Annotated in this window: 58 protein-coding genes, 4 tRNA genes, 1 other RNA gene and 3 pseudogenes (2 of these 66 cut by a window edge); 20 read left to right on the forward strand and 46 right to left on the reverse strand. The window is 42.8% G+C overall.

From position 1 onward, the window contains the following. From pcrA to INP51_RS08960, 3 genes are all read right to left on the reverse strand, one after another. A protein-coding gene (gene pcrA, locus INP51_RS08950) for a DNA helicase PcrA (RefSeq protein ID WP_193734535.1) crosses the window boundary here: on the reverse strand, positions 1 to 222 show its 5' end (the start). The gene continues 1968 nt to the left of window position 1, outside the view; the window shows 222 of its 2190 coding nt (coding positions 1-222); it begins with the start codon at positions 220 to 222; its stop codon lies beyond the left edge, outside the window. Between the two features lie 180 nt (positions 223 to 402). After that, positions 403 to 690, reverse strand: coding sequence for a spore coat protein (locus INP51_RS08955; RefSeq protein ID WP_193734536.1), 288 nt, complete (start codon positions 688 to 690; stop codon positions 403 to 405). A 13-nt stretch (positions 691 to 703) separates the two neighbouring features. Continuing rightward, positions 704 to 889, reverse strand: coding sequence for a hypothetical protein (locus INP51_RS08960; protein WP_193734537.1), 186 nt, complete (start codon positions 887 to 889; stop codon positions 704 to 706). Between the two features lie 138 nt (positions 890 to 1027). On the opposite strand from INP51_RS08960, the gene INP51_RS08965 reads away from it, so the two are divergent. Genes INP51_RS08965 through INP51_RS08975 form a run of 3 tightly spaced genes read left to right on the forward strand, consistent with a single transcriptional unit; the run spans position 1028 to position 5922 of the window. Next, positions 1028 to 2311 (forward strand): MFS transporter, encoded by a 1284-nt coding sequence (locus INP51_RS08965; protein WP_193734538.1) that lies wholly within the window; start codon positions 1028 to 1030, stop codon positions 2309 to 2311. Between the two features lie 37 nt (positions 2312 to 2348). Beyond that, positions 2349 to 4073 (forward strand): ABC transporter ATP-binding protein, encoded by a 1725-nt coding sequence (locus INP51_RS08970; protein ID WP_193734539.1) that lies wholly within the window; start codon positions 2349 to 2351, stop codon positions 4071 to 4073. A gap of 1 nt (position 4074) precedes the next feature. Further along, entirely contained in the window at positions 4075 to 5922 is a 1848-nt protein-coding gene (locus INP51_RS08975; RefSeq protein WP_193734540.1) for an ABC transporter ATP-binding protein, read from the forward strand. A gap of 67 nt (positions 5923 to 5989) precedes the next feature. On the opposite strand, the gene INP51_RS08980 is transcribed toward INP51_RS08975, so the two are convergent. Together INP51_RS08980 and INP51_RS08985 are read right to left on the reverse strand one after the other, a co-directional pair. After that, positions 5990 to 8215 carry a sodium-translocating pyrophosphatase gene (locus INP51_RS08980; RefSeq protein ID WP_230406754.1) on the reverse strand — a complete coding sequence of 742 codons (2226 nt, stop codon included), beginning with the start codon at positions 8213 to 8215 and terminating at the stop codon, positions 5990 to 5992. Between the two features lie 251 nt (positions 8216 to 8466). Continuing rightward, complete coding sequence (locus INP51_RS08985) at positions 8467 to 9000, reverse strand: glutathione peroxidase (RefSeq protein WP_193734541.1); 534 nt, start codon at positions 8998 to 9000, stop codon at positions 8467 to 8469. Between the two features lie 203 nt (positions 9001 to 9203). Here INP51_RS08985 and INP51_RS08990 point away from each other — a divergent pair, with 203 nt between their 5' ends. Together INP51_RS08990 and INP51_RS08995 are read left to right on the forward strand one after the other, a co-directional pair. After that, positions 9204 to 9368: a hypothetical protein gene (locus INP51_RS08990; RefSeq protein WP_193734542.1), complete on the forward strand. Its 165-nt coding sequence runs from the start codon at positions 9204 to 9206 to the stop codon at positions 9366 to 9368. A 43-nt stretch (positions 9369 to 9411) separates the two neighbouring features. Next, positions 9412 to 10410: an SDR family oxidoreductase gene (locus INP51_RS08995; RefSeq protein ID WP_331463423.1), complete on the forward strand. Its 999-nt coding sequence runs from the start codon at positions 9412 to 9414 to the stop codon at positions 10408 to 10410. A gap of 102 nt (positions 10411 to 10512) precedes the next feature. On the opposite strand, the gene INP51_RS09000 is transcribed toward INP51_RS08995, so the two are convergent. Continuing rightward, positions 10513 to 11247, reverse strand: coding sequence for an FAD-dependent oxidoreductase (locus INP51_RS09000; RefSeq protein WP_193734543.1), 735 nt, complete (start codon positions 11245 to 11247; stop codon positions 10513 to 10515). Between the two features lie 89 nt (positions 11248 to 11336). Then, positions 11337 to 11882 (reverse strand): TetR/AcrR family transcriptional regulator, encoded by a 546-nt coding sequence (locus INP51_RS09005; protein ID WP_193734544.1) that lies wholly within the window; start codon positions 11880 to 11882, stop codon positions 11337 to 11339. A gap of 123 nt (positions 11883 to 12005) precedes the next feature. On the opposite strand from INP51_RS09005, the gene INP51_RS09010 reads away from it, so the two are divergent. Further along, on the forward strand, positions 12006 to 12647 hold the full coding sequence (locus tag INP51_RS09010) for a transmembrane-type terpene cyclase (RefSeq protein ID WP_193734545.1): 642 nt from the start codon (positions 12006 to 12008) through the stop codon (positions 12645 to 12647). A 263-nt stretch (positions 12648 to 12910) separates the two neighbouring features. Here INP51_RS09010 and INP51_RS09020 read toward each other — a convergent pair whose 3' ends face one another. The 10 genes and pseudogenes from INP51_RS09020 to INP51_RS09065 form a co-directional block, all read right to left on the reverse strand. Beyond that, a complete protein-coding gene (locus INP51_RS09020; protein WP_193734546.1) occupies positions 12911 to 13141 on the reverse strand; it encodes a hypothetical protein in 231 nt (76 codons plus the stop codon). A gap of 37 nt (positions 13142 to 13178) precedes the next feature. Continuing rightward, positions 13179 to 14153 (reverse strand): alpha/beta hydrolase, encoded by a 975-nt coding sequence (locus tag INP51_RS09025; RefSeq protein ID WP_193734547.1) that lies wholly within the window; start codon positions 14151 to 14153, stop codon positions 13179 to 13181. A 713-nt stretch (positions 14154 to 14866) separates the two neighbouring features. After that, positions 14867 to 15865, reverse strand: coding sequence for a virulence RhuM family protein (locus INP51_RS09030; protein ID WP_193734548.1), 999 nt, complete (start codon positions 15863 to 15865; stop codon positions 14867 to 14869). Positions 15866 to 15912: 47 nt separating this feature from the next. Next, positions 15913 to 16314, reverse strand: coding sequence for a hypothetical protein (locus INP51_RS09035; RefSeq protein WP_193734549.1), 402 nt, complete (start codon positions 16312 to 16314; stop codon positions 15913 to 15915). Next, positions 16269 to 16478, reverse strand: coding sequence for a hypothetical protein (locus INP51_RS09040; RefSeq protein ID WP_193734550.1), 210 nt, complete (start codon positions 16476 to 16478; stop codon positions 16269 to 16271). Before INP51_RS09040 ends, INP51_RS09035 begins: the two co-directional genes overlap by 46 nt. Beyond that, entirely contained in the window at positions 16475 to 16702 is a 228-nt protein-coding gene (locus INP51_RS09045) for a helix-turn-helix domain-containing protein (protein ID WP_193734551.1), read from the reverse strand. The genes INP51_RS09040 and INP51_RS09045 overlap by 4 nt, the downstream gene beginning before the upstream one ends. Positions 16703 to 16851: 149 nt before the next feature. Continuing rightward, entirely contained in the window at positions 16852 to 17484 is a 633-nt protein-coding gene (locus INP51_RS09050) for a zinc ribbon domain-containing protein (protein ID WP_193734552.1), read from the reverse strand. Further along, positions 17447 to 17755 (reverse strand): 23S rRNA methyltransferase, encoded by a 309-nt coding sequence (locus tag INP51_RS09055; protein ID WP_329602293.1) that lies wholly within the window; start codon positions 17753 to 17755, stop codon positions 17447 to 17449. Before INP51_RS09055 ends, INP51_RS09050 begins: the two co-directional genes overlap by 38 nt. A 273-nt stretch (positions 17756 to 18028) precedes the next feature. Beyond that, the gene (locus tag INP51_RS09060) at positions 18029 to 18886 is read right to left on the reverse strand and encodes a GIY-YIG nuclease family protein (RefSeq protein ID WP_193734553.1); all 858 of its coding nucleotides are present in this window, start codon (positions 18884 to 18886) and stop codon (positions 18029 to 18031) included. A gap of 78 nt (positions 18887 to 18964) precedes the next feature. Next, positions 18965 to 19759, reverse strand: a pseudogene (locus tag INP51_RS09065) (DUF3387 domain-containing protein); the annotation flags it as partial. Between INP51_RS09065 and INP51_RS09070 the strand changes: the two are divergent. Further along, a pseudogene (locus tag INP51_RS09070) lies at positions 19759 to 20736 on the forward strand (terminase TerL endonuclease subunit); the annotation flags it as partial. The pseudogenes INP51_RS09065 and INP51_RS09070 sit on opposite strands and share 1 nt — an antisense overlap. Positions 20737 to 20776: 40 nt before the next feature. Here the strand turns inward: INP51_RS09070 and INP51_RS09075 are convergent. Next, the gene (locus INP51_RS09075; protein WP_193734554.1) at positions 20777 to 21106 is read right to left on the reverse strand and encodes a type II toxin-antitoxin system RelE/ParE family toxin; all 330 of its coding nucleotides are present in this window, start codon (positions 21104 to 21106) and stop codon (positions 20777 to 20779) included. Next, entirely contained in the window at positions 21103 to 21408 is a 306-nt protein-coding gene (locus INP51_RS09080) for a type II toxin-antitoxin system RelB/DinJ family antitoxin (RefSeq protein ID WP_193734555.1), read from the reverse strand. The genes INP51_RS09075 and INP51_RS09080 overlap by 4 nt, the downstream gene beginning before the upstream one ends. A 120-nt stretch (positions 21409 to 21528) precedes the next feature. Here INP51_RS09080 and INP51_RS09085 point away from each other — a divergent pair. The 11 genes and pseudogenes from INP51_RS09085 to INP51_RS09135 all read left to right on the forward strand — a co-directional run bounded on the left by INP51_RS09085 (position 21529) and on the right by INP51_RS09135 (position 30471). Beyond that, a pseudogene (locus INP51_RS09085) lies at positions 21529 to 22771 on the forward strand (phage portal protein). After that, positions 22768 to 23466, forward strand: a complete 699-nt coding sequence (locus tag INP51_RS09090) for a head maturation protease, ClpP-related (protein ID WP_193734556.1) — start codon at positions 22768 to 22770, stop codon at positions 23464 to 23466. Before INP51_RS09085 ends, INP51_RS09090 begins: the two are co-directional and overlap by 4 nt. A 16-nt stretch (positions 23467 to 23482) precedes the next feature. After that, complete coding sequence (locus tag INP51_RS09095; RefSeq protein WP_193734557.1) at positions 23483 to 24679, forward strand: phage major capsid protein; 1197 nt, start codon at positions 23483 to 23485, stop codon at positions 24677 to 24679. A gap of 16 nt (positions 24680 to 24695) precedes the next feature. Then, complete coding sequence (locus INP51_RS09100) at positions 24696 to 24971, forward strand: head-tail connector protein (RefSeq protein ID WP_193734558.1); 276 nt, start codon at positions 24696 to 24698, stop codon at positions 24969 to 24971. Then, positions 24971 to 25300 carry a phage head closure protein gene (locus INP51_RS09105; protein WP_193734559.1) on the forward strand — a complete coding sequence of 110 codons (330 nt, stop codon included), beginning with the start codon at positions 24971 to 24973 and terminating at the stop codon, positions 25298 to 25300. The genes INP51_RS09100 and INP51_RS09105 overlap by 1 nt, the downstream gene beginning before the upstream one ends. Before the next feature lie 25 nt (positions 25301 to 25325). Continuing rightward, positions 25326 to 25727: a phage holin family protein gene (locus tag INP51_RS09110; protein ID WP_230406755.1), complete on the forward strand. Its 402-nt coding sequence runs from the start codon at positions 25326 to 25328 to the stop codon at positions 25725 to 25727. Next, a complete protein-coding gene (locus INP51_RS09115; protein ID WP_230406756.1) occupies positions 25720 to 26532 on the forward strand; it encodes a LysM peptidoglycan-binding domain-containing protein in 813 nt (270 codons plus the stop codon). The genes INP51_RS09110 and INP51_RS09115 overlap by 8 nt, the downstream gene beginning before the upstream one ends. A 131-nt stretch (positions 26533 to 26663) precedes the next feature. Next, on the forward strand, positions 26664 to 26870 hold the full coding sequence (locus INP51_RS09120; RefSeq protein WP_193734562.1) for an SHOCT domain-containing protein: 207 nt from the start codon (positions 26664 to 26666) through the stop codon (positions 26868 to 26870). Between the two features lie 52 nt (positions 26871 to 26922). Next, complete coding sequence (locus INP51_RS09125; RefSeq protein WP_193734563.1) at positions 26923 to 28482, forward strand: recombinase family protein; 1560 nt, start codon at positions 26923 to 26925, stop codon at positions 28480 to 28482. A gap of 4 nt (positions 28483 to 28486) precedes the next feature. Continuing rightward, the gene (locus INP51_RS09130; RefSeq protein WP_193734564.1) at positions 28487 to 28903 is read left to right on the forward strand and encodes an integrase; all 417 of its coding nucleotides are present in this window, start codon (positions 28487 to 28489) and stop codon (positions 28901 to 28903) included. Then, positions 28903 to 30471, forward strand: coding sequence for a recombinase family protein (locus tag INP51_RS09135; RefSeq protein ID WP_193734565.1), 1569 nt, complete (start codon positions 28903 to 28905; stop codon positions 30469 to 30471). Before INP51_RS09130 ends, INP51_RS09135 begins: the two co-directional genes overlap by 1 nt. A gap of 67 nt (positions 30472 to 30538) precedes the next feature. Here the strand turns inward: INP51_RS09135 and INP51_RS09140 are convergent, their stop codons facing one another. From INP51_RS09140 to INP51_RS09185, 10 genes are all read right to left on the reverse strand, one after another. After that, entirely contained in the window at positions 30539 to 32131 is a 1593-nt protein-coding gene (locus INP51_RS09140; protein ID WP_193734566.1) for a hypothetical protein, read from the reverse strand. 229 nt (positions 32132 to 32360) lie between these two features. Continuing rightward, positions 32361 to 33752, reverse strand: a complete 1392-nt coding sequence (rlmD, locus tag INP51_RS09145) for a 23S rRNA (uracil(1939)-C(5))-methyltransferase RlmD (protein WP_193734567.1) — start codon at positions 33750 to 33752, stop codon at positions 32361 to 32363. A gap of 164 nt (positions 33753 to 33916) precedes the next feature. Continuing rightward, positions 33917 to 34150, reverse strand: a complete 234-nt coding sequence (locus INP51_RS09150; RefSeq protein WP_193734568.1) for a hypothetical protein — start codon at positions 34148 to 34150, stop codon at positions 33917 to 33919. Positions 34151 to 34389: 239 nt separating this feature from the next. Beyond that, positions 34390 to 34463, reverse strand: a tRNA-Met gene (locus INP51_RS09155). Positions 34464 to 34493: 30 nt separating this feature from the next. Continuing rightward, positions 34494 to 34566 (reverse strand) — tRNA-Val (locus INP51_RS09160). Between the two features lie 99 nt (positions 34567 to 34665). Further along, positions 34666 to 34881 carry a DUF3006 domain-containing protein gene (locus INP51_RS09165; RefSeq protein WP_193734569.1) on the reverse strand — a complete coding sequence of 72 codons (216 nt, stop codon included), beginning with the start codon at positions 34879 to 34881 and terminating at the stop codon, positions 34666 to 34668. A 31-nt stretch (positions 34882 to 34912) separates the two neighbouring features. Then, positions 34913 to 36016 (reverse strand): ComEC/Rec2 family competence protein, encoded by a 1104-nt coding sequence (locus INP51_RS09170; protein ID WP_193734570.1) that lies wholly within the window; start codon positions 36014 to 36016, stop codon positions 34913 to 34915. Between the two features lie 138 nt (positions 36017 to 36154). Then, a tRNA-Glu gene (locus tag INP51_RS09175) sits at positions 36155 to 36226 on the reverse strand. A 192-nt stretch (positions 36227 to 36418) separates the two neighbouring features. Further along, positions 36419 to 37642 (reverse strand): peptidase T, encoded by a 1224-nt coding sequence (gene pepT, locus INP51_RS09180; RefSeq protein ID WP_193734571.1) that lies wholly within the window; start codon positions 37640 to 37642, stop codon positions 36419 to 36421. A gap of 66 nt (positions 37643 to 37708) precedes the next feature. Continuing rightward, on the reverse strand, positions 37709 to 38014 hold the full coding sequence (locus INP51_RS09185; RefSeq protein ID WP_193734572.1) for a metal-sensing transcriptional repressor: 306 nt from the start codon (positions 38012 to 38014) through the stop codon (positions 37709 to 37711). A gap of 232 nt (positions 38015 to 38246) precedes the next feature. Here INP51_RS09185 and INP51_RS09190 point away from each other — a divergent pair, with 232 nt between their 5' ends. After that, a complete protein-coding gene (locus INP51_RS09190; protein WP_193734573.1) occupies positions 38247 to 38714 on the forward strand; it encodes a putative ABC transporter permease in 468 nt (155 codons plus the stop codon). Positions 38715 to 38773: 59 nt separating this feature from the next. Here INP51_RS09190 and pheA read toward each other — a convergent pair whose 3' ends face one another. The 11 genes from pheA to INP51_RS09245 all read right to left on the reverse strand — a co-directional run bounded on the left by pheA (position 38774) and on the right by INP51_RS09245 (position 51269). Then, positions 38774 to 39907, reverse strand: a complete 1134-nt coding sequence (gene pheA / locus INP51_RS09195) for a prephenate dehydratase (RefSeq protein ID WP_329602294.1) — start codon at positions 39905 to 39907, stop codon at positions 38774 to 38776. Beyond that, the gene (locus INP51_RS09200) at positions 39904 to 40338 is read right to left on the reverse strand and encodes an aspartate carbamoyltransferase regulatory subunit (RefSeq protein ID WP_193734574.1); all 435 of its coding nucleotides are present in this window, start codon (positions 40336 to 40338) and stop codon (positions 39904 to 39906) included. Before INP51_RS09200 ends, pheA begins: the two co-directional genes overlap by 4 nt. Then, complete coding sequence (gene pyrB / locus INP51_RS09205; protein ID WP_193734575.1) at positions 40332 to 41252, reverse strand: aspartate carbamoyltransferase; 921 nt, start codon at positions 41250 to 41252, stop codon at positions 40332 to 40334. The genes INP51_RS09200 and pyrB overlap by 7 nt, the downstream gene beginning before the upstream one ends. Positions 41253 to 41331: 79 nt before the next feature. Further along, positions 41332 to 43611 (reverse strand): adenosylcobalamin-dependent ribonucleoside-diphosphate reductase, encoded by a 2280-nt coding sequence (locus INP51_RS09210; protein ID WP_193734576.1) that lies wholly within the window; start codon positions 43609 to 43611, stop codon positions 41332 to 41334. Positions 43612 to 43729: 118 nt separating this feature from the next. After that, entirely contained in the window at positions 43730 to 44344 is a 615-nt protein-coding gene (locus INP51_RS09215) for a Maf family protein (RefSeq protein ID WP_230406757.1), read from the reverse strand. Positions 44345 to 44447: 103 nt separating this feature from the next. Further along, positions 44448 to 44802, reverse strand: an RNA gene (gene rnpB, locus INP51_RS09220) — RNase P RNA component class A. Positions 44803 to 44858: 56 nt separating this feature from the next. Then, positions 44859 to 46526, reverse strand: coding sequence for a nucleoside kinase (locus INP51_RS09225; RefSeq protein ID WP_193734577.1), 1668 nt, complete (start codon positions 46524 to 46526; stop codon positions 44859 to 44861). A 22-nt stretch (positions 46527 to 46548) separates the two neighbouring features. Next, positions 46549 to 47256, reverse strand: a complete 708-nt coding sequence (locus INP51_RS09230) for a tRNA (adenine(22)-N(1))-methyltransferase (protein WP_230406758.1) — start codon at positions 47254 to 47256, stop codon at positions 46549 to 46551. 4 nt (positions 47257 to 47260) lie between these two features. Continuing rightward, entirely contained in the window at positions 47261 to 48391 is a 1131-nt protein-coding gene (gene rpoD, locus INP51_RS09235) for an RNA polymerase sigma factor RpoD (RefSeq protein ID WP_193734578.1), read from the reverse strand. A 39-nt stretch (positions 48392 to 48430) separates the two neighbouring features. Beyond that, positions 48431 to 50215 (reverse strand): DNA primase, encoded by a 1785-nt coding sequence (gene dnaG / locus INP51_RS09240; RefSeq protein WP_193734579.1) that lies wholly within the window; start codon positions 50213 to 50215, stop codon positions 48431 to 48433. A gap of 46 nt (positions 50216 to 50261) precedes the next feature. Next, on the reverse strand, positions 50262 to 51269 hold the full coding sequence (locus INP51_RS09245; RefSeq protein ID WP_193734580.1) for a deoxyguanosinetriphosphate triphosphohydrolase: 1008 nt from the start codon (positions 51267 to 51269) through the stop codon (positions 50262 to 50264). Between the two features lie 162 nt (positions 51270 to 51431). On the opposite strand from INP51_RS09245, the gene INP51_RS09250 reads away from it, so the two are divergent. Beyond that, positions 51432 to 52682, forward strand: a complete 1251-nt coding sequence (locus INP51_RS09250; protein ID WP_193734581.1) for a peptidoglycan-binding protein — start codon at positions 51432 to 51434, stop codon at positions 52680 to 52682. A gap of 62 nt (positions 52683 to 52744) precedes the next feature. Here INP51_RS09250 and INP51_RS09255 read toward each other — a convergent pair. The 6 genes from INP51_RS09255 to frr all read right to left on the reverse strand — a co-directional run. Further along, positions 52745 to 52829 (reverse strand) — tRNA-Leu (locus INP51_RS09255). A 230-nt stretch (positions 52830 to 53059) separates the two neighbouring features. Then, on the reverse strand, positions 53060 to 54352 hold the full coding sequence (rseP, locus tag INP51_RS09260) for an RIP metalloprotease RseP (protein ID WP_329602295.1): 1293 nt from the start codon (positions 54350 to 54352) through the stop codon (positions 53060 to 53062). Beyond that, on the reverse strand, positions 54349 to 55497 hold the full coding sequence (locus INP51_RS09265) for a 1-deoxy-D-xylulose-5-phosphate reductoisomerase (RefSeq protein ID WP_193734582.1): 1149 nt from the start codon (positions 55495 to 55497) through the stop codon (positions 54349 to 54351). Before INP51_RS09265 ends, rseP begins: the two co-directional genes overlap by 4 nt. A 37-nt stretch (positions 55498 to 55534) precedes the next feature. Continuing rightward, positions 55535 to 56356 (reverse strand): phosphatidate cytidylyltransferase, encoded by an 822-nt coding sequence (locus INP51_RS09270; RefSeq protein ID WP_193734583.1) that lies wholly within the window; start codon positions 56354 to 56356, stop codon positions 55535 to 55537. After that, positions 56338 to 57066, reverse strand: coding sequence for an isoprenyl transferase (locus INP51_RS09275; RefSeq protein ID WP_193734584.1), 729 nt, complete (start codon positions 57064 to 57066; stop codon positions 56338 to 56340). Before INP51_RS09275 ends, INP51_RS09270 begins: the two co-directional genes overlap by 19 nt. Before the next feature lie 136 nt (positions 57067 to 57202). Then, a protein-coding gene (gene frr, locus INP51_RS09280; RefSeq protein ID WP_193734585.1) for a ribosome recycling factor crosses the window boundary here: on the reverse strand, positions 57203 to 57452 show its 3' end. Its footprint extends 302 nt past the window's final position; only the last 250 of its 552 coding nucleotides appear in the window; the start codon falls outside the window, past its right edge; its stop codon occupies positions 57203 to 57205.

The following is a 57452-nucleotide window of genomic DNA, read 5'->3' on the forward strand; positions in this document are numbered from 1 at the left end:
GACAATTTGATCAACCCTGTCACGCATTTCCTGTGCAGCTTTATTCGTAAATGTAATAGCCATGATATGATAGGGTTTTACGCCATTTTCGATCAGATAAGCGATCCGGTGAGTCAGCACGCGAGTCTTTCCCGAGCCGGCTCCTGCCAGAATCAGCAGCGGCCCTCTGGTATACTGTACAGCCTCTTTTTGTTGTGGATTCATATCCTCTAATATATTCATCTGTTATTCTCCATGTCATTCAGTCTCAATTGTATTCATCTGATGTTAGGGTCAAAAGTAATGTAACATAAATCGGCCGAAGATTCAAGCCGCACTGCTTTCTTTTCACGCAGAAAAGAGGACCGAAACGTTATATTCCGGTCCTCTTTGTGACTTCAAATTCACGCAGTCCTACACGTTTTACATCATGCTGGAATTCGTGTTTTTTACGCACTGTGAGTATTTTTGTTTTGCTTCCTGAACTTTTTGTTCCTGGGCAGCCGGTGTGGGATAATACCCTTTTTCATGCATCATATTGAAGACATCGGTCTGAATCGCATGCTCCTGCTCGAGACAGTGCATGATTGCCTGCCTTACATTGTCATGAACGCATTCATTTGCAAACGTATTGTAATTATTCGTCGTAGCTTTCTCTGCAGTCAGGGCATCTGTTAAGACTTCCTTTTCTGTATAGATCTGATCTTTCATCCTGATACCCTCCTTAGCTTAATTGTGCATACAGTCTGTTAAAATGTTCCTGATGTTTGTTTGAAATTTCGTTGAACTTATCTTTAACCTGCGGATCATCACTGTGCTGTGCCAGCATCTGGAATTTTTTGATCAACAGATCTTCCTCACTCAGCAGATCATTTAATGCTGATAATTCTTTTTCTGATATTGTTTCCATCTATTTGCACCTCCGTATTTATTACACGTTTAGTTTGTGCATCTTCCCATAAAATATTCTTAACTTTGTGCTCTTGCTATTTTTTTTGATTACGTATATACTTTTTAATGTATGAAAAAAATCTTCGGAGTATAAAAAATGAATAAAATTTCAACGCGCGAACGTATTCGGAATCATCCTCTCATCAGGACTTTGTTTGAATTAGAGGGAAATCAGAAGGTACTGACTTTTCTGGAACCTCTCTGGGGAATTCCCCAGAATCTGATTGCGCCTTATGCGACCCTTTATATGTACGAACTTGGGGTAAATGATGTTCAGATCGGTCTTCTGATGTCAATTGCCATGTTTGTTCAGATGATTTCTGCATTTGCCGGAGGGATTATTGCAGACAGAGCCGGGAGAAAAGTCACCTGTAATTTTGGAGATTTTCTGGGTTGGTGTATCCCATGTGTAATCTGGGCCGTTTCACAAAACTTCTGGTTCTTTTTAGCAGCGATTGTCTTAAATAGTTTTGAACAGGTCAATCAGACTGCCTGGAACTGTCTGTTAATCGAGGATGCTCCTTCTGGACAGATTCTCCATATTTATACCTGGGTTACAATATCCGGGCTGCTTTCGGTGTTCTTTGCACCGATTTCAGGGTTTGTCATCAGCAGAGTTTCTCTGGTACCCGTCATGAGAGTGTTGTACTTTATATTTGCAGTCTGTATGACAGTCAAATGTCTGATCACTATCCGCTGCACAAAAGAAACCCGTCAGGGCATGAAGAGGAAAGAACAGACAAAAGGTCAAAGTCTCTGGTACATGATATCCGAGTACCGATACATACTGCCGCGGATCTTTCAAGACAAGCCTACCGTAAAGATTCTGATTATCATGGTTCTGCTGCAGATGACTACTCAGATTACTAATAACTTTTTCTCACTCTATACGACTGAGAATCTGGGCATTCAAAAAAGCTTTTTAGCTCTTTTTCCAATCCTTCGTGCTGTTATTATGCTTATTTTTATGTTTGTGATGCAGGAGAAACTGGAAAATTTTCCATTTCGGATTCCGATGGGTGTCGGCTTTCTACTTTATATAGGCTCTCAGCTCATCTTGATCTTTAGCCCGCATAGAAATTACATTTTTATCATCCTTTATACAATTATGGAAGCTTTTGCGTTTGCACTGGTAGTTCCAAGAAAAGATTCTATGCTCGCATTATATGTTGATCCTGAAGAACGTGCACGGATCGTCAGTGTACTTGGAGTTATCATGTTTATCTTTGCATCTCCCTCCGGTTATATTGCCGGAAAACTTTCAAGCATCAACAGACAGCTGCCATTCATCTTGAATATGTCACTTTATGTAATTTCCGGAATCATCACTATACGGTTTAATGACCCGCTCCCGGAATATTTGGAAACAGAAAACGATTAATTATCAATTACTTAAATTTCACTAACGGAGTCTTGCTATGCTAAAAAATTTTTTTATATACACAAAAAATTACAAAAAAGAGTGGATCATCGGTTTCATATGTTGTTTCTTTGAAGCAGTGTTTGAAATCTCAATTCCCTCTATCATGTCAAAGATTATCGATGTCGGAATTGCCAACAAGGATACACAGTATATCCTCAAGATCGGACTGCTGATTCTGTTGTTATCCGTTCTCTCTTTCGCATTCGGAAGGGGCTGCAGTAATAACTTTTCCGTATTCGGTAATGGATTTGCCGCCGAAATCCGAGAGGCAGAGTACAAGAAAATCCAGTCATTTTCATTTTCCAATATGGATCATTTTACCACCCCTTCCCTGATTACAAGGCTTACTACCGATATCACGATCATACAGAATGCAATTGTGCCGGGCATCCGCTCCATCTTCCGTGCACCTATTATGCTTTTGACAGGCATTGTCATGGCCACTATGATGAGCAAAGACCTTGCAGTTGTATTCTTTGTGGCTGTTCCTGTCCTTGGTATTTTATTGTTTATTATTGTCAGAAGTCTTGCACCGGTTTATCACAGGATGCAGCGTATCTATGATGTCCTAAACCAGGTTACGCAGGAGAACTTAAGAGCCATCCGTGTAGTAAAGGCCTTTGCAAGAGAGGATTATGAAAGTGCCAAATTCGAGTCCGTAAACAGCCAGCTGCGGGATATCTCGGTGAAGGCATATGGGATATCCCTGTTAAATGCACCGGTGATGCAGTTTGTCATGTATGGAACGATTATAGGCCTCGTGTGGTTCGGCGGAAACCTTGTGATTACCGGACAACTGATGGTCGGGCAGCTCACGGGATTCTTAAGCTATGTTCTGCAGATCTTAAATTCCCTGATGCTCATCTCCGGTGTATTTATCAACCTGACAAAAGCAATGGAGTCTTTTGTCCGCATCGGCGAAATTCTCCATGAAGACATCGAGCTTACGGATGAGGGGACCTCAAATCACAAAATCCAAAAGGGATCTGTACGTATGGAGGATGTCTCCTTCAAATATCGTGCAGACGCTAAGGAATATGTTCTGGAAGATATCAACTTTCAGATACAGCCCGGCGAAACAATCGGTATCCTTGGTGGAACCGGTTCTTCCAAGACCTCTCTGGTTCAGCTGATACCGAGATTGTATGATGCATCAAAAGGTACTGTTTCCATCGATGGAGTGCCCGTTCAGTCATACCCGTTAAGCTACCTGAGAGATCAGGTCGCAGTGGTACTGCAGCAGAATATGCTGTTTCGCGGGACAATCAGTGATAATCTGCGGTGGGGAAATCAAAATGCCTCCGATGACGACATAAAAAAAGCCGCCGATGCAGCCTGTGCCAGTGAATTTATTGAACAAAAAAAGGATAAATTCGACTCTTATGTGGATGAGGGAGGCAACAATTTCTCAGGCGGTCAGAAGCAGCGTCTCTGCATCGCAAGAGCTCTGCTGAAAAAGCCTAAGATTCTTATTCTCGATGACTCCACTTCTGCTCTTGATATGAATACAGAAAAAGAGTTATATCGAAACCTGGAGAATGACTACCCCGATATCACGAAGATAATTATCGCCCAGCGTATCACTTCCGTGATGCATGCAGATCGTATCATCATCATGGACGATGGGCGAATTGATGAGATCGGTACTCCCAGGGAACTTCTTTCACACAACAAGATATTCAAGGAAATCTATGCATCACAGAAGAAAGGAGAGGCATAACATGGACCCGGCATCAAAAGATAAGAAAAAGAATATATTGACAACTTTAAAAAAATTCACGCGCTTTCTGGAACCGAGCAAGTATATCTTGTTTTTGATCATCCTGCTTTCCGGAATCAGCGGACTGGTTGGGATCACGGGCTCTTTTTTGCTCCGGCCAATTATCAATAACTATATCGTCCCCGGCGATGTCAGGGGACTTGGCTATGCAGTCGCAGTTCTTACGGTCATCTATCTGTCCGGAGCATTATCTACATTGGCCGGGAATCGCCTGATGGTACGGGTGACACAAAAAATAATCTATGAACTGCGTATGGATCTGTTTCATCATGTGGATTCACTGCCCCTGTCCTACTACGATGCCAACAGTGACGGAAATATCATGAGTTATTTTACAAATGATATTGATACCATAGAAAATGCCTTAAACAGCTGCTTTTCTATCATGGTGCAAAGTTTTGTAACCGTCATCGGTTCAATCATTATGATGTTTGTTCTGAATGTTCCTCTGACACTTTTCACGATGGTCTGCTTCGTAGTAATCCTGTTTATCATCTATTATAACAGTAAAGTATCAAAACAGTATTATGCAAAAAGGCAGCAATATTCCGGAGATCTGAATGGCTTTGCAAGGGAGATGATGGAAGGGCAGAAAGTTGAAAAAGTTTTTGGCCATGAGCGAGAAAACTTAAAAAGTTTCCACATTCTAAATGAAGATCTGAGAATAGCCTCCACCAAAGCATTCGCTTATTCGGGTGTAATGACCCCCATGGTGGTCAGTATCGGTTTTATCAATTACACATTTACCGCCAGTGCCGGGGCTCTGATGGTAATCAAAGGTCTGATCGATATCGGAACACTGGCCTCCTATCTGATCTTTGTCCGTCAGTTTTCAGTTCCGGTCAATCAGTTTACTCAGCAGATGAACCTGTTTTTGTCCGCCGTATCCGGAATGGAACGAATCTTTACTGTCCTTGAGACTGAACCCGAAATTGACGAGGGTGAGATTACACTATCTCCGGCAAAGACTGATAAAACCGGAAATTATGTAAAAGCCGATGATTTTACCGGTGCCTGGGGATGGGAAACACCGCAGCTCGACAATCTGATTCCACTAAAGGGAGATGTACGATTTCATGATGTTACTTTCGGATATGATTCAAACAGAAAGATTCTCGATGGAATTAATCTTTATGCAAAACCAGGACAAAAGATTGCTTTTGTAGGCTCAACCGGAGCCGGGAAGACTACAATTATCAATCTGATCAACCGCTTTTATGAAATCTACGGCGGTCAGATCACTTACGACGGTATCGATATCCGGGATATCCGAAAAAAAGATCTTCGAAAGTCCTTATCCCTTGTGCTGCAGGATACACATCTCTTCTCGGGAACGATTACGGACAATATTCGTTATGGAAATTTAGAAGCTACAGATGAGGAAGTACGCGGAGCCGCAATGCTCTCTAATGCAGATTCATTTATCCGAAGACTTCCGAATGGCTACGATACTATGATCAAGAACGACGGAGACAATCTTTCTCTCGGTCAGAGACAGCTTCTTGCCATCGCCCGTGCAGCTGTAGCTAATCCACCGGTTCTGATTCTGGATGAGGCGACAAGTTCTATTGACACACGAACGGAAGAACTGGTGGAAGCCGGCATGGATGCAATTATGAAAAACCGTACCGTCTTCGTCATCGCCCATAGACTTTCTACGGTTCACAATGCCAACGCCATATTGGTTTTGGACCACGGGCACGTGGTCGAAAGAGGAACTCACGATGAACTGTTAGCTCAAAAGGGAAGATATTACAAGCTTTATCATGGGATGATGCAGTTGACCTGACAGAAAAAGAAGAGAGGACATAAGTGAAATACTTCATGTCCTCTCTTCTTTTTTTGTTACTTATTTACTACAGAAGTGATAGTGTCAAAAACAGTGATGCCATCAAAGATGCGATCAATGATACAACCGTAATCTGCGTATTAATTGACGGCCCTGCCGTATCTTTAAAGGGATCACCTACAGTATCGCCGATAACCGCAGCTTTGTGGGCATCGCTGCCTTTTCCACCGTTATGGCCTGATTCAACGTACTTCTTAGAATTATCCCAAAGTCCTCCCGCATTGCTCATAAAGTTCGCAAGCAGAAGACCGCTTATGATATTGCCGGTAAGGAAACCTCCTATCGCCCTTACACCACCGATAAAGCCCACCAGAAGTGTTGCGATAATGGTCATCAGGCCCGCCGGAATCAGTTCATGAAGCGAACCCGTTGTTGCCAGTTCAATGCATCGGTCATATTCCGGAATAACATCTTTCTTTCCTTCTTTTAATCCTGGTATTTCGCGGAACTGACGATGGATCTCGGATACCATACGCTGTGCATTTCGATTGACACCGAGCATCAACATGGCACTGAAAACAGCCGGAATTGCTGATCCGATAATCATTCCGAAGAATACAATTGGATCCATTACATCAAATCCAGTCAGATATTTTTCTCCCGCCGCGACAAGTCCTTTCGCCACTGCTGCTTCATTTACCTCACTGATAAACGCACCGAGAAGTGCAATTACGGTCAGACCTGCAGCGCCAATTGCAAAGCCCTTTGTGACAGCCTTGACAGTATTTCCTGCGCTGTCCAAAGAATCAGTGATATCAATTACATCATCGCCCAGATCACCCATCTCAGCGAGTCCTCGTGCATTGTCCACAATTGGACCATAAGCATCATTTGATATGATCATGCCTACAATCGAAAGCATCCCCACAGCCGCCATTGAAATTCCAAACATGGCATAATCGCCGCCTAAAGGTGCACAGAGCTTATACGAAATCAACGCGGAAAATGCAATCCCGATCAGTGCCGGCAGCGTTGATATAAAACCATAAGATACACCCGAAAGGACTGTAAATGCCGGCCCTGATTCACTTGCTTTTGCTGTCAGTTGTACTGGCTTTTTTGCGTCATCGGTGAAATAGTCACTGGCGATACCGATAATAACTCCCACGAGAAGCCCCACAAAACTGGCCCCCCAGATACGCCATTCCAGATGGAATACAGCTGTCGCTATTGCCGTCAGTACTGCAAAAATTGCCGTTGTAACATAAGTACTCGAATTCAGGGCAAAGGTAGGATTGTCATTCTTCCCCATACGTGCTGTAGCCACTCCTATGATCGATGCCAGAAGCCCAAGAGCCGCGTAGCAGAAAACCATGGATACATTCTTCGTGCCGCCCATCGTCTGATCAAGTGCCGCTCCCATGACAAGCGCCGCCGCCATAGAAGCTACATTCGAATCAAAAAGATCGGCTCCCATTCCGGCAACATCCCCGACATTGTCTCCTACATTGTCAGCGATAACTGCAGGATTGCGCGGATCATCCTCCGGAATCCCAAGCTCCACTTTTCCGACAAGATCGGCAGATATATCCGCGGTCTTGGTAAATATTCCCCCGCCTGCCTTTGCAAAAAGTGCCAGTGAACTGGCACCAAAGCTGAATCCCAGCAGAGTTGTCGTATCTCCGGTGAGCCAGAATACCAGTGCAACACCAAGAAGGGATGCTCCTACCACAGCCATTCCCATGACTGCACCGCCCCGAAAACCGCACAGGAAAGAAAGGCGAATACCTTTCTGTGCCGCCTCGGCGGTCTTCGCATTTGCGATTGTGGCTACGGCGATCCCAATCTTTCCTGCTGCAGCAGAAATAAGTGCTCCAAAAATATACGCCAACGCCATCTGAAAATTAAGCAAAATATGTCCCTTCCATATCGGAGATGGAAGGAAGATGAAGATCAGTACCGCACATACGCCGCAGAATTTGGCAAGTACGAGGTACTCCTTGTTGAGAAATGTTGCCGCCCCCTGACGGATATAGCCGCTCACCCTATGAATCTGTTCATTCGATGACGGCTGCTCCTTTACCCAGCCATACAGCCAGGCTGCCAGTGCAAACGACAGTAGTGATGTGACAATTGCGATGACTATAAAACCTGTTGAACCCAATGTAAAATCCCCTTTCTTATTATAAGTTTGGATTATCAGCTGATTCGCTGTAATACCCGCTTCCTCCATATTATATGTATAGCTCTCACGCATCTCCTCTCCGGTCAGGCAAAAGGTTATCTTTTTCATGCGAGCATGAAACGCAGGACCTTTTGACCCTTATGATACACGGATTATTACGCTCTTCGAGCTCTCACAATCCTAAAAACATTCGAATTCCACCCTAATCGGGTTGCGTTCTCATGTTTTTACGGGTCCCAAAGTCATGCTTTTTCATGCGAGCATGAAACGCAGGACCTTTTGACCCTTGGTATCATAATATGCAATTGGAAAATCAAATGACCGCCCAAATAACATTGGTACGGTCATTCTTCCGGATTCTATAATAATTTTTCGATCTCTTGTCCCAGATCCTCAGGTTTATAGGCTGGTGCAAAACGATCTTTCACGTTTCCTTCTCTGTCAATCAGGAATTTTCCGAAATTCCACTTGATGGCACTTTCCTCATCAAAGTGAACCATACCTTTTACCTTCTCTTCAAAAGCTTTTGTCTCCTCAGTTTCACGAGCTTTCGGAGCTTCCTCTTTGAGCCAGGTGAATAACGGGGCTGTTTCTGGTCCGTTTACATTTATTTTCGCAAATCTTGGAAACTTTGTTCCGTAATTCATCGTACAAAAGGTTGAGATTTCTTCATCGCTGCCAGGTGCCTGTTCTAAAAACTGATTGCACGGAAAATCCAGAATCTCAAGGCCTTTATCTTTGTATTTCTCATACAATTTCTCAAGTGCTTCATACTGGGGAGTCAGACCACATTTTGTAGCGGTGTTGACAACAAGTAAAACCTTTCCCTTATAATCTGCAAGAGAAATTTCTTCCCCCTTATTATTCTTGACTTTAAAGTCGTAAATTGTCATATTCTATCCTCCTTTGTGGATTAATTGTCTAACTTTTTGTTTCTATACCAACATTATATAATTCTTTCGAGTCAGATGCAACTATTATTTCAAAAAACTTCCTTACCACACGTTAAATAATAATTTGGCATACTTATCAGTTCTAGTTTAGTTTTTATCAAGATATACTGTAATAAAACGAATCCGTGAAAGCAGGACAAAATATGGATCTTATGATCAACAAAGATGTCAGACTGTTACTTCTCAACTATTCGAATAAAACTATGAATGTATATTACTTGAACTATGTCTGGAAGATGCCTTTGATCGGCCTTCGCCCCCCTTACTATACGAACCCAAGTTACGACCTCAACTACCCCATCATCTGAAAGTTAACAAGAAACATATATAGAAAGGAAAATGAACGATTCAATGGAAAACAAAAATTCTTCCTGCAACAATGATAATGATTCCAACATGAAACAGACAGTGGAAAATCTGCTGAACTATTTTGAAGAAAATATGATACGAAGACCTTACCCTATGTACCCTAATTACGGTACGATCACAAGATACGAAGATGTTCCGATCAGTGTTCCGGAGCAACATCAGTTCCGACAACCGGGACTTGAAGAATTGATGGTACCAAGACCTATTATAGAGAATCCAAACTATAAAGGATCTGGAAAACTAATAGATAAAGTAGCTTTAATTACCGGCGGAGACAGCGGTATTGGTGCAGCCGCTGCAATAGCTTTTGCAAAAGAAGGTGCCGATGTGGCGATATCCTATCTTGATGAGGAAAACGATGCCATGAGGACAAAAAAACGAATTGAAGAACTTGGATGCAAATGCCTTTTGCTTCCCGGGGATCTCAGAGACAAGAAACACTGCAAGAATATCGTCGGTGACACTGTGAAATGTTTCGGAAAAATTGATATTTTGTGTAATAATGCCGGTGTACAGTTTCCGCAGCCGAGCCTTTTGGATATCAGTGATGAGCAGTTTGAAGAAACATTCAGGACCAATTTCTTTCCACATTTTTACATAACTAAGGCTGCACTTCCTTATATGGAACCAGGCAGTTCGATCATTGGAACAGCATCTGTTGTGACATATATGGGAGAGGAAGATCTGATTGATTATACTTCTACCAAAGGAGCTATCGTCGGTTTTACGAGAGCTCTGGCCAGAAATCTCGGTAAACAGGGCATCCGGGTAAATGCTGTGGCTCCGGGGGAGATCTGGACTCCTCTCATCCCTTCGAGTTTTTCTGCCGATACGGCAGCCGTACCCGAAAACAATATGCTGATGCGCATGGGTCAGCCATTTGAACTGGCACCCGCATATGTATATCTGGCATCTGATGATTCACGTTTTGTAACCGGCCAGGTTATTCATGTCGATGGAGGACAGACAACAAATTCATGATAGAAAGTGAGCGGTTTCCGCTCACTTTTTCTTTCGCTCTCCCTGAATTATGGACGGCCTAAATGTTCATTAAGTTCATTGATTTCTCCCCATTCTCGTTGTTCAATAGCCCCGCATGGTGTCATCAATCAGCCGTTTTCCAGATATGCCCTTGGAACGCAGCAGCTTCGCCACTGAGTCGATAACACCGGGCGAGGCGGACATATAGTAATATGCCTGATTCCCATACTGACCGGCCAGCTCTGAAAGCTTTGCCTGTGTTTCCTCTCGCGCCGACACCTTATGCAGTGACATGGACGGGTTGTCGTTCGCAATGGTGTGGATCTCATCCCCAAAGAGATAGAAATCCGAAGAGGAATAGACGATATGAATAGGTCGTGTCTGGCTGTGCGCCAGCTCCTTGACGAGCGCGCGCACCGGCGTGACACCCACCCCTCCGGCAAACAGTACTATGGGCGAATACTCGTCCCGGACGCGGAACCAACCAAAGGCACCCTGCACTGAAACCTGGGCACCTGGCTTCAGTGAAAGCAGCGCCTTTTTGAACGCACTTGTTTCCTTGCCGGTTCTGGTGCCAAACAGCAATACGCCTTCCTCTTGGATAGACGCAATAGAAAAAATGCGGTATTCTTTTTCGATCCCCTCATGGTCGGGCAGACGAAGCATCACATGCTCCCCCGCATTCCATGTAAACCCATCGGCGGGCTTGAGGGCAATCGTGTGGTAGTCTCCGTGGGGGTTTTCAGCCTCAACAACGGTCGCCACGGTTTTGCGCATCATCCCCTTGAGGTAACGCGCGTTCTTGATGAATCCCCATAGCATTTTTAAGGTGTCCATATAAATCTTCTCCTTTTTAATTTCGTAAAAGTATAGTCAGATCTGTTCGGTTAAAATGTAATGTATGGTGTCACGTAATTCGGCAAAGTTTACAATTTGTAGTAATTACCAGAAAGTATGTGCAGAAGAAATACCGATAACTCATTTGTTGATATACGATTGTTATCTTTAAACCAACAAATAATCATTTGTGTCATAGCTCCGGCTAAGAAAGCATTTGCATATTTGTCAGTTCTGCTGTCCTCTTTGGGCGAAACTTTACTTGTAAAATCTTGCATTGCCGCCGTTACTTCTTCTGAAATCAGCCACTCCAATTTCTGGTCAATCAGAAGTCCGAGCAATTCACGATGTGTTTCAAAAATTCCCGCGAAACAATCAGTTATATCGCTCGGAAGAATATTTTTCTTGGAATTCAACTTTTGAAACATTTCGTGATAGCAATTCCGAAGACAAAAACGCAATACATCATCTTTATCATCAAAGCAATTATAAAATGTCTGCCGTACAAGTTCGGCTTTTTGGCAAATGTCTCGCACAGTTATTTTATTGTATGGTCTTTCTTTCATAATAGAAAGCAGTGCGTCTGCAATCCATTTTTGTGACCGAATGGCTTTTGGATTATCACCTTGATACATTCATTCTCCTTGTTTTGTATAAGTTAAGTCAGCGACCTTGACACTTGTCCATGTCAGTATTATAATACTGACATGGACAAGTGTCAAGGTGATTTCTATATTAATTAGTTGGAGGTTTATATCATGGTGAATTTTCTCTTTGTACTAAGCGGTGTATGTTGGACTTTGGTTTACATTAGTCTTATTTATAGGGGATTCAAAGACAAAACATATGGGATGCCACTATTTGCATTGGGATTGAATATTGCATGGGAGGTGCTTTATTCTATCGATGGGATATTTATTCATAAGGCGAATATGCCCCCTGTACAAAATGTCGCAAATGTTGTTTGGGCATTTTTTGATATACTGATTGTGATAACATTTTTTCGCTACGGAAAAAAATATTTTCCTGAAATAGGAAAGAAATATTTTCTCCCTTTTGGCACTCTCGCAATATTTACTTGCGTCGCCTTACAACTGGCATTCTATTTACATTTTGACAGTGGTGTTGAGGCATCGCAGTACTCCGCATTTGCACAGAATGCAGCCATGTCTATCATGTTCCTATATATGCTATTTCAACGAAAAGGAACGGAAGGTCAGTCATTTACGGTTGCTATCGCAAAGTGTTTGGGAACACTTGCTCCGACAATTCTCGGTGGCTTTATCGAAAGTACAAATATGTACATCATGCTTACCGGTATGGTATGTCTCGTTTTCGATATTTTTTACATTATTGGATTGTTTCAAAAAAACAAGACATCAAAGGTCGCTGTTTTTTAAGACTCAATAATTTATTTTAAGATCACTTCAGCGGTGCTTGATTGTTTTTAATTGTCTTGAAAGACTGACGGTGCAGTAGCCACCATTATGGCTACTAAGTATCAGATTGGAGGGATAATGGCAACGGAAGAACCGGAAGACTGCTTGTGAATTTGGATCTGATGAAAGCAGGGTATCCACCGATTGACATTAAGTTTACAAAAGAACGAACGGACACACGGCTACGTTTCCGTCGGTCCGTCCTCCCTCTGCGCGATGTTATCTTAAAAATCAACCGTTATCGCAAATTTCCCCTGCGAATGATTATTTACAATATCTGCAATCACCTCGTGTAATGGTAATCCGATAAAAAAGCTTAATAAGAAACCTATAATAAGAGATGGACAAGTAATTATCGGTTCTCCCGCAGTCCATGTTTTGATAAACATCGAAAGCACAATAACCACAAACGGCAGGATTATAAAGGGAAGTGCTTTTATCATCATTTTCTCCATTGCCGATATAATCAGTCTCTTTACATTCTCATTGCTATCATTGGATAGTCAAAAATTCAACAATTTCCCTGCCAATTGTTTCGTACTCATAATTGTGAATATAATGTGGGCAATCTAACTCTACATATGTTCCTGCTTTAATTTGAGAAATATACTCTATTGGAATTTTACGCCACGTTTCTTTATCAAATCCTGTTCCACCCGAACCATCTGAAATGAATAATAGCATTGGAAGTTGAGGCACACCTAATTCATTTACTCTTTCTGCATTTGCTTTTACTACTTCGGCTTCATTTATCATGGATACAGTTGCTGTCCGTCTGTAGAAAATAGCCTTGTAAATTTCCTTTTCTTCATCCGTTAACGTTCCATGCTTTATTGCTTCGCTATCTGAAATCCCTGGAATTAATCGAGTAACACCAATGCTTGCTCCAAAACTTGTAACTTTCATCATGGGAATGCTTATTTTCATACTGTCATAATATTGCGGAACAGCCATATCAAACCCTATAATCGCCGACACTTCATCAGGATATTTTTGTGTCCAATATAAAGCTTCAAGCCCCGACATAGAGTGTGGACAAAGAACATAGGGAGCCGTTAACCCTGCCGCAGTAAGTGCTGCCCTTGTATCTTCAAGAATAGAGTCAAGGTCTCTGCTTTTATCAACTATATCACTAAATCCATACCCGAATTTTTCTACTACAGCTATTTTATATCTATCATTTAAAAGAGAGTAGAGGGATTTAAAATCTAGTATCGGAGAACAAGTTCCTCCTCCCGACATAAAAACAAGTGTTGCGTCACCTTTCCCCTCAGTATAAACACTCATATTGTGTCCATCCACTTCAACAATTTGTCCAAGAGGCAAGGTGATTTCAGTTTCCTTTTTTAGACGAATTTTATGATTTATGTATAATACTAATATCAAAAAAATTAACACAGCAACAATAATGAGTAGCGTTTTCACAATCCCTCTCCCCTTTCGCCATAGAGCCTCTTTTTTTACCATATCTACCAATCCTCTTTCTAAAAATGTTCAATCCACAGCCTAAACTATCAAAAAAGCATCCAAATCGCACACTCACTAAGCACCATTTTTCCCTATCTATCGACAAATTCCCATAGGTAACGGTAGTGACGGATTTTTCTCTCGCCGATAAATATTGGTTGCTGCGGCGCAGCTGTGAGCCTACACGCGCAATCAGCTCAGAGATCGGGAAGGGCTTTGAGAAATAGTCATCTGCACCAAGCCCCAACCCAAGAACCTTGTTCATATCGTCAGTCCTCGCTGTCAGCAATGACTATGGTCTACACCGGCTCATGATTCATCGGAAAGAACACTATTCTTTCCTTACTGCCATGATTGGCATCTGCATCCATCTGGATGCTCGCTACAAGCAGCTGCAACTGGCTGTATAACATCATCTCACTTCAATGCTTTTTCTTTTCAGCTCTTCCATATTGGAAGGTCTAAAAATCATGCCTTTCTTCCACTTGATCCCCTGTGATGAACACAATTTCCTTTTCCAAAAGCCTGCCTGGCTGAATTTCCCAATGATGTATGGAATTAAATCAATTGTTCATCGAGTTTCCGAGACTACTCTTCCATTTATACTGGCGATCATAAAGTTTTTAAATAAAGTTCAAACTTATCCTCAGTTTTGAACTATTCGCAATATTCGAATAGTTTAGCAGAGCAGTTATCCCAAATTTTTGAGCAACTTATTTTTGCCGTTTCCCCTTTTGTTCCAGTAGCTTTATGCTTTCCAAATAATCCTTTTCCACACTGCTAAGAGTTTTGGCCTTATACTTTTTATACTCGATCTGAGCCTTTTCCATCGCCTGTAAATGACTGACCGTGCCATTTCCGGTGAGAAGGTTTTCTCCTGTGGAAGTCAAAATCCCGTCTAGATGCTTTGCCCAATCCTCCATTGTCATAGTGATTTCCCGCTCCGCCTGTCTTTCCGCAAAATCAAGATATCCGGATACCAGCTGTCCCATTGCCCGAAGTTCTTTTTCATTCAGATAATTCTTTGCAATTTTCGCTTCCTTCAAAGTCGGTTGTTCCCCTGAAAATGACATCAATCCCATAAAATCTTTTTCGGCATCAGCACGGTGATAAATCACTTCGGTAGCTGTCTCGCCGGAAACAGCATAGTGAATTTTGTTCTGTACTCTCTTGAAAAACTGAACAGAAACTTCCGCTTTGGGATCATAGTCTATGCTTGTTGCATAGATTTCCAGCACCTGACGATAAAACACCTTTTCTGATGCCCGGATATCACGAATCCGTTCCAACAGTTCTTTGAAATATCCTCCTCCGCCCAACTCCTTTAGGCGGTTATCATCCATAGTGAATCCCTTGATCATATATTCTTTCAAGCGTTCTGTTGCCCATCTTCTGAAATTAGTTGCAATAGAAGATTTTACTCTGTATCCAAGGGAAATAATCATATCAAGGTTGTAAAACGGCATCTCTCTTGTAACTTCACGATTTCCTTCTTTCCGAACTTGTCGGAATTTCCGACAGGTTGAATTTTCATCAAGCTCACCTTCATCATAAATATGTTTTATGTGTTCCACAACATTGGTTCGTGAAGTCTGAAACAAGTCTGCCATCTGTTGTTGTGTAAGCCACACAGTTTCGTCCTGCATATTGACGTCTATCTTCGTCAGACCATCTTCTGTCTGATAAATTATCATTTCACCATGATTATCCAATATCTTATTCTCCCTTCAGTTTTAATACCTAATCCTTCCCACATCTCTCAAGTACATACAATCTCCTTGAATTTTTCTCCGGCATAGATATATTCTATCTTGCCATTTATCTTCATGGTAAACAGCCAATCAAAATTCATAGCATGATTGATCTCCAGCGTATGCAAAATTCCATCTCGGATAAATTCATAAAATCGATAGCCATCATCGGCAAATCGGCTTTGCGTGGTATTCAGTGTAGCGATAGCACTTTTGTCCGTGAGCTTTTCAAAACAGGTGATTGGGTTTTCTTCAAACATTTTCTTTAAGGCCTTTGTCATTTGCTTATCCGTCTTATATAATTCAATCAGATAGTGTGCCATCATATCGCCGACATTTTCTAAGTCTGCTACCTTTACATCAACTAAAACAGAGTTAACTTGCTGGCAAAATTCACTACTTGGATACATTTTCTTTTATCGAAATAAAACAGTTTTGCACCCCATTCAAGAATTTTATCTCCGCTTTCATTCTCAATCACAGCCTCAGCAATCTGATTAATTGGAGGAGTTAATTCCTTTGGAAGTTTCAATTTGTATCTTTCAAAGGTCTGCTTTGTCGCATAAATAATCATAAAGCATCACCCGCATTTTCTCGTTTCACATAGGTCAGTTCAATATCATAGCCAAGAGCCTCCAGCATCTGCACGAAGGTCTTATTTACCACACCGTCCTGTTTTTTGATGATACGGTTGACATACTGTCCCGTGGTACCAATCTTCTCGGCAAGGTGTGCCTGCGTGATGCCGTCCTCTATACATTTGACCTTAACATCCACTTCTATATTATTTTTCAGCATACTGTTTTCTCCCATTAAGCAAACCGACCGACTATTTCTAACACATTTCAGATAATTTATTATACTACTACTTTGTGAATTTTTCAATCCTTTGCAGAAAAATAGACACCCTGCATTTTTACAGAGTGCCTATCGCTGTTTTGGTTATTTTATCCCTTTATCTCTATCTGAATGCCTGACTTAAACAAGAAATTCAAATGGTCATCGTACACCGTGATTTTTTCTATCAGCTTTCCTACCAGTTGTTCGTCATAGGCTGTCACTCGTTTCGGCTGAGATTTCAAATATTCTATCATTTCCTCTGTTCGCTCAATTTGTGCCTTATAATTCACACTGTCCGCCATTGCTTGCTTCTGCTCATTCTGCAGGGCATAAATCTTATCAACCACCTTGGAATAATCCTCCGATGCAGCAGTCATTTTAACAAGAAGTGTCTGCTGCTTTTCTATATGCTTTCTGATAAGCTCCAATTCTTCGGTGTGGGCATTTCCAAGAACCTCTGAAATATTAGTTTCCCAAACCTTTATGACTCTTTGCTTTCCTCCAAGAACTTTGTTGATAGCTTCAAGCACCAAGTTCTGCAGCTGTATCTCTGACAGCGTCCTTGCCGGACATTCCACTCCCGGAGCATCCAGCCGTGTAATGCATCTCCACACTATCTGCTTTTTACCGTGATTGTTCCAGTGGGTTCTGCGGTATACATCATTGCAGTGTCCGCAAAAAACAATACTGAAAAGGGCATATTTACTGCTGTGGTACTTGTGGCACTTTGGATTTCCCATCACCAACATTATAATTACTTCTCTGAACCAAACCGTGCTTTCTTTTGACCTGTGCGACATATAGTTGTGATACCTTAAATCCTGCATTATCAAGCACATACTGCCTTATCTCTGCATAGGTAGCCTTACTCTCCGCCTGTGTCAAATCCATCTCATCAAGGTCAATTTCGACCTCAATCGACTGGGTTGATTTTAGTTTGGACAAAAGAACAACCGTCTCCACATGGCACGATACGTGCTGATGAATGTCTGGGTATTGAGCAGTTTCCATGGACCTCTATTTTTTAGGTCTGTTTGTTTGCGGGAATATATCCAAGGTAAAAATACACTCAAAACGGCTGCTTTTATAACCTCGCCTGTTCGTGAAAACAGGTCATAGAGCCCGTTCTTGCCTATTAAATGCAGAAGGCCTGAATCTCCGAATGTCTCAAAACTACGCTTTGAGGGAACAAGTCTGAAATGTCATCGTCTCAACCTAGAGAGTGTCTAACAGATCCCGATAAATACGGTTAGTAGATAACTTTCTGCTTGAATTCTTCTCTTCTCATTCTGTCTTTCTGCTTTCGATATCTTTAAGAGATCGACCATCCTTTGCTTTCCATGTCCTCGGACCACTCACGCTGTAGCCAAGAACAAAATCTGCGGCCGCCGACGAACTGGAAAATAAGAGATCTTCTGTCGTAATCAGATCATTTATTTTACCATTACCAACCATTTTCTTGCGAAGCCTGACTATTCCCACATTTAACTTCTCTGATACTTTCCCATTAACCGTCGCACCCTGTAAAACTACAAAGCCCTCTGTTGTTGTTTTACCAGTAGCGTTTGCTCTTCCAGTCGAAATGTAGAGAAGTTCCTCATCTGAAGCTGAACCAACAGAATCTTTCTGCAGCACTGGCTCCAAGGCCTTATATCCAAGTGCATTTAACAGAATCCTCACATTATCGATAAATTCTTCCATCATGGCCTTTTGGGATTCTTTCATAACCGTGTTCTGATAGGTGTTCTTTGTAAGAACGGTATAACGTTTGCTATTTTTTGCTATTTCTACAAAACGATTCTCCAGATAACGTATAAGAGCTTTATTAAGATCCCTACCCGTGAATATTACGGCTGTATTCCAGTAGTATTTTTCTTTTTCTGATTGATAATCCCGAAGGTGCTGTATAAGTCGGTCCTTCACGTTCTCGGATTCGCCAATATAAACGGAATCTCTCCCATCATCTTCCTTGCAGAACAGGAAATAGACTCCAGCCTGTATTATATCATCCCGAGCACATGATGAGAGCTCTATCCTTGGTATCTTTATGGCTTTACCGTTCCAGTTAGAGAGTTCAGCAGTAATGATGCTGTCCGCAGTACCATTTACAAGAAATAGTTCGATTGATTTGCCATAGGTCACATTACGCACCTCCTCAATGCCATAATCCTCTGCTGTCCACCTATAATCATATTGTTACCCTTTGTCACATCCATATCTTCAGTCTTCCTTCTTAATTCCGTATAGATCAGAATCTTCCGCTACCATCGTCAAATCCTGGTCATTATTCTTCAGCGTCTCGGCATAACTCACAACTCGCCTATTCATATCATTATTATCAGTCCATAACTCACACTGAAACATTACCGTCTGAACTGCATCATCCATACCTTCCGGCGGATATTTATGTTTTCTCAAAAGTCGCTTAATCATCATTCGCATTTTTGCTCTTGCAGACTCGCGCTTCTGCCAGTCAATAGAACGGTTCTTACGTAACGCCTCTGTGAGCTCTTTCGTAATCGCTATAAGCTCATCATTTTCATAAAAATCCTTAATTGCCTGTGGCTTTGTCAAAGCATCATAAAATGCAAGCTCATCTTCGGAAAGCCCCATCTCATCTCCTGCGTCTCTGGCATCGCGTATCTGCTTTGCCATCTTAAGTAGTTCTTCAATGACTTCTTCATTTGAGAGCATTCCGTTAAGATAACGATTCATAACTCCCTGAATAATCTCACTAAATTTCTCGGATTTAACGACATTTGTGTGTCTGTATATCTGTACCTGTTCCGCAATCAACTTTTTCAGGAGTTCAACTGCAAGGTTCTTTTCTTTCATTTTTGAAATTTCCTCAAGAAACTTCGGATCAAAAAGCGAAAACTCCTGCTTCACATCAGAGAACAGGTTAATAACACCGTCACTCTTAATACTGGATTTCAAAAGTTCATTGATGTGTGCATTCATTTCAGGAAGAGATAGTTTCTTTCCCTCACCTTTGTTTATCAGACGCATAACAAGTGATTACAACAGCAGGGACAGATACCAATTCCATCTGTTTTGAGACACATCAGAAAGCGTTAGATCTCTTAAAGTGGCGAAAGGTTGATCCCACGTTCTATCCCGTGATCTATGGTGCAAAGGATCATGAGGATTGGACCGACCAGAAAGTATGGAGAAAAGTGAATCCCTCTCTGGGGATTACTGTTGGAATAGATAAAGTCCAGGCAGCCTGCGAGTCAGCGAAACAAAATCCGGCGGAGGAGAACGCTTTCCGGCAATTAAGGCTGAATCAATGGGTCAAACAGGCAGTTCGTTGGATACCTATGGAGAAGTAGGATGCCTGTTCTTTTCCGGTGAATGCAAAGGAACTGGAAGGACGTGTATGTTATGGAGGATTAGATCTTTCCAGCACTACAGATATCACTGCCTTTGTGCTTGTATTCCCTCCGTTAGACGAAGAAGATAAATTCAGCATTCTTCCCTTCTTCTGGATTCCGGATGAGAACGTAGATCTCCGTGTTCGAAGAGATCATGTTCCTTATGATGTCTGGAAAAAACAGGGTTATTTAAATACGACAGAAGGAAATGTGGTCCACTATGGTTATATTGAAAAGCTGGAAGAGACTTTCAATATTCGGGAAATAGTCTTTGATCGCTGGGGTGCCGTACAGATGGTACAAAACCTTGAGGGGATGGGATTTACGGTTGTTCCCTTTGGACAAGGATTTAAAGATATGTCGCCTCCAACAAGAGAACTGATGAAACTGACTTTGGAGAAAAGAATTGCTCATAATGGCCAGCCGGTACTTCGCTGGATGATGGACAATATTTTTATTAAAAGTGATCCAGCTGGAAATATCAAACCAGATAAAGAAAAATCCACAGAGAAAATTGATGGGGTTGTTGCCACCATTATGGCTTTGGACCGTGCCATTCGCTGTGGTAATGATAACAGTGAATCTGTCTATGATGACAAAGGCATTTTATTTTTATAAGAAATGAAGCCCCTGTTTTGCACAAAAGCTCCATTTCTGTTTATTCATTTGAGTTGATGATTCCTTTGATGTCTCGACCACCATAAAAAACACGGGCAACTGTAACGGTTCCTTCCTTGTCATCAATCAGATAATACACAATAAAATTATCTACCGGTAACTGATGCATTTCCATTGAATGCCAAGGTTCCCACTCAACCAGCCTATAGCGTGCCGGCATAGAATCCAAAGAACGTACTTCTTTTCGAATGCGACCCACCTGCCCTGCTGCGGTCTCCGGAACAAGAAGTTCATTGGCGATATAAGAATAGATTTCTCTCAAATCGTCAAGCGCATTCTGAGAATAGCTTACTGTAAAATTTTCTGTCATATGCCAAATTCCTTTGCTAACGTCGCATCGACTTCATCGGCGGAATATACCTTTCCAGCTTTGATAGAATCAACACCTTTCTGAAGCTCAGCGTCGAGCTGTTCTCTGGTCATTGCACCAACAGCTAACGGCTTTGCAGAAGGAAGACGTAAGTCGAATGGAATCCCTTTTGTCAGTACAATCTGGCTATAAAGCATCTGGATTGCACTTGATGGAGAAATTCCAAGCTTTGACAGAATATCTTCCGCACTGTCCTTCAGATTTGTATCTATTCTCGCATATACAGCGGATGTGTTTGCCATAGTATCGCCTCCTTTTTCCTTATTATAATTGCAAATGCTTGTGATTGCAAGCATTTGCAATGATTATTTTATTACAAAACTATAAATTTTATGTGCCCAGCGGGGTAGAAAGGATTATTTATGGGATTTTTATCAGAACTATTTCATTCCAGAGACAAGCCGAAGGATAGTCTTTCCGGTCGCCTCTCCTTTTTATTTGGAGGAACTTCTTCCGGAAATACCGTTACCGAAAGAACTGCTATGCAGACCACTACTGTCTATGCCTGTGTGCGTGTACTTGCAGAGTTACTACTAAATGTCTTTCAATACACAGAAGATGGGGGGGGAACGGAAGCAACCGGAGCATCCGCTATATTTTCTCCTGCATGATGCACCGAATCCTGAGATGACCAGTTTTATATTTCGCGAAACATTGATGAGTCATTTACTCCTTTGGGGAAATGCCTATGCGCAGATTATTCGAAACGGAAGGGGCGTTCCGATTGCACTCTATCCTTTGCTTCCTAGTAAGATGGATGTCAACCGTTCAAAGGCAGGACAGCTGATCTATACGTATCAGAAAGATTACGATGAATATGGTGCAAGAAATCATTCACAACAGATTGCCTTAAGTTCTGATGAGGTTCTACATATTCCGGGACTCGGTTTTGATGGTTTAGTTGGCTATAGTCCGATTGCTATGGCCAAAAATGCAATCGGCATGTCTCTCGCCGCGGAGGAATACGGAGCCTCTTTCTTTGCAAACGGGGCAACACCGGGGGGTATCTTGGAGCATCCGGGGATTGTGAAGGAACCGGACAAGTTAAGGGAAAGCTGGCAGGCACAATTTTCTGGAAAAAACAGTCACCATGTAGCAGTGTTGGAGGAGGGAATGACCTTTCATCAGTTGTCGATTCCTCCCAATGAAGCACAGTTCATTGAAACAAGAAAATTTCAGATTGATGAGATCGCAAGGATTTTTCGGGTACCGCCACATATGATTGGTGATTTAGAGAAATCCTCCTTTTCCAATATCGAACAGCAGTCACTTGAATTTGTGAAATACACCTTAAACCCATGGTGTGTGCGTTGGGAACAGGCAATGAACCAGCAACTGTTGATGCTTAAGGAAAGATCAAAAATATTTATCAAATTCAATGTGGATGGCCTGATGCGTGGCGACTATCAAAGCCGTATGAATGGTTATGCAATCGGGCGCCAGAATGGCTGGCTCTCTGCAAATGACATCCGTGAATTGGAGAATATGAACCGGATTCCTGCAAAGGATGGCGGAGATCTTTATTTAGTGAATGGAAATATGCTGCCCCTTGAAAAAGCAGGAGGCTTTTATAAGGATGAGGAAAGTGAGGTGAATGCAAAATGAAGAAGTTTTGGAACTGGAGTGTAAAAGATTCCAATCGAATACTAACGATCGATGGAACGATTGCAGAAGAAAGCTGGTTCGATGATGATGTCACACCAAAGATCTTTAAGGAAGAATTAAATAATGGAGACGGCGCCATTACTCTCTGGTTGAATTCTCCGGGAGGCGACTGCATTGCAGCGAGTCAGATTTACACGATGCTGATGGAGTATTCCGGAGATGTTCAGGTCAAAGTGGATGGGTTAGCTGCATCTGCCGCATCGGTAATTGCAGTGGCCGGGACAACCGTTTCTATGGCATCAACATCTATGATGATGATTCACAATCCTTTTACTATGGCTATGGGCGATACCGACGAAATGAAAAAAGCCATCGACATGCTTACACAAGTTAAGGAATCCATCATTAATGCTTATGAGATAAAAACCGGTTTATCCCGCAGCAGGATTGCAAATTTGATGGATGCAGAAACCTGGATGAATGCAAAGAAAGCGATCGAATTGGGATTTGCGGATGACATACTACAAGACAATAAGAAAGAAGCCATTGACGGATACTCATTCTCCATGCGGACGGTTGCCAATGCGTTATGGAATAAAGCAAGACAAGAGAAAAAAGCGGATCCGCCACAAACAAAGGAACCAATGGAAACCATAGAGTCGCTGAAAAAGCGGCTTTCAATTATCTCACATTAAATTAGGAGGAGACATCATGAATAAAATTTTAAATTTACAAGAAAAACGGGCATGCATCTGGGAACAGGCAAAAAATTTTCTGGATGAAAAACAGAGGGAAAATGACATCCTTTCTTCAGAAGACACTGCTACTTATGAGCAGATGGAAAACGATGTGATTGCATTAGGCAAGGAGATCGATCGATTAAAAAATCAGGCAGCCATCGATTTGGAGTTAAACCAGCCAACAAGCAATGCAATTACAATGAATCCGAAAGATGGAAAAAATAAAAAGGATTCAAGATTTCAGGACGGATATACCACTGCTTTCTGGAATGTTATGAAGGGAAAAAATCGGCCGGAACTTTTGAATACTTTAAAGGAAGGTACAGATCCGGAAGGTGGCTTTCTGGTGCCTGATGAATATGAACGGACCTTGATTCAGATGCTCTCTGAAGAAAATGTACTTCGTTCGATCTCTAAGGTGATCCAAACTGCAAGTGGTGATCATAAGATTCCCGTTGTTGCGGGTGAAGGCACTGCTTCCTGGATGGAGGAAGAAGCCGCCTATGAGGAAAGTAATACAACGTTCGGTCAGGTATCCATTGGTGCTCATAAACTAGGTACTTTGATTAAGGTATCTGACGAATTACTCAATGATTCTGCCTTTGATTTGGAAAGTTATATTGCTCAGGAGTTTGCCAGGAGGATTGGAAATGCAGAGGAAGAAGCCTTTCTTGTAGGGACAGGAACGGACAGGCCTACAGGTATTTTAAATGACACAAATGGAGCTTCTGATGGAGTGACTGCTGCTTCCGATACAAAACTGGCTTTTGATGATTTGATGGATCTTTATTATTCCCTAAAACAGCCTTACCGAAAAGGTTCTGTCTTCTTAATGAATGAAAGTACGGTGAAAGCAATTCGAAAATTAAAGGATAATAACGGTCAGTACATTTGGCAGCCTTCGGTAAGTGCAGATGTGCCGGATAAGATTTTAAATTGCCCAGTAGTCACCAGCCGTTACATGCCAGAAATTGCAGCAGATGCAAAGAGTATTCTCTTTGGAGATTTCTCCTATTATTGGATCGCCGACAGGCAGGGAAGAACCTTTAAGAGGCTGAATGAGCTTTATGCGGTAAATGGTCAGGTTGGTTTCCTTGCATCGCAGCGTGTGGATGCGAAAGTTGTTCTGCCAGAGGCAATCAAAGTATTAAAGCTGGGAACAAAGTAAGAAGGAGGTGGCGCAAATGCCTATCACTTTAGAAGAAGCAAAACTATATCTTCGTATTGACAACAGCCTGGAAGATGCGTTGATTACAAGACTGATTCAAACTTCAATTACCATTGTGGAAAATGTCCTGCGCCACCCAATTTCCGATTATGAAGTTCTGCCTGATGATATTAAAATGGCTATCCTGTATGGGGTAGCCTATCTTTTTGAAAATCGGGAAACAGCAGATTTTCATGAAATGATCAAACTGATGCGCGCACTTCTTATCCCCTATCGAAAAGAGGTGTTCTGATGAAGCGGTTCGTGGATGTTGGAGAACTAGATCAGAGAATCCAACTCTATCAGATTGTTTATGAAGAAGATGAACTCGGGCAGCAAGTAAAAAAGCGAGTCCATATGGGAGATGCTTGGGCTAAGGTTTCCAATTTGCATGGCAGTGAGTACTACACGGCTTTTGCTGCAAAGATCGAAAGAGAAGTATCATTTGTCATTCGGTATCACCCTGATATGGATGAAACAACAGAGATTGAATTTCGTGGAAACGTCTATAGCATCAGTTATATCGACAACGTGAAGTATGGCAACCGATATATGGAAATAAAGGCACAAACAAAAAAGTGAGGTGAGAAAAATGCGTCCTATAAGGATGATTGATTTGGCTTGTAGCGTAGTCGGAGGCGTGGTTGGATGGTTTCTGGGAGGCTATGATGGTCTGCTTTATGCACTTCTTGTATTTGTAATAGCCGACTATGTTACCGGGGTACTCTGTGCCATCGCAGATCGAAAGTTATCCAGTACAGTCGGATTTAAAGGAATTGCTGGAAAGGTATTGATTTTTCTGTTGGTCGGGATTGGAAATGTACTAGATGTCCAAATCTTAGGTAATGGTTCTGCTATTCGCACTGCTGTTATTTTCTTTTATATTTCGAATGAGGGAATTTCTTTATTAGAAAATGCGGGACATCTGGGACTTCCCATCCCAGAAAAGTTAAAGAATGTCTTAGAGCAGCTAAAAGAGCAAAAAGGAAAGGATGATACAGATGAGTAATACCATAAGTGAAATTCTTGCACAGGCAAGAGCATGGATAGGGAAAAAAGAATCGGATCAAAGCTTTCGAATAATTATCGATATTTATAATTCTCATAGACCTTTGGCAAGGGGCTATCAAGTAAAGTACACGGATTCCTGGTGTGCGACCTTTGTATCTGCTGTTGCGATCCGCTGCAACGCAACATATATTATTCCACCAGAGTGTGGATGTCAGGAAATGATAAAGCTCTTTCAATCAAACGGAGAATGGGAGGAAAACGAAGCGCGAATTCCTCATGCAGGAGATATTATATTCTATGATTGGGATGACAGTGGGGTAGGAAATAATACTGGGTATGCGGATCATGTGGGAATTGTAGAGAAAATCTCCAGTTCTACCATCACTGTGATAGAAGGTAATAAATCCAATGCCGTCGGGCGGCGGAACATAGCAGTGAATGCCAGATATATTCGAGGGTATGGGATTCCACGATATCAAACAGAACGTGTTACAACATCCAAAAAGAAACCGCTTGATACGATAGCACGGGAGGTAATTGCCGGGAAGTGGGGCAACGGCGATGCCCGTAAAAACGCTCTCATCGCTGCCGGGTACGATTATTCAGCCATACAGGCAAGGGTCAACGAGCTCCTGAAAAATCCTGAACCTGCCGCCGTTTACTACACAGTTAAGAGTGGGGATACCCTCTCTGCCATCGCAAGGAAGTACGGCACCACCGCCCTTGCGATCCAGAAACTAAATCCGACACAGATTAAGAACATCAATCACATTATCACCGGATGGAAAATCCGGGTGAAATAACTGAATACCTCTATTTGTTTCGCCTGCGCGTGTTTCGTTTTGGAATGCCCGCAGGTTTTTGTCATTTCTATAAGAAATTTCCCGCTCAAATCGTTCGGTCATCTCCAGTGGAAATTGGAGGTGAATATGTGATGACAGAACAATTACAGCCAATCACGAACAGCTATTACACGCAAGAGCGTATCAAAGGCGATCTGGACTACAGCAGGGCACAGACTATCGCAAAAATGATGTTGGATAATGGCCTTATATCTGTAGCTGAATGTAACAAATTAATCGCCATCAATCGGGAAACTTTCTCTCCTCTGTTCGCGGAAATCATGCCTAAAATCACTTGATATGTAAGGCTTTTAGAGTGATGTATAGACGTACGGAAAGGAGGAAAAAAGTTTGAAAAAAGTAACCAAGATTGCGGAAGTAAAGAATCCCAATGTCAAACTTAAGAGGATCCGGGTAGCTGCTTACTGCCGCGTCTCCACGGATTCCGACGCTCAGCTCGAAAGTCTTGAAACTCAGAAGACGCATTACGAGAAATACATCACAGCCCGCGATGACTGGGAGTTTGCCGGGCTCTACTTCGACAAAGGCATCACCGGCACCAAAAAGGAACGACGACCGGAGCTTTTGCGGCTCATTGACGACTGCAAAGCCGGTAAAGTGGATTTCATTGTCACGAAGTCCATCAGCCGCTTCAGTCGCAATACTCTGGATTGTCTAGAGCTTGTCAGAAAACTTCTTGATTTACGCATCCCTATTTACTTTGAAAAAGAAAACCTGAACACCGGCTCTATGGAGAGCGAGCTCTTTCTGGCAATCCTCTCCAGCATGGCTGAAGGTGAGTCGGTTTCCATTTCACAAAACAGCAAATGGTCCATCCAGAAGCGCTTCGAGAATGGAACCTTTAAAATCAGTTACCCGCCCTATGGTTACGACTGGGATGGGGAAAAGATGCTTATTAATCCAGAACAGGCAGCCATCGTGAAGGAAATATTCGCTGCTCTTTTATCCGGCAAGGGTACCCAAGCCATCGCTGACGATCTGAACCGGCGAGGTGTTCCCACCAAGCGTACCGGACACTGGACGTCTACGACGATTCGCGGAATGCTTGGCAATGAAAAGTATGTCGGAGACTGTATCTTCCAGAAGTCCTTCTCGGATTCCAGCTTCAATCGCCACGCCAATCATGGTGAAAAAGGCCAGTACCTGCTTAAGCGTCATCATGAGGCAATCATCCGCCGAGAGGATTTTGAAGCAGCACAGGGACTGATCAACCAACGTGCAAACGAAAAAGGCGTTACCAAGGGAAGTGCTAAGTATCAAAGCCGCTACGCCTTCTCAGGTAAGATCATCTGCGGTGAATGCGGTGACACCTTTAAGCGAAGAATCCACAGCTGTACCGATTACAAATATGCAGCATGGTGCTGCAACACCCATATTCAAGACAAGAGCCGCTGTTCGATGCTCTACGTTCGGGATGATTCCTTGAAGCAGGCCTTCGTCACCATGATGAACAAGTTGGTCTATGGACACCGGGTGATCTTAAAGCCTTATATCGATGCTCTAAAGCATTCATCCGCTGACGATTCTCTCCGGCACATTCAGGAGATCCAGACCTTGATGGCACAGAACACGGAAAAACGCGAGACGCTGACCAAGCTCATGACACAGGGTATCATCGACCAGATCCTCTACAGCAGGGAAACAAACGAGCTTCTCTCGCAGGCAGACAGCTTTCGGGATGAAATGGAAGCGCTAAAGAACACGGTTTCCGAAGATGTCACGAAGGTAACTGAGGCCACGGTGCTTCTTCACTTTGCAGAAAAAGGTGGGATGGTTCCTGTCTTTGAGGAAGAACTATTTGAAAAATTCGTCAGCCGCATCATCATTCGCTCCCGAACGGAAGCATGCTTTGAATTAAAGTGCGGTCTGACACTGAAAGAAAGGATGTGATCACATGGGGCATACACCCTATGGATACAGCATTGAAAACGGCACTGCCATCATTGATGAAGAAAAAGCAGGCAAAATCCGAAAACTCTACGAGTACTACCTCTCCGGCATGGCGCTTGCCAAGGCTGCGGCAGAAGCCGGGATTGAAGCCTACCACGGTGAAGCAAAACGCCTGATGGAAAATCGCCACTACCTCGGCGATACCTTCTATCCTGCCATCATCGAACAGGAGGCTTTCGACAGCGCTTCCGAGGAACGGATCCGACGTGCTGATAAGCTCGGCAGGCTGAAGCACAAGAAAGCCATGAAGCAAGCTGCGGTTCCGACACACTTCCATCTTGCCGAAGCCGTTCAGCACTATGAAGACCCAAAGCTACAGGCAGAATACCTCTACAGCCTCATAGAAAGTGAGGTGAGCTGATGGGCAATGTCATGTTTATTCCAGCCAAACGGCAGGTTGGGAACACCGTCAAACAATCTGAGCAGCCTAAACTTCGCGTCGCCGCTTACTGTCGAGTCAGTACGGACTCCGACGAGCAGGAAACCAGCTACGATGCTCAAGTCACCCACTACACCGAGTACATTCAGAGCAATCCAGAGTGGATGCTGGCGGGCATCTTCGCCGACGACGGCATCTCCGGAACCAACACCAAAAAACGAGACGAGTTCAACCGTATGATCGATGAATGCATGGCCGGGAATATCGACATGATCATCACCAAATCGATCAGCCGTTTTGCCCGCAACAGGCTCGACTGCCTGCAGTACATCCGCCAGCTGAAAGACAAGAATATTCCAGTCTACTTTGAAAAGGAGTCCATCAATACGATGGATGCCAAGGGCGAAGTGCTGATCACGATCATGGCATCACTTGCCCAGCAGGAAAGCCAGAGCCTTTCGCAGAACGTGAAACTCGGTCTCCAGTACCGTTACCAGCAAGGAAAAGTTCAGGTGAATCACAGTCGCTTCCTCGGCTACACGAAGGACAAAGACGGTCACCTGATCATCGACACAGATCAGGCAGAGATTGTAAAGCGAATCTATCGAGAATACCTTGAAGGCTCCAGCATGGACAAGATTTCAGCCGGCCTTGAGGCAGACGGCATCCTCACCGGTGCCGGAAAGCCGAAATGGCACACCAGCACCATCAACAAGATTCTCCGGAACGAAAAATATATGGGTGACGCCTTGCTGCAGAAGACCTACACCGTCGATTTTCTTACCAAGAAGCGAATCAAAAACAACGGCACGGTACCTCAGTACTACGTCGAGGGTGACCACGAGGCGATCATTCCGAAAGAACTTTTCATGCAGGTGCAGGCTGAGCTTGTCCGCCGCCGGGTCGTCCATGTCAGCCCTTCTGGGAAAAAACGAAAGTTCTCCTGCAACCACTGCTTTGCACAGATGATATTCTGCGGCGAGTGCGGAGAACTTTATCGTCGCGTCCATTGGAATAACCATGGTTGTAAATCTATCGTCTGGCGCTGCATCAGCCGTCTGGATCCCACTTCCGCCGACATAAACTGCACCAACCGCACGGTAAACGAAACTGTTCTTCAAGGCATCACCATCAAGGCCATCAATATGATTCTGACCGACAGAAACACTTTTCTGAAAGTTCTGCAAGAGAACATTGCCAAAGCCGTGATCAGTGCTGACACTCTCTCACCGGATGGCATTCAGACAAGGTTGGAGAAGCTTCAAAAAGAGCTCATCAAGAAGGTTAATAACAGGCAAGATTACGACGCCATCGCTGACGAGATCTTCCGTCTCCGCGAACAGAAGGAAAAGTCTGAAACTGAAAGCTACAGTCGAGAAAAAGCCATGAAGCGAATCAAGGAACTGCAGGACTTTATCAGCAAACAGGAAACCAACATTACGGAGTTTGATGAAAGTCTTGTCCGCAGGCTACTGCAGAAAATCACCGTTTTTGAAGACCACTTCACGGTGGAATTCAAGTCAGGGATAAGCGTTGATATTGAAGGATAACCCACAGAAACAAAGGCTCCTCACCACTGGAATAATATCCGGTGATGGGGAGCCTTCTGTTTATAACCTATTCAGGCATCGAGCCGAAACAAATTGCAGGAATTTCAAATGTATAGCCTCCATATTCAACCGTCTGATAAGTTATCGACGTATCATTTGGTAAGCTTTCCTCATACTCATGATTCCGAATAGTATGAAACACTGAATTGAGCGGCTTAGTTGAAAGTAATTCCTTAAGTTTTTTCAAATCAATAACTGGAACATACTTATTTTGTGTTCTTATATTATGTCTTGCAACAACGCAGCAAAACAAATCTACCGCTTCACAATCATCCACATCAAATACATGTTTCATGAACTTTCTTTTATTACTCATTGCATATGCCATTATTTCTCCTGATTGTTCACATCCGTGTGTAATGTCATCCTCCCGGGCATAGACTTCTTTTGATGAATCAGCTGCCATAAACCATTTGAGCTCACATAAAAGCACAGCATTTGTATTTACATCAAATAATCCTAAATCAATATCTGGTAAACGTCCTTCCAACTTCTTGTGTTTTATCACTTTAAGATTCTCTTTATGTGATATAAAGGCCTCTATTTCTTGAACCATCAGGTCTTCTAAATCATTAACTTCTTTTGAATGCTCAAAATCAGTTTTCGAACTGACTACAGATAACAAATTTCTTTCTGGACGAGAACCCATAAACAACATCGGTGCTATGACTACAATTTCCCCAGGCAAAATCACAATCGGTTGATATACAATATCTACATTGTGCTTATCATCTTCAAAAGTAATATAGTTGATGATATTCAAAACTGTGTCTCTTTGAACATTAGTGGTTGAAACAATATAATCAGCAATACTTCCTATCGGCTGTATTATTGTGCTGTTTTTCAATCTAACAAGAGCATCTTTTATGGAAAGACAGCTAAAAAAGTGAATATAACACAATGTTGCAATTGCTACCCATACTTGCTTATATTCAGCTAATGTAAACAAGTCGAATTTCCATAAATCAGGCAGTGTTTTTGTTGAATCCCACTGTTTCTCAGCTACATCCTTAAAGGTATCCAGAATTTCTGCAGATAATTCATAACACAATTGCTCATCTTGAATTGTAATCCTTTTTTGTAATTCAGTATTTGCGGATGAGAGTTTTACAGGGTTAATGGATTCCATAAATCCAGCAAAATTCGATTGATTCGCTTCCCTCATGATATCGCTCCATGCTGATTTGTTTGCATTTTCAGGAAAGATAAATGTGACTTTATTGCCTTCAACTCTCGCATCTAACCGTTTCCTCGAAAAAGAAATATATCCACTGCATATCAAAGAATACGGATATGCGTAATGCGTAAGAAAAGAGGTGCATTCTTTATATCGTTCCTCTGAGAGATTTGAATTGATTTTTTCTTCCGAAAGAGCTAATGTACTATTCCCAAGCCAATTTAGTGCCTGATTAAGTGCATCCATATAGTCTGTAATCTTTTTTAATGCAAACGGATTTAACATACTACTCATTACAGCCAAAGAGCATAAATCCTCAAAAGATGCAAGTAATTCATATGTGACCTGTTGCTTGTTACCAACAAACACCGGATGATTATTGTGATACGCATCAATTATTTTTTCTATTTCTCTAATCTTCATTATTTCCACCGTCCTCCCAAGTATATCCAATCCACAGCCTAAACTCTCTCTGACAACAAAATCGGCAACTCAATACCCGACATCTAAATCGGCGTCTAAACTATACACACTTTTTATGTTCCTCGCTTATCGCCCTGTTTCCGCAGAGCGCTATGTTTAGGCCTCTGATTGAATGTTTTCGTACTCACGATAGCAAAAAGGCCCTAAATCGGGCCCTTTTCTTAACTTTTTACCTGACCCTTGACATCAACACTACCGTCTCCACATGTATGGTCGAACAGAACATATCAACGCAGCAGACTTTTTCTACTCTATATCCGCCTCTTATCAGCACCGCAAGGTCTCTTGCGAGACTTGTCGGCTTACATGAGATATAAACCATGCGTTCGACTTGAAAGTTCAGAATTTTTGGAAGTGCTTTTGGATGGATACCTTCCCTCGGTGGATCCAGGACGATAAAATCCGGTTTCCTGTCAATTTCATCGATCATTTTTAAGACATCTCCGGCGATAAAGCTGCAGTTTTCCAGCCCATTCATCTTGGCATTTTCTCTGGCTGCTTCCACGGCCTCTTCCACGATCTCAACTCCGATCACTTCTTTTGCAATCGGTGCCAGCATCTGCGCTATGGTTCCGGTTCCGCTGTATAAATCAAACACGGTCATATCTTTCATGTCACCGATATAAGATCTTGCTTTCGAGTAGAGGATCTCGGCGCCAAGTGAGTTCGTCTGAAAGAAGGAAAACGGCGAAATCTTGAATCGCAGATCTAGCAGTGTTTCATAAAAATAGTCTTGTCCATATAAAATCCGTGTCTCATCACTTTGAACCACGTCTGCCAATGAATCGTTGACAATATGGAGAATTCCGACAATTTTTCCCGTAAGCTTTAAAGCCAGAAGTTTCTCTACAAGAGAATCCAGATTGCAAACATTTTGACTGGTGGTCACCAGATTCACCAGTATCTCTCCTGTCTTTTCTGCTCTTCGCAGAAGAAGGTGGCGGAGATACCCGACATGGGATATCTTGTGATAATATGGCATAGGGTTCTCCGTAAAATAGTCGAGTACAGTTCTCAAGATCAAGGTCATGTCCTCATGAACAATCTTGCAGTCATCTGCAGTCAGAATGTCATATGTACTGCCCTTCTTATGTAGTCCAAGCGTCAGAGGTCCGTCTTTATATTCATCTCCAAAAGAGAACTCCATCTTGTTACGGTACTCGAATTCTTTCGGGCTTCCATATATTCCTTCGAATTGATAATCGGGGGTTCCCTCTTCATCAATTTGACCTGCCTCAGTAAGCGTTCTATCCAATATCTGCCGCACCTGTGACTTCTTCATCTCCAGCTGATCATCATAGAGCATGGTCTGGTACATGCACCCACCACAAGCCGGAAAGATGCTGCAGACCGGTTTTCTTTTTTCAAGGGGCGAAGGTTCCAGAACTTCGAGAATCCGTCCCTCTGCCTTATTTTTGCGCTTTTTGTGAATAATAAAACGTACCTTTGAGCCACAGATTCCATTTTTGACGGTGACAGTATTCTCTCCTACACGCACCAGCCCTTTATTCGGAAAATCGATTTTTTCAATTACACCCTCATATATTTCGCCTTTTTTCATAACAATCTCCTAATCAGATATAATTTATTTTCTTTGACACTCCCCACAGCTAAAGCAGGTGGATTCTTGTTTCAACCACTATGATACAAGAAAAGATTTCTCGCATGAAAGTGACAGAAAGAAAGCTCCGGCACAAAAGCACCGAAGCCTCAGCTCTCTGAATATTATTCTTCACTATCATCATCGTCTTCAAAGTAGTCATCAAAGTCATCATCAAAATCATCTTCAAAGTCCTCCAGATAATCCGGAGTGAAGAACCGATATACTGCATAAGCAATTCCGGCCACAGCTGTTACCGCTCCGATTATAGCCAGAACCCACAGCAGGGTGTTCTTAGACTTCTCGTCTTCTTTATCTCTCTTCTTTAATAACTCTACGACATCATCTAACCTATTCATTCAAACACCAACCTTTCTGCCGAAATAGATTTCTTTTATTTAGTATACCGCAATTAACATCGGTTATTCTAATTGATCGAAAGATTAACTTGACAGTATACCAAGTATGGCTTCTATTGCTGAAATAAAACTGAAAATATATTTCCTTTTCATTATATCACAGGCACTATAATAATGCCACCATTTTAGGAAAATAAAACAAACCCCCGAAAGCCTTGTACTTACGGGGGTTTGTGTAATAGCGAGAAAGGGATTTGAACCCCCGACACTGCGGGTATGAACCGCATGCTCTAGCCAACTGAGCTATCTCGCCATATTGAATTATACTTCTGTTCCAGAAGAGTGGGACCTACAGGGCTCGAACCTGTGACCCTCTGCTTGTAAGGCAGATGCTCTCCCAGCTGAGCTAAGATCCCATTTTATTCGCTGTCGATTTTTGTTATTTCTCTCAACCGACTTGCTTATTATACTATTAAAACGCTCCTGTTGTCAATAGGTAATTTTTTAAATTGTAATTATTTTTTCAACAATTTACGGAACAACTCCTCTGCAGCCCTTTTTCTCCTTTTTGTCTCCTCTTTCAGAACAATTGCCCTTTCATTATCATACTCAATGACATCTCCGTCTGCAGGACGAGACTCGAACTCAGATACCGGTATATTCAGAATCTTTTTATCTTCGGTCTCACATACAGCCAGATTTCCCTCCAATCGATCCACAATCAGTTTCATTTGCTACACACCTCCTGCTATTATTTATCCATTACTGTGGGGGATTACAAACGCTGCAAGGTTCTAATCCCCTGTTGCGTGCTTCTGATAATTTCACTTCTATGTAACTGTTCTTTAAGTATTTACATCCGTCTGTATGATATTTTGTTCCTGCTTTCGTGATATATACGGTGGGATCCTGTTCTGTCTTATTGGGCACCTGTGCTGCCTCCATGGATGCTTCTTTTGTATTCCATGAAATGTGTGCTCCATCGCTGGACGCTATAATGGTACCCTGTTGGTCTGTCCTAAATGTCTGGATATTGTGCTGTGCAAATCTCTGCAGAATTTCCTGATCGGGATGACCATACTGATTATTCACCCCACAGCTGATCACCGCATACGTCGGAGATACTGCATCTAGCATAGCTTCCGAATTAGATGTTTTACTTCCATGATGACCGGCTTTCCATACATCCGCTTTCAGATCTATCCCGGATCCAATAATGTCTCGCTCGGCTGCATCTTCCGCATCTCCTGCCATGACAAAACTATTGTCTCCATATACAAGCTTTATCCCAATGGACCAGTTGTTCAGATTATCCCCATAATCGACCCCTGGCTTTGGTGACAGTATAGTAATCTTCGCATCACCTAGCTGATACTCCTGTCCGGTATTTGCCTGTGTGATCTGAAGTCCTTTTTCCTGTATTGCCGCAAGGACATCCATGTAAGTCTGTGAAGTATGAATTTTCTCAGGAAGTATGACGTTTTCGACATCAAATGAGCGAATCACATCATCAAGGCCTCCGATATGATCTTCATGAGGGTGTGTGCCTACCACATAGTCCAGCCGGGTAATTCCCTGCTGCTGCAGATATGTTACAACCTTTTTCCCATCCTCATTCTTTCCGGCATCAACAAGCATCGCTGCATCGGATGTCTTAATCAATATGCTGTCAGCCTGTCCAACATCCAGGAAATGCACTTCCAGCGGAGTTTTTTCCTGTTCGTTTTCCGCTGCCGCTGCATCCGCCTGCTGCTCCACATGGGATGCCGGTTTTGGTGCGCATCCTATGTTCAGTATCAGAATTACAAAAAACAGAGTCCCGAAAAGCCAACGAAATACAGAGGCTTTCTCTTTTAATGTTCTCATAGATGTCTTTGAAAACCCCTTTCTTATTCAGGTGAACTAATCAAATTGAGGAAACCTGTGACTGCTGAGCAGTCAAAAAGTTTAATAGAAAAATCGCCAGAAGCCTGTAAATACAAGCATTCCAGCGATGTTTATTCATAGTAGATAGGGGAGTTGAACCCCTGATTCCGCCGTGAGAGGGCGGCGTCTTAACCACTTGACCAATCTACCTTGCTCAATTATAATAACTCATTCCAAAGAAAAATGCAAGCCTTTTTTTTAATTTTTTTAAAAAACTGACTTTTTCTACAATTCGTAGTGATAGGAAGGTCAAAAGGTTATGCTTTTCATGACTGTATGAAAAGCATAACCTTGGAAGCCGAACAAACATAAGAATGTAGTCCGACAGGATCCGAACACACATCAAGACTGCTTTGAATATATTTTTACAATCTGCACCAGGATCTCCACTACAATATCCATGCCTTCCACAGTTATATGCTCAAAGGGACCATGGAATGCATATCCGCCTGTCCCTAAATTCGGGCAGGGCAGCCCCATAAAACTTAATCTGGCTCCATCCGTACCTCCGCGGATAGCCTCCACTTTTGGCTCTATTCCAGCTTCTTTGGCAGCTTTCTTTGCGTTCTCAATCAGATGAAGGCAAGGTTCGATCTTTTCTTTCATGTTATAATACTGATCTTTCAGTTTTAGACTGACAGTGCCCTTGCCATACTTTTCATTCATCTGATCAGAGACACGAGCAAGAAGTTCTTTCTTTTCTTCAAATTTTTCACGGTCATGGTCACGTATAATATACTCCATATGAGCATTTGCAACATCACCTGAAAGCTTCAACAGATGGAAGAATCCCTCATATCCCTCTGTCATCTCCGGAGTTTCCTCCATCGGAAGCAGGGACTGTATCTCACATGCCACAGATGCAGCATTTACCATAATGTCTTTTGCATCGCCCGGATGAACATTAACGCCCACGATGTCCAGCTTTGCTGAAGCGCCATTAAAGTTCTCATATTCAATTCCGCCTTCAGCTCCTCCATCTACCGTATAAGCATATTCGGCCCCAAAAGATTTCACATCAAAATAGTCCGCTCCCGCTCCGACCTCTTCATCCGGGGTGAAACCGATGCAGAGCTTCCCATGTGCAATATTTTCTTTCCGGATATGCTCTAACATCGTCATAATCTCAGCAATCCCTGATTTATCGTCACTGCCCAGAATCGTTGTCCCATCAGATGTAATTAAAGTCCTTCCTTTTAAATTCGGAAGGTGTGGGAATAACTTTACTTCCAGTTTTCTTCCCGAATCACCAAGCTTTAGATCTTTTCCGTCATACTTCTCATGAATCTGCGGATTTACTTTATGGTCTGCAAAATCAGATACGGTATCCATATGCGAAATCCATCCGATAGCCGGTGCCTTTTCACATCCTTCTGTTGCCGGAAGGGTGGCGTAGACGTAGCATTTGTCGTCCACCCTGGCGTCACTTAATCCAAGCTCCTTTAGTTCATCTACAAGCACCGCCGCAAGATTAAACTGTTCTTTTGTACTCGGAACGGTTGTATTATTATCGTCGCTTGCTGTCGGTATTACCACATACTTTAAAAGTCTTTCATATGCTCTCATAAAAGTCCTCCTCTGCCCTGCCAGATACCACGTATTGCCGCACATAATCTTTCACCCTTGGTATCCTTACTTCATCAATTTTTTTATTGTATCGCATAACTCATCAACGACTTTATCATCGCCATCCTTTATGTCATCCACTACACATGTTTTAATATGATTTGTCAGTAGCTCTCGGTTAAATGCATTTAATGCAGACTGGATTGCCGCTACTTGCGTCAGAATATCTACACAGTATCTGTCATTTTCGACCATGCTTTTGACACCTCGGACCTGACCTTCAATCCTATTTAGCCGGTTAATGAGTTTTTTGTATTCATTCTCTTCTCTGTGTTTCGTTTTCACACAGCAGCAGTTAGCTTCTTCGGCCAATGATATCACCTCCCGGAATTCATACCCCTTGTGGGTATATCATAACAGAGATCAGGAATTTCGTCAAGAATGTGAAGCTTTCTACATGCAATTTCTACATACAATTCTACATCCATTTATTACATCTATATTTTGTTCTCAAACGAGGAAAACTATTACATATAATTATAACAAGCGTAAAAAAGTTATGCATTTCGGGCTGCTTGCTCAGATTTATAAAGGAATTGGCACTATGAAAAAACGAAAAAAATGGTTAATAAAAAACTTTATACTTTTTTTGATGGGATATTGCATCTATCTGGCCATCGAGGTTACGTTCCGGGGATTTAGTTTTCGTCTGATGGGAATCGTGGGCGGACTGTCCATGATCGGTTTATCAGAAATCTCTGAAACCTTTCACAATACTGAGCAGCTCCCTCCAAAAATGCTGATGGGCGCTGCTGTCATCACCTGTCTGGAACTAATTTCCGGGACGTTTGCATTATTTGTTCTCGATATTCGTATGTGGGATTACAGCGAACTATGGATGAATTCCCTTGATGGACTGATATGTCCTTTATTTTCAGTCTTTTGGTTCTTTTTGTCTGGAATTGGAATTATTGTTGCCGATGGCCTCGATTATTATCTTTTTGAAGAGGGAAAAAGGCCTGCTTACCGGATAGGAAGATGGACCTTTTCCCTGCCGGCAAAACAGGCATAAAGAACCTGTCGAGAGCCAAGAATATCACATGTTCTTGGCTTTCGGCAGGTTCTTTTCTTCTAGTAATTTCCCAGTATGTACAGCTCATCAGCCTCATTTTGAATGCCAATCAATGCATTCTTCACTTCAGGTTCAGACAGATTCCCCTCAAAATCCAGGAAAAAACGATATTCAAAGTTTCTGTCCCGAATCGGACGCGATTCGATCTTAGTCATATTCAAATCATTGTAAATTAAATTTGACAAAGCATGATAGAGAGAGCCACTTTTGTGAGGCAATTCAAAACAAATGCTGATCTTTTCGGCATTTTTCACAATGTATTTTTGATTGGAGATTATGATAAACCTGGTGGAGTTTTTCTCCGTCGACAATCTCTTCTCTTCCAGTCTTTGCAGTCCAAACAATTCTCCTGCCGAATGGCTGGCAATGGCAGCCTGTCGGATATCTTTGTCATCGGCTACTTTTCTTGCAGCTACAGCAGTATTTAATAGTTTTCTCTGCTCCCAGTCTGGATGCTCTTTCAGATACTCTTTACACTGGGCAAGAGCCTGAGGATGAGAAAAGACAGTCCGCACATCCGAAATATCCGCGCCAGGAAGGCCCAGCAGCTCATGCTCTATTGGAAGAATCTGTTCTCCTACAATGTATACAGGATATTCAAGAATCAGGTCATAGATATCCTGAACAATTCCGGCAGTCGAATTCTCTATTGGAAGAACCGCATAGTCTGCCTGTTTTTTTGAGACAATCTGAATTGCTTCTTCCCAGGTGCCGACATGTGCGGTGTTTACACATTTGCCAAAAAACTTCTTTGCCGCTTCCGAGGCATAAGCTCCTTCAAGCCCCTGATAGATCACCTGAGCTTCCTGTACAGGCAGATGTTCCAACTGAATATAGCCCGAGAACAAGTCATCTTCATGTTCGGCAAGCATCTGATACTGACGGATCCTGCTGATAGACATGGTCTGACGGAGGATCTCACAAATACCCTTCGCATTGAAGTCACTGGAAGCGGATTCGCTTATACACTCTAATTTTTTATTTTCTCTATCCTGATCAAATACTGGTTTTCCGGTTGCTATTTTATATTCGGCCACCTCACCTGTGAGGTTCATTCGCCGTTCGAACAATTTTTGTATCTGACCATCGATACTGTCAATCTCATCTCTTATTTTTTCTAAGTCCGGCATCATTTCTCATTTCCATGATATTTTTCTTCGCAGTACTGACAGCGATAAATCTCCTTTTCCGGATCAGACAGAATGAAAACTTGATCCAGTTCCTGTTCAATTGAAGTGATACAACGAGGATTTTTACACCTGATTACATTGACCACCTTGTTGGGAAGATGCAGTATCTTTTTCTCTGTAATCTCGCCATTTTCGATGACATTTACCGTAATATTGTGGTCTATAAATCCCAAAATATCGAGATCCAACATGCCTACCGGGCACTCGACCTTTAAGATATCCTTCTTTCCCATCTTATTGCTGCGGGCATTCTTAATGATTGCAACTGTGCAGTCCAGCTTGTCCAGTTCCAGGTCATGATAGATGGTCATAGCTTTTCCGGCTTCAATATGATCTAATACAAATCCCTCCGATATCTTTCCGACATTTAACATACTTTCACCTCCAGAAGTGTGAGAATCAGCGCCATACGAATATAGACACCATACTGAACTTGTTTAAAGTAAGCTGCTCTCGGATCCTTGTCAACTTCCACAGCAATCTCATTGACACGTGGAAGAGGATGGAGAATATACATGTTATCTTTCGCCAGTTTCATCTTTTCTGTATCCAGAATATAGAAGTCTTTCATGCGGAGATAGTCTTCCTCATTGAAGAAACGTTCCTTCTGAACACGAGTCATATATAAAATATCCAACTTTGGAAGTGCATCTTCAAGTTTAATTACTTCTTGAAACTCTACATGATTTGCCCTCAGCACATCATCACGAATATAATCCGGTATTTTAAGCTCTTCCGGAGAAATCAACACAAATTTCACACCTGTATAGCGAACCAGAGCGCTGATCAGAGAATGAACCGTACGTCCAAACTTCAAGTCACCGCAAAGGCCAATGGTAAGCCCGTCGAATCTGTGCTTTAAAGAATGGATCGTCATCAGATCAGTCAGTGTCTGTGTCGGGTGTTGGTGTCCGCCATCACCTGCATTAATCACAGGTATGGAAGAGTTGGCGGCGGCCACAAGTGGTGCACCTTCTTTCGGATGTCTCATAGCACAGATATCCGCAAAACAGCTGATCACACGAATTGTATCAGCCACACTCTCTCCTTTCGAGACTGAACTGGACGCTGCCGATGAGAATCCAATTACAGATCCTCCAAGATTAAGCATCGCTGTTTCAAAGCTCAGTCTTGTACGGGTACTTGGTTCATAGAACAATGTGGCTATCTTCTTTCCGTCACATGCATGTGAATACTTCTTTGGATTCTTTTCGATATCACAAGCCAGATCCATCATCTGGTTCAGTTCTTCCACAGAGAAATCCAAAGGGCTCATCAAATGTCGCATATATACCTCCTAAAAAGTCTGGTTAATTTTTTCCTTGATCTATCGTATAACTTCTCAGAGGAAAAAGCAAGGAAAATTTTTATATACACTTGCTCCATCCGCAATTTTTGCAGATTGTGCAGCCACCTTCAAACTGGAGAGGTTCTCCGCATTCTGGGCATATCATTTTCTGCGAAACATTCTTTACAGCCTTCGGCTTTGGTGCCTTTGGCGCCACTTTCTGATGTGATTCTCCGCTTTCTTTGTTCTTAAGTTCTTCCTGAACCTCGTTGTACATATCAAGCAGAGCATTTCCAACTGCCATCGGGCAGCAGCTTCCTCTGCTGGTATCTTTTTTGGTCGCACGCCGCACGCTGTAAGACGGGCAGGATCCAGTTGAGTTCAGCTGATCGATAATTGTATAGATATCAATACCGCCCCTTGCACTAATCGATATCATACGAGAAAGCCCAATCATAAAGTTATTACATCCGCCGGTAGAACCCTTGCTCAGATAAGTTTCGAGCAGTGCACCTGTATATGGGTCAAACATTGCAATGCAGTGCAGGCTGCCACAGCCGGTGACCAACTTTCTCTTCTTGCCGATAACCTCATCGTTGATCTCGATGATATCGCCGCGTTTCAATCCCTCTCCTGCAATAACACCCCTGTGCTCTTTCTCCTCCTCAGGGGTGAGAATTCCGGTACGTTTGCACCCATCGCGGAAGATTGTAATACCTTTTAATCCTTTTTCATAGGCATAGAGATAAAGATTCTCTGTCTCTTCCACGGTAAATTCATTTGTCACATTGACCGTAGAGCTGATGGATGCGTCGATGTGTTCCTGCCAGACTGCCTGCATCTCAATTCTCTGACGATAATCAAGTGTCATAGCCGTGACAAAGTAATCCGGCAGATCACTGTCATCCGTTAGCTTATGATCTTTCATGTACTGCTCCACAATCTTCGTATAAACTTTGTAGTAGACATCTGTTCCATGAAGGGATTCTGTTTTTCTCTCATAGTAATTCGCAAAGATCGGCTCAATTCCTCCGGAGATACCCAGCATCGTGGAAAGTGTCCCGGTCGGTGCAATGGTCAGCAGCTGTGAATTCCGAAGGCCATATTTTTTCACAAGTTCCTTTGTCGGTTTGGATGTATTGCGCAGGAAGAACGGAGTCTCCATGATCTCCTGTGTATTACACTTTGGATAGGTTCCCTCTTCCTTCGCCAAAAGAGCGGACTGTGCAATAGCAGTATCTGCCATTGCAAATCCAATTTTATCACAGATCTTCACTGCATCCTCGTCACCGTAAGTGATTCCAAGTTTAATAAGCATATCGCCAAGTCCCATGATTCCAAGACCAATCTGTCTCCAGTCACGCACGCTTTCTCTTTGTTCCGGGAGGGGATGCAGCTCCATCCCCTCATCCAGAACTTCATTCAGTCCGGTGACACATGCCTTTACACACTCTTTAAAGCCGGTGAAATTAAAAGAGGCATTCTCGGTAAACGGTTTATCGACAAATTCTGCAAGATTGATACTGCCGAGCAGACAGCTCCCTCCTGCCGGAAGAGGCTCCTCTGCACAGGGATTCACACCTGCAAACGAAAATTCTTTTGTATTGGAGAGAAGATTCCAGTTCTTAACTCTGTCCCAGAAAAGAGCCCCCGGTTCAGCGTAATCCCAGTTTGTCTCCGCTATATGGTGAAACAACTCTTTTGCATTGACATACTGCTCTATCGTCTCTCCTGTTGCTTCTCTAGTATAGTGAAGACGGAATTTGTCATTATTTTTTACCGCCTTCATAAGTTCATCGGAGATACGAACAGAGATGTTCGCTTTCGTGACTTTATCCAGATTTGTCTTGATATTAATAAAGTCTTCTACATCGGGATGTGAACAGTCAATAGAGATCATAAGTGCTCCTCTTCTTCCATTCTGCCCGATCAGGTCGGTGACAAGTGAATACAAATCCATAAAAGAAACTGCGCCCGTCGTCTCTTTCGCAGCATTGTTAATTTTCGCTCCCTTGGGGGAAAGTCCGGAAATATCAATTCCGCAGCCTCCTCCATAGCTGTAGGTACGTGCCAGTTTTTTTGCACAGTCAAAAATACTCTCAATCTCATCGTCCGGTGGCTCAATCACATAACAATTAGACAGTGTGATTTTCCTGCCTCGGTATTCCAGACCACGATTGGAAAGGATTCTTCCCCCAAATAGAAATTTTCTTTCCTTCATGTACCTGGCAATGATATCATTACCGCCACTGACTCTTTTGATCCAATGGTCAAATGATTCGCCCTCGTAGCAATATTTTTTATTCCAAATATCAGACCCCAGCTGATTATCTTCTCCCAGCCATTCCTGTACTTTCATTGAACTCTTTCCTCTCTTTTTGTGCTCGCAAGCAATATTATATCAAAATCCTATATTTAGTGCTCACAGATAATCCTAACACAATATGTTGTATTCTTCAAGATGCAATATTGCAGATTTATTCAAAAATATCATTTTGAATATCGTAAGTTTCACTGGCAGATTTTAGAATCTGGTAGACTGCTGCAACAGGAAGTCCGACAACATTATTATAATCGCCATTTATTTTTTTTATATATACCGCCGACAGACCCTGGATGCCATAGGCTCCTGCTTTATCCATCGGCTCATCCGTCTTTAGATATTCATTGATCTCCCTGTCAGACATGGGATAGAAAGTTACATCTGTTTTTTCAAAGAATGTTGTTTCCCTGCGTATCTCTTTGGACGTTTTCCAGATAATTGTAACACCGGTATATACCTGATGTGTATTTCCCTGTAAGGTAAGCAACATTTCTTTCGCCTGCGTTTTGTCATAAGGTTTTCCAAGTATCTGGTTGTCTGCCGAAACAATCGTATCCGCTCCAATTATGATACAGCTTTGTCTCATCCTTGATGATACTTCACGGCACTTTCCCCTGGAGAGGTCTGTGACGACTTCCTCCGGAACGCTGGATGTGATTTTTTCTTCAAAGTTTCCTGGCACAACACGGCAGGCAATACCAACCTGATCAAGCAGCTCTTTTCGTCTGGGTGATTGGGAGGCCAGAATAATGTTATTGATTCCGTGCATCAACGTCATCCTTTCCCCGTTGCAAAAAAATATCCACAAACCGCCTTAAGCAGAAGTATCTGCACGGTCAGTCTGTGGAAATATATTCATCGACAATTTTCATCATACAAGCAGAGCGATAAGCCGGGTTATGTCGTGTGTAATCATCTATCTAAAACTGCTGTCGCCAGCAGTCTCAAGCGACCCACCTAAAAGCGTGACGGGCAGCCACATCGCTTTTATTCGGTCTTGCTTCGGATGGGGTTTACATGGCTTCTTCTGTTACCAGAAAAACGGTAGTCTCTTACACTGCCTTTCCACCCTTACCCGCCACATATGCGGCAGGCGGTATATCTCTGTTGCACTATCCTTGGAGTCACCTCCACCGGACGTTATCCGGCATCCAGCCCTGCGAAGCCCGGACTTTCCTCACCTGACGCCTTTCGGCATATGTCAGCTGCGATTACATACTCTACTTGTACAGCGTTTAAATTTTATCACAAAATTTCTCTTTTGTCCAGTGGGTGAAATCACATTACACGTCAAAACAGCTGTTTCCGACAAACTCCCGCAATATGGAATTCTGCGGAATATCTTCACCCGGAACTCCGACAAAATAGTCTAAAAATTTCAAAAGTCTCTTTGCCTCCATGTATTCCGGGGTGTTCTCCGGAATCTGGAAAAGGATAGGTTCTGCATAGAGTTTCAGAACTGCCAGTTCATATAAAAGTGCCGAATTGAACATGACATCCGCCTCCTCCTGATAGGGAAAGATGTTTTGTACCTCTCCTCTTTTTACGGAATTCCACATAGCGATTGTTTTCTGAGCGCTGATTCCTCTGGTGCGGTTATCCCTGACAATACGTCTGATCAGTCTTCCGTCCGTTGTCGAAATTCTATTATGTTCGTCGACATTGAGCTGTGTCAGTGCACTGATATAGATCTTAAATTTACTCTCGGCCGGAAGCATATGGCTGGTCTTATCATTCAGTCCATGAATACCTTCCAATACAAGTATATCATTTTCACCAAGCGAGATAACATCTCCATGATATTCCCGCTCTCCTGTGACAAAATTAAAGTGTGGCATCTCCACTTTCTCACCATCCAGCAAGGCCTGCATCTTTTCCGTAAAAAGAGGGATATCAATCGCTTCAATACTCTCAAAATCATACTCGCCATTCTTATCTTTGGGCGTATCCAAACGATTGACATAAAAATCATCCATGGAAATCGGATGCGGTTTCAGTCCGTGAACGGAAAGTTGAATAGACAGCCTGTGGGAAAATGTCGTCTTCCCGGAAGAAGTCGGCCCTGCAATCATCACAAACTTTACATGCCGTTTTTTTGCAATCTGATCTGCGATCTTTGATATTCTTGCCTCTTGCAGTGCCTCTGACACAAGGATGAGTTCTTTCACATTTCCCTTACTGATGGATTCATTTAAATCACCAACCGTATCAATGCCAAGTTTTTGTCCCCAGTGTTCAGACTCCTTTTGAATCATAAAGATTTTGGGAGAGGTTTCAAAATTTGGAATTTCTGTTGGATTGTCTCTTCTTGGCATCTGAAGTACAAAACCTTCATCATAGAGGCAAAGATCAAAATATCTCAGATAACCTGTATGCCATACCATAAATCCATAAAAATAATCTTCGAAATCTTCAATACTATAGATATTGACCCCAGAACTTCTCCGATACCGGAACAGTTTCTCTTTGTCATGCATACCATGCTTTGCGAAAAGTTCTCTTGCATTGAGAGTACTGACATTTCTTTTTATGATTGGAATCTTGCGGTCAATGAGTTCCTGCATATAGGCCTTTACCTTTGAAAGAAAGTCATCATTTAATACCACATCACCTTTCATTGTAAAGTAAAAACCTGATCCGACAGAAAAATGAAGAATCACCTTTTCTATGTTTTGAGAGCCTCCGATATGATAGATCGCTTTCAAAAGGAGAAGCGTCATGCTCCTTCTGTATGTCTCGTGTCCAATGCTGTCCTTTAATCCCACAGGTTCCAGAGTACAGTCCTCCTCAAGAGGCTTGTGCAGTTCCCTTAAGATTCCATTTGCAAAAACTAAAAGGGTGGGAAGATCCCGTCCCTTGTCATATTCTTTTACAATATCACCATAAGTGGTTCCTTCAGGGAAGGTTTTTGTCTCTCCCCTGATCGTCGCCTGATACATCCTCTGATCCATCTGTGACACCTCCTTACAATTGTCATCCATAATCGTAGTAACTATTTGCGATGTCTATAAGATTCATCTTCTGTTCCAGTTCCCTTCTTCGGGTAAGTGCTGTAGCGCTATGACTTTTGCTCAGCAAGGATATCAGCTTTCGCGTACTCTCCTTTTCCCGGCACAGATATTCATATAAAACAGGGTTTCGATCTCTTAAAAGGCAGGGCCCATATTCAAGTTCTTCCGGTTTTAGCGGCTCCATCTCTTTATGAACCGCCTTTATGACTGGATAAAACTTTCCTCCATCCAATACCATATTCTCAGAAATAATTCCATATCCATGTGTCGTGAGAAATAATCGAAAATGTCTCAACTCCGACTGTGGCTCCAGAACAAACTCCTGAAAGCTGCCAAGCACATCTTCCCCACGATCGAGAATTTTTTCCATCAAAGGTCCGCCCATGCCCGCAATCACAAGAGTATCTCCTTCATTCAAAGCAAGTGAAGAAACCCCGTCTGACAGACGAGTCTCTATGTAGTCTGAAAGATCATACCGCATGATATTCGCCTGTGCCCGCAAAAGCGGCCCTTGATTTACATCCATCGCTATCGCACTGGGAACTCTTCCCTCCCTCACAAGACTGATCGGAAGATAGCCATGATCACAGCCGACATCCACGACCCGGTTTCCCTTTGTGACCATACAGGCAGCCGCCGCAAGCCTTTTTGACAACTGTACTGCCATCATCCTGTCAATCCAGATAATCTTTCAGTTTTCTGCTTCGGCTGGGATGTCTCAGTTTTCGCAGTGCTTTTGCCTCGATCTGACGAATACGTTCTCTCGTCACATTGAATTCTTTTCCGACTTCTTCCAGTGTACGTGCACGTCCGTCGTCCAATCCGAAACGCAGACGAAGAACTTTCTGCTCTCTGTCGGTCAAAGTATCCAAAACTTCTTCCAGCTGCTCTTTTAACATGGTAAATGCAGCCGCATCGGCAGGTATCGGCACGTTATCGTCCTGAATAAAGTCGCCCAGATGACTGTCTTCCTCCTCGCCAATCGGTGTCTCAAGAGAGACTGGCTCCTGAGAAATCTTCAATATCTCCCTGACACGCTCTACCGGCATATCCATCTCTTCGGCAATTTCTTCAGGAGTAGGTTCCCTGCCCAGTTCCTGAAGGAGCTGTCTGGATACTCGGATAAGTTTATTAATTGTCTCTACCATATGAACCGGAATTCTGATGGTTCGGGCCTGATCGGCAATTGCCCTCGTGATTGCCTGACGAATCCACCACGTTGCATATGTGGAAAACTTATATCCCTTGCGATAATCAAATTTTTCCACAGCTTTAATCAGACCGAGGTTTCCTTCTTGGATAAGATCAAGAAACAGCATTCCTCTTCCCACGTATCTCTTTGCAATAGAAACCACCAGCCTTAAATTTGCCTCAGCAAGGCGTTTTTTTGCCGCTTCATCTCCCTGTTCCATTTTCTTGGCAAGCGAAATCTCCTCATCCGCCGACAGCAACGGAACTTTTCCAATCTCCTTTAAGTACATACGCACCGGGTCTTCAATGCTGACACCTTCCGGAACCGAGAGATCGATTTTTTCCATGTCAACATCGTCCTCTTTCCCCTCATCGTCATCGTCGGAAAGAAGCAGGATATCATCATCGCTGTCGGATCCGTTATCGGAAATTCTCAGTACGTCAATACTTTTCGCATCCAGATAGTCGAATACTTTGTCCATCTGTTCGGCATCCAAAGGCATATCTTTGAAATAATCGTTAATTTCCTCATATTCCAAAACGTTCTTCTTCTTTTTAGCCAGATCTTCAAGCCCTTTCATTTTTTCCAAGAATTTCTCTTTTTCGAATTCCATATATGTTCCATCCTTCCACATACTGTTTATATTTTATCCTTAGTCAAAGGAAATATGCAGCCTTATGCCGTTTTCCTTCCACTGTTCAAGTGCTTTTTTATCACGCATCACTTCCTGCAGTCCCTGCATGTCCGTGGGATCTAAGCGGGAAGAGCGATAATTAATACTGTGCTCTTTCATGTTACATATCACATCACTTAAAGCCTGCATTTTCTCGGCATCAGAGTTCAAAGGGATCACGGCGTTAAACAAGGCCGTAACTTTTCTTGTCTCATCACTGTCATCAAATCTGCTGAGCAGTCTGGCCGGATTTATCTCACCCTCGTGATACTGTTCAAATATCATTACAGCTACTTTATGATACAAATCGGTCGTAAAATCATCAGGGGATATGTAATCCGTAATCTGTTCCATGATATCAGGATATGATGTGATCCAGGTCAGCATCAGCTTTTGAGCTTTATCCGTTCCGCTCTCCTTTTCCCGATCTGAATGAATGCCAGATTTCGGTTTCTTAGTCTTAATAATTCCTGCCCCTTTCAGAGCAAGTTTTCCAACAAGTTTCGACAATGTAGCAAGTTCGATATGATAAACCCTGGCAACCGATTCAATATAGTTATTGCGTTCAATTTCATCCTCAAAGTTCAGTAATCTTCCTGCCACGTAATGAAGAAAATCCGTCTTTCCCTGAGGATCATTCATATCATAATCACGCTCTGCCATGCGCACCTCAAATAAGAAACTGTTCTCAGCTTTCTCCAGGCGTGCCTCGAAGGCTTTGCTGCCTTCACTTTTTATAAATTCATCCGGATCTTTATGCGGTTTCAGATTCACAACTTTCGTAGACAGCCCCACCTCCTTTAAAAGTGGGATTGCCCGCAGCGCTGCCTTCGTGCCTGCCTCGTCACTGTCATATATAATTAAAACCTCATCGGTATAGCGTTTTAAAAGACTTGCCTGGGGCGATGTAAGGGCTGTTCCAAGCGACGCAACTGCATGGTTGAATCCAGCCTGGTGCATGGAGATCACATCCATATATCCTTCACAGATAATAAGATTCTTCTTTCTGGAGAGTCTTGCAGCATTCAGTCCATAAAGGTTCCTGCTTTTATCAAAAATCTTTGTCTCAGGAGAGTTCAGATATTTCGGCTTTCCATCACCCATCACTCTTCCTCCGAAACCTATCACTTTATTGTTTACATCCATAATCGGAAATATAACACGGTTCCAGAATTTATCGTACATTCCGTGTCTTTCATCCGAATTAAAAAGTCCCGATTCCCGAAGATCCTCATCCGGATATCCCCGCTGTTTCAGAAATTTATAAAGTCCTCCTCCGAATTTGTCAGAATAGCCAAGACCAAATCTTTGTATTGTCTCATCGGAAAGTCCACGCTTTTTTAGATACTCAAGTCCTTGACATCCCTTGTGATCTCGAAGCAGAACATAATAGTACTTTGCCGCTTCTTTATTGATCTGCAGAAGTCTTGACCTCTGATCAGCTTTTCTCTTCTCCTCTTTCGAATATTCAAGATCGGGAAGTTTCACCCCAGCACGTTCAGCCAGAGATTTAACTGCCTCCGGAAATGTAAAGTTCTCATATTCCATCAAAAATGTGAACACATTTCCACCGGCCCCGCATCCAAAACAGTAATACATCTGCTTTGACGGACTTACGGAAAAGGACGGTGTCTTCTCGTTGTGAAAGGGGCACAGTCCAAAATAAGAGCTTCCCTTCCTCTTCAACTGCACATATCCGCCAATCACATCAATAATATCATTCTTTAGACGGATTTCTTCTATCAAGTCATCCGAATAGCGCATCTTTCTCCTCTTTTCTAATAAAATTTTGCATCCGCAACGGGTGCAGTCAATAGACCGCCCATGCTTTGGGAACAAACAATTCTTCAAACTTGTGCATCGAATACTGATCTGTCATCCCTGAGATGTAGTCACATACCACACGCTCTTCTTTTTCTCCTGCGAGAATCAGTCTCTGGTATTCATCCGGCAGCTCGATGATATGATCACTATAATATTCATAAAGCTCTGTCAGCATTCTTTTTGCTTTATCATCTTCTTTTTTCGCTATAGAATTATTGTATACGTTGTCAAACATCAATTGTCTCAGCGTGCGCATAGCCTCAGCAATTTCTTTCGACTGCCGAATTGAATCTTTCCCCATACTATTGATAATAATATCATGAATCATCGTATTCAAGCGGTCTCTGCTTGTCTCACCCAGCACCACACGGATTGTAATCGGAATATCATTCTCAGAGATAATCCCGGCCCTTTTGGCATCGTCCATATCGTGATGGATATAGGACATCTTATCACAAAGACGTACAATCTGTCCCTCCAGCGTATGTGGTGTGCCAGCTGTCCGGTGGTTTAATATGCCGTCTCTGACCTCCCATGTCAGATTCAGCCCCTGCCCTTCCTTTTCGAGGATCTCTACTACCCGAATACTCTGTTTGTAATGAGCAAATCCTTCCGGACATACTTTATTAAGTGCATCCTCCCCTGCATGTCCAAATGGCGTATGTCCCAGATCATGTCCCAGTGCAATTGCCTCAACGAGATCTTCGTTCAGATTCAGGGCTTTTGCCACTGTCCTGGCCGTCTGTGAGACTTCCAGAGTATGTGTAAGCCTTGTTCTGTAATGATCCCCCTGCGGGGCAAGAAACACCTGTGTTTTATCTTTCAGCCTTCGAAATGCTTTCGAGTGCAGAATCCGATCTCTGTCTCTTTGATAAACTGTACGAATGTCGCACTCCGTCTCGTATACATCACGTCCTCTTGAATTCCTGCTGTAGGATGCGTAGGGGCTTAGTTCCTGAAATTCGCGTTCTTCAAAGCTTTCTCGTATATTCATAGACAACACCTCCAAAGAATTACAATAATCCTTCCTGTAATTAACATACCCCGCAAATGACAATTTTCCTTTTTTATTTCATTTTTTTCAGAGTGAATTCGGAATGAAAATCTTTCCCTATGCATAGATTAGAATAATTAATATACCATAGGTTATTTTTGTATGAAAAAGATGGATACAAACCAGGTGGATAATGGGAAACTTCAGGTACAAGTAAGCAGCCTTCCTCAAAATCATCCGATAGATCAGGCCAGTGTCAGCATATCCTATACCGGTGATCCCCAAAATATTCTGGAAGAACTCACCACAGACAATAATGGCCGTACACCTGTTGTTGAACTTCCTGCTCCGCCAATCGACTACAGCATGGCACCAAATGAAAATCAGCCATATTCAGAATATACGATTAAAGTAAATGCCAGCGGCCATGAGCCTGTTGAAATATCGGGATGTCAGCTGCTGCCGGATTCTACTGCCATTCAGCCAGTCCAATTAAATCCAGAAACTCCTGAAAATCCTTTCATGGACATAGCTATCGCAGCCCACACACTCTATTATGAATATCCGCCTAAAATCCCGGAGGATGAGATAAAACCGGTCGATGAGACAGGAGAAATTGTACTGAGCAGGGTCGTCATCCCGGAATTTGTCGTTGTTCATGACGGAGCACCCGGTGACCCCACCGCAGCGAACTATTACGAACGATACAGAGATTATATTAAAAATGTAGCCAGCAGTGAAATCTATGCCACCTGGCCGGATGCCACAATTCGAGCCAACATTCTGGCTATCATGTCATTCACATTGAACCGTGTATATACAGAGTGGTACCGCAACAAAGGAAACGATTTTACCATCACCTCCTCTACTGCCTATGATCACAAGTGGATTCACGGACGTAATTATTTCGACAGTATTTCCCAGATCGTCGATGAAATGTTCTCAAATTACCTGTCGCGGCCAAATGTCCGTCAGCCCATTCTCACACAGTATTGTGACGGAAACAGAGTAACCTGTCCAAACTGGATGGCTCAGTGGGGTTCTAAATATCTCGGGGATCAGGGCTACTCCACCATACAAATTCTTCGCAATTATTACGGGCAGGATATGTACATCAACACGGCAGAGGAGGTATCCGGTGTACCTGCTTCGTGGCCTGGTTATAATCTTGACATCGGTGCTTCCGGTCCAAAGGTATCTCAGATTCAGGATCAGCTGAATGCCATTGCCGCTGTCTACTCCAGCATACCCACCACAAATCAGGATGGCACTTTCACCGAAAATACTCAGCATACCGTTCAGGCTTTCCAGTCCTTGTTTGGTCTGCCCGCATCAGGTATCATCGACTATCCTACATGGTATAAGATTCAGGATATCTATGTAGCAGTTACCCGAATCGCAGAATTGACTTAACAGCAAAAAATCAGGCATCGCATGGCTTAGATAAACCCAACCAATGCGATGCCTTTTTTGTCTGCGCGAGACGGGACTTGAACCCGTACGATTGCAATAATCACTAGATCCTTAGTCTAGCTCGTCTGCCAATTCCGACACTCGCGCATATGTATTTCTCTCGTTTTTCCCAAACGACAAAATTTATTATATCATCCGTTTCAGAATTCGTCAATACCTTTTTAAACTTTTTCTGATATTACCTTTTTCTGATAATTTGATACCAGGGTCAAAAGGTCCTGCGTTTCATGCTCGCATGACCTTGGGACCCGAACAAACATGAGAAAGCAACCCGATTAGGGTGTATTTCGAATGTTTGTAGGATTACAATTTTGGTATCAGAAAATTTTTCTTATATCGTTGAACATGACAAATACCATCAGCGCCATCAGAAGCATCAGTCCTGCAAAGTTAATCATCCCTTCTACTTCCTGTTTGATTCCCTTGCCTCGAATCGCCTCTATGATCAGGAACAGAAGTCTTCCGCCGTCCAGAGCTGGAAACGGAATCAGATTCATCACTCCCAGATTGGCGGACAGTAATATCATAAAGTTTAAAAGGTTCATGATCACATAAAAGCCTCCATCAGCCCTGGAGCTGTTGATTGTCTTTCCAATCTCATCTACCACCCCAACTGGTCCGCTCAGGTCATTGACGGTAAACTTACCTGTAATGAGCATTGCAAGACTTTTCACTGTAGTCTTGATCCAATAGCCAATCTCTTTAACACTGTACTTTAAGATCAAAAGCGGAGGCTGTTTTTCTCTTCCAAGATTAAATACAAATCCAAGTGCTGCATTTTTGGTGAGCCTGGGTGTGACTGTGGCATCGTGAATTCGATCCTTATGCTGATATGTGATGTCCACAGAATCATCCGAAAACGGGTGACTGCTCATATAATCTTCCAGATCTTGATTGCTGTTTATCACCGTATGGTTTAGTTCCAATATGATATCTCCTACCTGTACTCCGGCTTTTGCCAGAGGATAGCCCGGCATAAGAGAAATCACTTCCGCTTTATTTTCCCCGGATTCATGGGTGAATCCAAGCATATATTTCTCTTCTGAGTCCGGGACATAGGTGACATCATGAGTCTTCCCATCACGTTTATAGCTCAATGTGATGTTGTCCGATGGAATTCCGTCCAGATTAACCTTCGTATATAAGTCTCTTCCTATAGAGATTCTGCTTCCCTCATATCTGGTGATTAGATCGCCCTCTTTGAGACCTGTCTCGGCAGCCGGTGATCCCGCTTCTACTTCTGTAATTCTGGGGGGATCAGATCCGACAAAGCTTATGATGATAATCGACAGAAAGAAAGCCAGAATCATGTTAAAAAGAGGTCCTGCAATAATAACCGACATACGCGCCCAGACCGATTTGCTGTTAAAAGCACCTTCTGCTTCAGAATTATCATCCTCCCCGAGCATCATGCAGGAACCTCCGAAAGGAAGTAGTTTCAGAGAATATTTAGTGTCATTCTTAACTGTTGAGAGAAGTGTCGGTCCCATACCGACGGAAAATTCGGTCACAGTGATGTGATTAGCCTTAGCCAGCAAAAAGTGACCCATCTCATGTATAATCACCACAATGCTGAAAATAAGTACTGCAATAATAATGTTAATAATCAAATACTCCACCTGCTTTCAATCCAGTCGTAAGTTTCAGCTTCAGCACTTAAGATTTCATCGACAGTAGGATTATCAAGCACCTGATGATGGTCCATCGCACCCTCGATGATATTATAGATATCCAAAAAACCAACTCTGTGTCCTAAAAACATTGCCACAGCACGTTCATTTGCCGCATTGAACACGGTGGGCATCGAACCGCCTTCCTTTGCCGCACGAAAGGCAAGCGGAAGCCCTCGAAATGTCCCGGTATCAGGAACTTCAAAATCAATCTGTGTCAATGTGGTAAAGTCAAGCCGCCTGCCACTTGCATAGCGGCGATTCGGATAATATATGGCATATTGTATGGGAATCTTCATGTCCGGCGTTCCAAGCTGTGCCATAACCGCACCATCCTGAAACTGGACCATGGAATGGATGGTACTGCTCGGCTGCACTACAACCTGGATCTGATCAATATCCACATCAAAGAGCCAGCTGGCCTCCATCACTTCCAGTCCTTTATTCACCAGTGTCGCTGAATCAATCGTAATCTTATTTCCCATAGACCATGTCGGATGTCTCAGCGCATCCTCCACGCAGACATTTTTCAATTCCTCTGTCTTCTTCCCGCGGAAGGGACCTCCGGAAGCAGTGATTAACAGCTTTTCAATTGTCTTCTTATCCTCGCCGTTTATGCATTGAAAGATTGCACTATGTTCACTGTCAACTGGAAGGATCTGCACCTTGTGTTTTCTGGCAAGCGGAATGATAATATGTCCAGCTGTAACCAAAGTCTCTTTGTTTGCGAGAGCAATGTCTTTTCCTGCTTTGACTGCCTCAATCGTCGGCAGTATCCCAATCATGCCAACCACTGCTGTGACAATCATATCGGCCTCGCTGATGGATGCCAGTTCTAGCAGGCCATCCATTCCATATACCACTTTAGTATTAGTATCCGAAATTGCTCTTTTTAATTCACAAGCATGGTTTTCATCCCAGACTGCTGCAAGTTTCGGTGAAAATTCACGCACCTGTTCCTCCAGTTTTCTGATATTTGAGCGGGCACTGACAGCCAGCACTTCTATATCCGTATTCTCCCGCACGACCTCCAGTGTCTGAGTTCCAATCGAACCAGTGGAACCTAATATCGCTATTTTCTTCATATATTTTCCTCCCTCATCGCGTGATCCGGTCTGCGTCTTAACCTATCAGAAAAGACGAGAGGTAGTATATGACAGGTGCCGTGAAGATAACGCTGTCAAAACGATCCATGATCCCGCCATGACCAGGTATCAGGGTACCATAATCTTTAATCCCCATATTTCGCTTAATCGCAGACGCTCCGAGATCTCCAACCATAGAAATCACTGCTCCGACTGCACAGATGATGGCATATTGGTAAGATAAACCATATGTCGCCAGCTGGAACAAAAATCCGAGAAGTGCGGCTCCACATACCCCTCCAACTGCTCCCTCTATCGATTTTTTCGGGCTGAGCGCGGGCGCCATCTTATGCTTTCCGAAAAGGATACCCACGCAGTAGGCACAAGTGTCAGCACCCCATGAACACAAGAATATCAGCCATACATGATACTTGCCGCCTTCAATCATCCTGGTCTGATAAATATAAGAAAGCATAACACCAACATATATAACTGCAAAAAGAGCCCCAGTCACTTGGTTCGCATGATACCTGGGAAAGGTGAAGACATAGACACACATGACCAGCATGAGTGATGAGATGAGTGCCATACCGGGCAGATCCAGGTTATTGATGTGCATATGTCCGATTCTCACATCTGGAAGTACCACAGCTGCATAATACAGGATAATACCAATGTAACTTGCCGCGGAAAGGGTATTGAGCTTTTCATCCTGAACTTTTAAAGCCTTAAGAAGTTCATATGCACCAATCAAAGAGACGATCAAAAGAGTTGCAAAAAGGATGGTTCCTCCTGTCCCAATGGTTAAAAGAGCAATTAAAACTAATACGATTCCGCTCATCAGTCTTGTTGTGAACATGATGGATCCCCTTTCACCGCCCCAAATCTCCGGTCTCTGTTATTATATTGGCGAATAGCCTTGACCAATTCCTCTTTGTTGAAATCCGGCCAGAGAACATCTGTAAAATAAAATTCTGAATAGGAAAGCTGCCATAACAAGAAATTCGAAAGACGTTGTTCACCGCTTGTGCGGATCATCAGATCCGGATCGGGAATCCCTGCCGTGTCAAGATATGCCTCGAACGTATCAGATGTAATTGCGTCTGCACTTTGTTTTCCATCTCTGACATCTGCTGAAAGTTTTGATACAGCTCTTAAGATCTCGTCCCGCCCTCCGTAGTTTAAGGCAATCTGAAAATAAAGCTTACGATAGTCCTTCGAATAGTCTTCCAGAGTCCTGATGCTTTCCTGAATATCATCATCAAAAACACTCGTTTCACCAATAACTCTGACACACATCTCATTCTCCCTGGAACTTTTGATACATCTTTTCAGATAGCGGCGAAAAAGATTCATAAGACCATCCACTTCTTCCCTTGATCTCTTCCAGTTCTCCGTAGAAAAAGCATACACTGTCAGATATTTGATTCCCAGATCTCTGGCGGTGTAGCAGATCTTCTCAAGGTTATCGCATCCCACCATATGTCCATAACCTCTGGGCATTCTTTTTTTCCTTGCCCAGCGCCCATTTCCATCAAGAATAATTGCCACGTGATTTGGCACATTCATAATAAAATACTCCTTTTAGAAAAACGATAGAAAGAAACACGGTATCATATCCGTCATTTCTTTCTATCCCTCTCAAATTTAACTTCGTAATACACGGGTAACTGTACATAAATACACTCCCGCAATTTTGCATATCTTACACTGTGAGAATTTCTTTTGATTTTAATTCAATTAATTCGTCGATTTTTTTGACAAATTTGTCTGTTGATTTTTGAATCTCATCTTCCAGTTCCTTAATTTCATCTTCCGAGACATCCTCTTTAGCCAGTTTTTTTAGGTTGTCATTCGCATCACGGCGGATATTGCGGATTGCGATCTTTCCATTTTCACCTTTCTTTTTGACGTCCTTTACCAGTTCTTTTCTCCGTTCCTCTGTAAGTTCAGGA

The sequence above is a fragment of the Blautia liquoris genome (assembly GCF_015159595.1).
Taxonomy (GTDB): domain Bacteria; phylum Bacillota; class Clostridia; order Lachnospirales; family Lachnospiraceae; genus Novisyntrophococcus; species Novisyntrophococcus liquoris.

Excerpts from the sequence above, each read along its gene's own strand:
- INP51_RS08955 (WP_193734536.1), bottom strand. The coding sequence starts at position 690 with ATGAAAGATCAGATCTATACAGAAAAGGAAGTCTTAACAGATGCCCTG.
- INP51_RS08960 (WP_193734537.1), bottom strand. The coding sequence starts at position 889 with ATGGAAACAATATCAGAAAAAGAATTATCAGCATTAAATGATCTGCTG.
- INP51_RS08965 (WP_193734538.1), top strand. The coding sequence starts at position 1,028 with ATGAATAAAATTTCAACGCGCGAACGTATTCGGAATCATCCTCTCATC.
- INP51_RS08970 (WP_193734539.1), top strand. The coding sequence starts at position 2,349 with ATGCTAAAAAATTTTTTTATATACACAAAAAATTACAAAAAAGAGTGG.
- INP51_RS08975 (WP_193734540.1), top strand. The coding sequence starts at position 4,075 with ATGGACCCGGCATCAAAAGATAAGAAAAAGAATATATTGACAACTTTA.
- INP51_RS08980 (WP_230406754.1), bottom strand. The coding sequence starts at position 8,215 with ATGAAAAAGATAACCTTTTGCCTGACCGGAGAGGAGATGCGTGAGAGC.
- INP51_RS08985 (WP_193734541.1), bottom strand. The coding sequence starts at position 9,000 with ATGACAATTTACGACTTTAAAGTCAAGAATAATAAGGGGGAAGAAATT.
- INP51_RS08990 (WP_193734542.1), top strand. The coding sequence starts at position 9,204 with ATGGATCTTATGATCAACAAAGATGTCAGACTGTTACTTCTCAACTAT.
- INP51_RS08995 (WP_331463423.1), top strand. The coding sequence starts at position 9,412 with ATGGAAAACAAAAATTCTTCCTGCAACAATGATAATGATTCCAACATG.
- INP51_RS09000 (WP_193734543.1), bottom strand. The coding sequence starts at position 11,247 with ATGGACACCTTAAAAATGCTATGGGGATTCATCAAGAACGCGCGTTAC.
- INP51_RS09005 (WP_193734544.1), bottom strand. The coding sequence starts at position 11,882 with ATGTATCAAGGTGATAATCCAAAAGCCATTCGGTCACAAAAATGGATT.
- INP51_RS09010 (WP_193734545.1), top strand. The coding sequence starts at position 12,006 with ATGGTGAATTTTCTCTTTGTACTAAGCGGTGTATGTTGGACTTTGGTT.
- INP51_RS09020 (WP_193734546.1), bottom strand. The coding sequence starts at position 13,141 with ATGGAGAAAATGATGATAAAAGCACTTCCCTTTATAATCCTGCCGTTT.
- INP51_RS09025 (WP_193734547.1), bottom strand. The coding sequence starts at position 14,153 with ATGGTAAAAAAAGAGGCTCTATGGCGAAAGGGGAGAGGGATTGTGAAA.
- INP51_RS09035 (WP_193734549.1), bottom strand. The coding sequence starts at position 16,314 with ATGTATCCAAGTAGTGAATTTTGCCAGCAAGTTAACTCTGTTTTAGTT.
- INP51_RS09040 (WP_193734550.1), bottom strand. The coding sequence starts at position 16,478 with ATGATTATTTATGCGACAAAGCAGACCTTTGAAAGATACAAATTGAAA.
- INP51_RS09045 (WP_193734551.1), bottom strand. The coding sequence starts at position 16,702 with ATGCTGAAAAATAATATAGAAGTGGATGTTAAGGTCAAATGTATAGAG.
- INP51_RS09050 (WP_193734552.1), bottom strand. The coding sequence starts at position 17,484 with ATGGGAAATCCAAAGTGCCACAAGTACCACAGCAGTAAATATGCCCTT.
- INP51_RS09055 (WP_329602293.1), bottom strand. The coding sequence starts at position 17,755 with ATGGAAACTGCTCAATACCCAGACATTCATCAGCACGTATCGTGCCAT.
- INP51_RS09075 (WP_193734554.1), bottom strand. The coding sequence starts at position 21,106 with ATGACAGAAAATTTTACAGTAAGCTATTCTCAGAATGCGCTTGACGAT.
- INP51_RS09080 (WP_193734555.1), bottom strand. The coding sequence starts at position 21,408 with ATGGCAAACACATCCGCTGTATATGCGAGAATAGATACAAATCTGAAG.
- INP51_RS09090 (WP_193734556.1), top strand. The coding sequence starts at position 22,768 with ATGAAGAAGTTTTGGAACTGGAGTGTAAAAGATTCCAATCGAATACTA.
- INP51_RS09095 (WP_193734557.1), top strand. The coding sequence starts at position 23,483 with ATGAATAAAATTTTAAATTTACAAGAAAAACGGGCATGCATCTGGGAA.
- INP51_RS09100 (WP_193734558.1), top strand. The coding sequence starts at position 24,696 with ATGCCTATCACTTTAGAAGAAGCAAAACTATATCTTCGTATTGACAAC.
- INP51_RS09105 (WP_193734559.1), top strand. The coding sequence starts at position 24,971 with ATGAAGCGGTTCGTGGATGTTGGAGAACTAGATCAGAGAATCCAACTC.
- INP51_RS09110 (WP_230406755.1), top strand. The coding sequence starts at position 25,326 with ATGATTGATTTGGCTTGTAGCGTAGTCGGAGGCGTGGTTGGATGGTTT.
- INP51_RS09115 (WP_230406756.1), top strand. The coding sequence starts at position 25,720 with ATGAGTAATACCATAAGTGAAATTCTTGCACAGGCAAGAGCATGGATA.
- INP51_RS09120 (WP_193734562.1), top strand. The coding sequence starts at position 26,664 with ATGACAGAACAATTACAGCCAATCACGAACAGCTATTACACGCAAGAG.
- INP51_RS09130 (WP_193734564.1), top strand. The coding sequence starts at position 28,487 with ATGGGGCATACACCCTATGGATACAGCATTGAAAACGGCACTGCCATC.
- INP51_RS09135 (WP_193734565.1), top strand. The coding sequence starts at position 28,903 with ATGGGCAATGTCATGTTTATTCCAGCCAAACGGCAGGTTGGGAACACC.
- INP51_RS09140 (WP_193734566.1), bottom strand. The coding sequence starts at position 32,131 with ATGAAGATTAGAGAAATAGAAAAAATAATTGATGCGTATCACAATAAT.
- rlmD (WP_193734567.1), bottom strand. The coding sequence starts at position 33,752 with ATGAAAAAAGGCGAAATATATGAGGGTGTAATTGAAAAAATCGATTTT.
- INP51_RS09150 (WP_193734568.1), bottom strand. The coding sequence starts at position 34,150 with ATGAATAGGTTAGATGATGTCGTAGAGTTATTAAAGAAGAGAGATAAA.
- INP51_RS09165 (WP_193734569.1), bottom strand. The coding sequence starts at position 34,881 with ATGAAACTGATTGTGGATCGATTGGAGGGAAATCTGGCTGTATGTGAG.
- INP51_RS09170 (WP_193734570.1), bottom strand. The coding sequence starts at position 36,016 with ATGAGAACATTAAAAGAGAAAGCCTCTGTATTTCGTTGGCTTTTCGGG.
- pepT (WP_193734571.1), bottom strand. The coding sequence starts at position 37,642 with ATGAGAGCATATGAAAGACTTTTAAAGTATGTGGTAATACCGACAGCA.
- INP51_RS09190 (WP_193734573.1), top strand. The coding sequence starts at position 38,247 with ATGAAAAAACGAAAAAAATGGTTAATAAAAAACTTTATACTTTTTTTG.
- pheA (WP_329602294.1), bottom strand. The coding sequence starts at position 39,907 with ATGATGCCGGACTTAGAAAAAATAAGAGATGAGATTGACAGTATCGAT.
- INP51_RS09200 (WP_193734574.1), bottom strand. The coding sequence starts at position 40,338 with ATGTTAAATGTCGGAAAGATATCGGAGGGATTTGTATTAGATCATATT.
- pyrB (WP_193734575.1), bottom strand. The coding sequence starts at position 41,252 with ATGCGACATTTGATGAGCCCTTTGGATTTCTCTGTGGAAGAACTGAAC.
- INP51_RS09210 (WP_193734576.1), bottom strand. The coding sequence starts at position 43,611 with ATGAAAGTACAGGAATGGCTGGGAGAAGATAATCAGCTGGGGTCTGAT.
- INP51_RS09215 (WP_230406757.1), bottom strand. The coding sequence starts at position 44,344 with ATGCACGGAATCAATAACATTATTCTGGCCTCCCAATCACCCAGACGA.
- INP51_RS09225 (WP_193734577.1), bottom strand. The coding sequence starts at position 46,526 with ATGGATCAGAGGATGTATCAGGCGACGATCAGGGGAGAGACAAAAACC.
- INP51_RS09230 (WP_230406758.1), bottom strand. The coding sequence starts at position 47,256 with ATGATGGCAGTACAGTTGTCAAAAAGGCTTGCGGCGGCTGCCTGTATG.
- rpoD (WP_193734578.1), bottom strand. The coding sequence starts at position 48,391 with ATGGAATTCGAAAAAGAGAAATTCTTGGAAAAAATGAAAGGGCTTGAA.
- dnaG (WP_193734579.1), bottom strand. The coding sequence starts at position 50,215 with ATGCGCTATTCGGATGACTTGATAGAAGAAATCCGTCTAAAGAATGAT.
- INP51_RS09245 (WP_193734580.1), bottom strand. The coding sequence starts at position 51,269 with ATGAATATACGAGAAAGCTTTGAAGAACGCGAATTTCAGGAACTAAGC.
- INP51_RS09250 (WP_193734581.1), top strand. The coding sequence starts at position 51,432 with ATGAAAAAGATGGATACAAACCAGGTGGATAATGGGAAACTTCAGGTA.
- INP51_RS09265 (WP_193734582.1), bottom strand. The coding sequence starts at position 55,497 with ATGAAGAAAATAGCGATATTAGGTTCCACTGGTTCGATTGGAACTCAG.
- INP51_RS09270 (WP_193734583.1), bottom strand. The coding sequence starts at position 56,356 with ATGTTCACAACAAGACTGATGAGCGGAATCGTATTAGTTTTAATTGCT.
- INP51_RS09275 (WP_193734584.1), bottom strand. The coding sequence starts at position 57,066 with ATGAATGTGCCAAATCACGTGGCAATTATTCTTGATGGAAATGGGCGC.